Source organism: Dyadobacter sp. HNCC25DJ183, from assembly GCF_056895175.1.
In genome coordinates this window covers 1-57,671 of sequence record NZ_JBXHAP010000009.1, presented here as the reverse complement: position 1 = coordinate 57,671, position 57,671 = coordinate 1, and the positions used below count along the sequence as shown (strand labels likewise).

The following is a 57,671-nucleotide window of genomic DNA, read 5'->3' as shown; positions in this document are numbered from 1 at the left end:
CAATGTCGGAAGAACGTAAGCTGTTCCCGTATTTACACTGGCAGTATAGATATCGTCAATGGTTTCCTCGTCGGCACGTTCCGTGAAGTAAAACCGCTCGCCTCCATTGATGTGACTATCGAAAAGGCCGGCGGCCAAATTTGGTATGCGCGTTACACCAGGATCTGGCTGGGCGTATTCCATGCTTGCTATTTTGCCTTCTACAATCTGGATGAGCTGGTCTTTTACAACTTCTGAACCTGTGAATACCTGGCTGGCGAACAATTGAACGGACATAATGCGGGATTGTAATTTGATTTTGTCAAGAAACGAAAAATGAGAATCGCTTCAAAATACTACTTGATAATGATGTCAAAACGGGTAAGCAAGCCAGCTAGATCCGAGGACAAAAACTTTGCCTTTTTAACATTATTGGAAGTAGGGTCAATCGTAAAATTCTTGCTGGTAGTGAAGTCAAGACCAGCCAGATTGGTATTATCGAACACGGCGTCCCAGAAATCACAATCGTACAACTTGCATTTGGAAAGATCAGCCTGCGTGAAATCCGCGCCGTGGATCTTGCATTTACTGAAAGTCGTTTTATTCAGCTTCTTACGCTCAAAAATGGCATAGTCAAGAATGCATTCTTCAAACCTGGCAGCAAAGGCGAAGTCTTTGGTTTCTGAAAAGTTAACCCCGAGCAATTTGCAGTTGATAAACTGAATGTCAGAGACTTTGCAGTTTTTAAGAAGCGCATTGCTCAGGTTGCAATTCTTGAAAATACAATCTATAAAATCAATTCCCGACAAATCGGAAAACGTGCAGTTATTGAACGTAATTTGCTCATAAGCAGATTCCGAAGGTTTTCTGTCGGTGAAATCTGCATTGTTAATGGATTCCAAATGCTTTGTCTCAGGTGAAAGGTCAGATATATTTTTTGATGATCGATTTCAGCTGGGCAGCCTGTACCACACCCGATTGTCTCCACATCGGTTTACCATTTTTAAACACGATCAATGTAGGTACACCCTGGATTTTGTAAGCGCTGGCAGCAGCCTTATTCTTATCTACATCTACTTTGATAATCGTTGTTGAATCTCCTAAATCAGCCTTTAACTCGTCGAGAATTGGCTTCATCATTTTACAAGGTCCGCACCATTCAGCTGAAAAATCTACCAATACTGGTTTGTTTCCATTGATGAGTTCTGAGAAAGTCGCCATGATTTCTTTTGTTTTGAAGTGTTTGGTTTGACAGTTCAAGAACGGGCGTGCTGCTTCGTTCTCTGCTTATCTAACTCCATTTGTCCCGTAAAAATTTCCCAAAACGCATTTCAATCCATTCGTAGGTAAAATGCGAATAGGCAATGGTGAGGGAAATAGATGTGACCAGCGAAACGGCGATCATCAGGCTCGTAGGCTCGGATTTGAGGAACCTGAAAAGTACCACATTGACTAAAATCAGCACCAGCGCGTGATTGAGGTAAATGGAGTAGGATATCTTGCCCAAATATTGAAAAGGAGCGCTGGAAAGAAGCCGCGTAACTATTCCGTCGGAGCTGGCAAAGATGATAATGCCGGCTGAAAACAGCACTGGGAATGCCAATTTCCAAAGGTTAAGATCCAGGTGGTGAACTGCATACATAGCAGCCAGCAGGACGATCAGGAAAGGAATTTCAAGGATTGTAAGCTTGAATGTTTTTTTACTTAAAATCAAATGCGTGAAAATGCCGAAGCAAAAGCACAGCAAACCCCGTACAAATCCGTAATCGTAAGCAAGCAGGTATTCTCCTCTTGACACGATGAATAATGCAGAAAGTAGCGAGAGGAGCGCAAAAGCAAAGTATTTGAATTTTGGCAAAAACAGGATCACAAGCCCGAACACCACATAAGAGATCATTTCGGCCGATATTGACCAGGAAGGATAATTATTGCTAATCCACGCACCAAACACCGGCGTGGATCCCATGAAAGTAAGTGCGTCGAATGCAGTGTAAAAGTAGTAGGAGAGCCCCAGGCTGGCCACATTCTTCATCGGGCTTTGTTCTCCAACCAGATTCGCAATAACAAATACGATCTCCGTGAAGAACAAAAGCGGGTAAAGCCGGATGAATCGTTTTTTCAAAAACTGAAAGAAGTCGCTTCCGGTACGAATCCGGTCTACGTAGTTCAATGCAATCACGAAGCCGCTTAGAACGAAGAAGAAATCGACGAACAGACTTGCGTTGATTACAAAAAAGTTGTTGTAAAGGTCAGCGTCCTTGAACGCGTTGTGATGGTGGGCGATGACAAGTACCGAAAATATTCCCCTAAGTCCATCCAGTTGTTCAACTCTGCCTTTCATGAGAATAATTTTGACCTGCCGAAATGCCTGTAAGCTGGTGGTCGGGAAAATGTAAAATTAGGTGGTAGTGACAGTTGTAAGTTTGGTTGCAACCGGCCGCTGGTGGTAGCTGTCAAGATAACGTATGCCCAGGAACCGGATCATCACGGCGTAAGGGAACCAGAATGCGATATCGTAGGGCCTTCCGCCGGTAACAAGCAGTACCATCATAGACAGGAAAAAGAAAGCCAGAAATGTGCTCAGTGCGTTGGTTGCCCTCCGTATTTCGCGAATAGCAAAAAGGAACAGGAAAAAGTTGAAGCTAGCGAAAAACAAGAACCCGAAAATGCCCTGATCCACCCAGGCTTCCAGAATAGGTACGTCAAGATAGTCGCTCTTGTATCCTCGTCCGAGGAAAACGTCCCAGGAGAACAAAGTTTCGAGGAATTCTCCGAAACCGCTAACCCTACCCATAGCGGAATAATCCACATCTGCTTCTTCCGAGAGCCGCACGCCGGTAGATGTAAAAATCACATCCAGAATCCTGTCCTGAAATACATCCCAATAGCCAAGCAGCAGGTTCAGGATATCGCCGTACCGGTTCAGGAAATAGTTGATCCCGACCAGGATGATGGCGATAAAGATGAAGTTGCGGAATTTGAATGCATTTCCAACTGCGGTAACAATGTCGGACGCCTTAAACCGGAACAGGAAATAGGCCGATGCCGCGATACCAAGTCCAAGGTAACTCGACTTGGCGAGTGACAGGATTACAACTCCCAAACCGAACAGAATGGAGAAGAAGAGAAAAATTCGGGTAATCAGATCTTTGGTGTTGCCGAGCATCACAAACGCGCTGAGCAGGCAAATTATGCCATTTCTGGCAGTGATGTGCGGGTTACCTCCGGGCTGTGCGCCTTCGTTGGCGAAGTTTACCGCGGCGCGCATTCCGGGTGTCCAGTTTGGATCGGTGATAAGTGAGTAAACGAGCGTGATATTTGTGAAAAATGACATTAGAAAGACCACCAGAATTAGTGTGTCTTTGATATCATTGGGGATATGCAGCAGCAGAATAATGAAACCAAATGTAAAAACGAAGTTCCCGATATCGGCTACCGCTTTTCCTACATAATTCAGGAAAAAGAAGTAATAGAGCGCCATTAACAGAAACCCAAGGCCCAGGTTAAGCAGGATCACATTCGGCTTGTAGAGTCGCTTGAACAATGTCGGCGGGACCATCAGCACCAGTGCAAGCGAAAAGAAAATAGCTGTAAAAACACTGCTGGCAGGTCCGATACCCAATGTATCCCTAATAAAAAATATCAAAGGAAATCCGTTGAACATCATCGCGATGCCCAGGGAATACCTGAGATAGTTAAAATTATTAGCTACATTAAGTAAGCTCCAATTCATCTGGAAAATCTGTAACGAATGTATTTGAAATCCGACCGGAGAACGAAATAAGCAATTTTACGAACCCGGCACCAAAGATACTTGATTTTGTTGAGCGCAGCCGAACTGTTCCTAGAAATGTACAATTCCTGAACCCGCTTGTGTTCCTCAGCTCCCACGTGTGCGATGGTCGACGATTTGGCATCTTCATGCACGCGCAACGCGCCACCCAGCCCGTCGATCTTCCTTGTAGTGGTTTGAGAATGAGAAGTATACCTGGTTACAAACTCGTAGTCGAATGCAAAACGGTAGCTTTCGTCAAATAACCCGTACTGCTCGACAAGCCTGCGCTTGAAGAACAATGACTGGTTGTGTATTTGCATTCCTTCCAAAATCTGGGAATCAAAGCTGTATGAAGTTGTTTTCAAAATTTCAGTTACCTCATCGTCAGTTGAAATCATGAATAAATCGCCGTACAGAATATCAGCATTATAGCTGGTGGCCGCTTTTCCAAAACGCTCGAAAGTGCCCGGGAAATATACGTCGTCTGAATTTTGGAAGCTGATGTAATCGCCGGTAGCTCTTCTTAATGCTTTATTGATCGCGTCAACCTGGCCTTTATCTTTTTCTGAAACCCACCACGTCAGGTATTTTTCATACTTTTTGATCACCTCCACACTTGCATCCGTGGAGCCGCCGTCGACAATGATGTATTCAAGGTTTGGATAGTTTTGGTTAAGTACGCTCAGTATCGTACGTTCCAAAAATGCAGCCTGGTTATAAGAAGGCGTAATAATGGTCAGCTTAGGGAAATTCGCAGCTGCCGTAGCCAGCATAGCCCGATTTACCTTTAAGCCTGACAGGAATTTACGCAGTTCCAGCGTGTATTGTTCCAGAGAATGCATAGTTCCTGATTAAAACTGATCGATATAAGTGGTGATTGTCTTCAATTTGCCAGCCAGGTTATTCCTGACAATCCTGTATTTTTTGATGTCAGCGACTTTGCCCGGAATGGGAGCATTGCTCGTCGGTACCAGATGCTTGTAGCCTGCAAGACTCTTTTCATAGTAACCCAGCAGGTTCTTGAAAAGATTGTTTTTATTGATCAAACCATAATGATTCGACCAGATCGGGTCAAAAATGGTCAGCCCGGCAAAGTCAATGGAAATAAGCGGCTGGTTATCTACCAGATACTTGCCCGCACTTAGGGACAGGTCTTTGTTCAGAACTGCCTGTAATCCGAAATGCCAGCCTGAATGCCTGATGATTTTAGTCTTCGGGAGCAGCACCGGTATATAGTTGAGCCAGAGCTGGTCCATATTCATCCCGTTGCAAAGATCGTAAGCGGCTCTGTCCAGGGTGCGGTTTGCCCACCAGGTTAGCGTATCACGTACTTTTTCATTGTATCTCAAAGTCCAGCTTCCCGAATGGAACATCCCGATATTCAAAATCCTCTTGTCGTCAAGATAGGAAGACGGCGTTAATGGTTTGAGAATGTTGGGGGTCAGAAAAATGTCATTTTCATTGTCCAGGATCGTTTCAGTCGACTGGAGCAAAACCACAGTGGGAGCAAGGAAAGTAAGTGTCTGGCAGTTTGCATTTTCTTTCAGGATAAACTGTGCAACCCACGGGCGGCAGGCGGCCAAAAGCTCGAAATCAAAATACCTCGAAACCATTTTATCCCAATCCTGGATCGCAACTTCGGTGATATTGATTACCCTGATGTTAGCAGGTAACTCAGGCAAAGCGGCATTGTCAACCCAGCAAAGATAGAAAACAGAACCCGGCTGAAACTTCTGCACTGAATCCGCCAGGGTAAGCGCGTGCGGCAAAGTTGTTCTGTTACAAACTGTATATGTGATATTCATGAATTTTAATCGGCTTCCGGCATTGTTTGAAAATAAGGCAATTCCTGGATATTGGCCCGGGATATGCCTGTCAATGCAAATGGTAATGCATTTCCGTCTTTCTGGCTAAATGCATTTTGTACAAAATGGTTGCGGACAACATCGGTTGGCTTGCGCAAATGAGGCCAGAACCTGTTTGCCTCCAACTCCCAGAATACAGAATCCGCATTCGCCAGGGTTTCGTTGTGACGGTACTGATAAGCTTCTTTTCGCTTGCTTTTCAGCACTTTTGTCATCCGTTCTATGCGACAAAGGTAAAGTCCATTATCCGCATAACCTTTTCCGAATAGTATTTTCTCCTCTGCATTCAATCCTGACAGCCTTTTTACGACATTGTCCGGCACCGACTGCTGGCTGCCAAAGTATGGGCCCGCTTTGATGTAATCGTAGCCTTGCTTGCACCAGTAATAGAGCTCGTCCCTTACGATCCAGCTATTCAGCTCGTGGATCAGGAGGAAATCGCACCAGTTGAACCGGTCGTAAAAATCCTCTAATAAGAACAGCGAAGCCAGCTTATTGCGGGATTCAAAATATGTTTTCGGGAAATAAATAACGTCAATTTCCTCATTATGCTCTTTTACGATCGACAGATCGGCGCCTTCATACGTAATGAAAATAAGCGGGTACTTTTCCAGCTTTTCCAACGTGTTATGCAGGATCTTCTCTTCCGTTGGATTGATCGCAGGATTCAGGATAGGGACGACAACCGATACAAGCTCTTTCATCAGAATGTTTCCAGCTGATCAATAACATAATTGATCGGCATCTTTAAATATTTGCGCACACGCTGATAGCGACGAACCGGAGCAGGCTTTATATACGCACATTCAAACTTGCGGTAATAAGCATTCCCATTGGATATCAGGCTGTCGCGGTATAATGCAAACAATTCTGTAAGATCCGGCCGCGCACTTAGTTCGAAACGGTCCTGATATTTAGAAAGTATATCCGGCTTTGCAGGATCGTAACCGCTGTAATGGAAGAAAATCAAAGGATTATTTTCATTGACAAAAAAGGTATTGTCCCTCTTTGTAAACACTCTTTCATGCAAATTCCAGTAAGCCGCATTATAGCCGGGATTTCTTTCAATGTGGGTCTGTGGAACGAACAAGGGAAGGAAATTCATCCAGTTCTGATCTACAAAAAGCCCGTTGCAAAGATCGATCAGGCATTCATAACGCAGCTTTTCCTCCCACCAGGCGATGAACTCGGAGTTGATCGTGCTCCGCCGGAATGCAACAAACCCCAGGTTATATATCCCTGTATTGAGGTGGTGAAGCTCGTTTGGCGTAAGCCGGTCTTCAATGGGGGAGTTCAGGTGCGGGGTAAGTACCGCGTCGCTTTTTTCCAGGGAGGCAAGCAGTCCTGTAAGTGGCTGAAATACGATAATGTCCGGATCGAAGTAGATTACATTCTTCGCCTCTGGATAATGTTTAAAAAAATAGGTGAAGTAAAATGGCTTTACCGCGGTATTCAGCTCTGTAATATTGTATCTATCAGCCATTTCCTGAAAATCCCTGATCTCGATCTTGTCAATTTCGATCATCGGGAATGCGGGAGCATACGAATCGTCGAAGGATACACCCTGCAACAAATCAACCAGTCCGATGAAGAACCTGACGTCGGGATTGGTAGCACGAAGGGAATCCCCTAAGGTCCTGGCCTGCGCTAAATAGTTGATTGAACAAATGGTAAAGGCAATGGTCATTGATTGTGCTGTTCCGAAACCTGTAAAGGTAGATACTTTTGAATAATGGCTTCGATGCTGCCGACACTTTTCTCGGTATTGTGCCTTTCCAATACCTTCTGGCGGCCTTTTCTGCCCAATGTTTCCCTTAATGCTGGATCAAGTACCAGCTGGATAATCGCATCGGAAGCCGCTGAAATATCCATATAAGGTACCACGAAGCCAGCGTCACTCTCGATCAGCTCGGGTGCGCCACCTGCATCTTCGAAACATACAACAGGTATTTCCTGCAATGCAGCTTCCAGTACCACCAGGGGATATGGATCTTCTCTCGAACTGAGCAGCAGTACATCAAACCTGTTGATATAATCCAGCGCAAATGGAGTAGGGGGGACCAGGATAATCCTGTCGCTCAGCCCCATCAGGCGGATATCGCTTTCTATCAGCTCATAAATTTCGTGCTGGGGTCCGGCTCCGATCCACACAAAGTAAACCGGCAGCGGCGTTGTTTTATGAATTACCCGCTTTGCAATCCAGTTGAAAATATCATTTCCCTTCCGCCATTCCGCATTGCCGCAGCCACCGATCACAATCGCATCGCTGGGTATCTTGTAGGTTTTTTCAAGAATATCATGCTGCAACGTTCGGAGCTTCTGATCAATGTGCTCGTGGTCGATCAGCGTAAATGTACTTACGTGCGCGGCGGGGAAGTTGTATTTTTTGACGTAGTAATTTGCTACTGCATTGGATACCGCTATCAGGTGATCCGTTTTGCGAAGCAGGAAGTTCAGGTGCTTTTCGTGAGAGTACATTTTCACCGACATTGCCAGTTCATGTACAAACAGTACAAGCGGAACGTGGTGCAGGAAAGTCAGGAAGTCGTGGTAAACGCCTGAATTGGCAATGGAATTAACGAAAACAAGGCCGATATTCTGTGCTTCCAGCTCGGTAATCAGGCGTTCGTTGCCTTTTTGCGTGGAGCGTTCCTCGTAATATTTATACAGGTGTACCTTTTTGAGAAGCTTTCCGGTAAACGGATGCGGCGCAACTTTATAGTTCTGATAAAGCCGGGTAATTGTCACGACCTCTTCAAACTCTTTTTCAAGCTCTCCGCCACTGCAAAGCAGCAAATGCATCGGAACCCCGCGTTCCTTTAAAAGCCTCAATAACTGCAAAAGCAGCAGCTGGCTCCCGGCGCGGTTTGCGTCATGACTGACGAATAAAATTTTCTTTTGCTCCATTAACAAGAATCGCTTTCTCAGACTTCAGATATCCCAAACTATACCCGCACAGATATCAATGTATCAGTAAGCTTCGTGACTCAGTTTTCCAGGCACTTTCTTGGCTGGATTTCCCACGTAAATTCCCCATTCTTCGGTTTCCTTCGTTATTGCCGAAGCCATGCCGACCAATGTTCCCTGCGCGATGGTAGTATAATCGCGGATCGTGCTGTTTACACCGAAAAATGAATATGATTCTACCACACAATGTCCCGACAGGACAACGTGGGAGGTGAAAAATACGTGATCTTTAATTTGTCCGTGGTGACCAATATGATTGCCGCTCCACATCACCACATTATTGCCGATTGTGGTGAAAGGCTGGATCGTATTGTCTTCCAGAATGAAGCAATTTTCCCCAATTTCATTGCCGAAAATGGTTGCTTTGGAACTGATGTAGGAGATAAACTGGTAACCTTTCGCCTTCGCTTCGTTATAAATCGCTTCCCGGTTCCGGTTCATATTCCGGCCCGTCATCGGCGCGAAGAATGAATATTCAGCAGGTGAAAAGATAGTTTCCACATCTTCAAATGCGACAACAGGCAAACCCTTAAAAGTATCCTGCTCTATGTATTGCCGGTTGACCGTGAAAGCAACTATCTCATGCTCAGAATCGTGGGTCAAATAGTAATGTGCCAGCTCAGCTGTATCGAGTACTCCAAAAATAATGATCTTAGCCATTCTATATTAATTCGTATGCTTTCAGTTGCGCCCTGATTTCTTCGGGATTATTAAACATCAGGATATCAATTATTGATAACCAAGGTACGAAAGCATTTTTAAATTGGATGTAAGGGCTTGGAAGACTTTTAATGAAGTCGAGCTTTATACCTTCCCCTTCAAATTTACTTTTATCGTACAATTCCATGCCACCAATCGGATTGATATAATGTCTGGCGCCTTCTTGTTTGCAAATGTCCAGAATTCTATCCTGTCCTTTCAGGTGTGTATTGTTATAGATTGTTGAAGAAGGAATGATTTCGGTGTCAACTTCCATGTATGCGCAGGTTCTCTGGAGCGCGTGCAGGGTCAGTTCATAGATTGTTCTGACATCTAAATTTACAATTTCTTCTGTCAGATCAAAAGCCTTTTGATAATAGGGGGCTTTCTGATAGGATTGTTGTATCGTTTTCAGCAGTTTCTTCTGCCAGGCTTCTGTTTTCAGGAGCTCTACTTCATTGATGAGCTTGTTTTGACTGGCATCTTTCAACGGGATGGTAAAAAGGTGCGGTTTTCCCGAGACCAGAATGTTGTTCCTGTTGATCCAGCCTTTGTTGATGAAGTTGACATCGTCATAGATGATGAACTTGTCAACCGCATTGATCAGCTGAAAATACCCTATATATGGAAATATATAAGGCTGCATGATAGCAATAGTCATTGGACACTATTTGAGTTTGCGAAGGTAATAATCCTGACCTTTCACATCCAGGTTCGTCATCGTGGTATCAGAGCCGAGCCTGATATCTGTTGGCAGCGCTTTGATTTTGCTGGTGTCGTTGATTACACTTTTTGCATAAAAAAGGTAGTCGGCTTCTTTGGGGATAGGTTTCAACCCTTGTTCAAAAGGATTGATCGTGATGAGCTTTCTTGTTAGTTTCTCGCCGTATAATGGATACTCAAAGTCGTCATTGATCGTAGCCAGGGCGACTGTTGCATTTTGTGGCACAATTGAATCAAAGGCTTTATATGCTTTCGTGATATCGGGCCGCGCGATTGTCTGGAACTCAATGCGATCCGTAGTAAGTGCCGACTCGTGTCCGTAAGCAGGTAAAGGCAGGCAGCGCACATTGAGGTATACCGCCATAACCGCGGAAATGCAAGCCAGGACAACAATGGTAAGAATGTAGCCTTTCCAGATATTTCTTCTTGGCTTGATGATGGACAAACGGTGGTTTGAGAAAAGCAGCAGCAAAAACAAAACGCCAAATACGCCAGTCTCAATAAAATACCGGCCTTTGAATGGATCGTAAGGTGCAGAATAGGATAGTGTTGCAAAATGCAGACAGAATGCGACTGCCAGAAACCAGTGAACGCGCGATCTGAAAACCCTGACAAGTACCAGCAAAATGAGCGGCAAAATCAATGCAAAACCAAATACGCCCCAGTAGGGATTTGCATTGTAGTTGGCAAAACGCCGCTGCATTAAAAATGGCACAATTGAGAAGTCGGTTTCTTCGTCCAGCCGCATGTGCAGTTTGTCTTCCAGCGTGGCGATGGGTTTTCTTATTGTTGTATTCAAATTATAACCCCATTGCGCATTCCGTATCCCGTCAAGATTGAAGAAATCGTATGCATACCTGACCACGTTGCGACTACCCTGCTCAAACAAGTTAGACAATGGACCGGCACGTTCCACAGACTGGTGTCTCAGGGAAGTCGGCGGACCAATAGGGTGACCGAAAACCATGATGTTTTTGATATAGCCTGTCGGAAAGGTATAAACCAGCAGCGCAATAGCAATGGAACAGGCAAGCCGGATAAAACGGGTAAGGAATGTTTTGAAATCCGGTGCTATGAAAACTGCGTAAAGCATCACTACGAAAACAGGCGGCAGCAGCAATGCAAACGTAACTTTATGACCAAAAACAATACCGAAAACCATCCCTGAAAGATATAGGTACTTGTTTTGCCGCGTTCCGTAATAGGTAAACAGGTAATAAAGCAGGCAGCTCAGGTAAGCTGTCATCACGATATCTGTTTCGGTAGTTACTGCCTGCATCAGGAAATTCAGGAACATGCTGTAAGCCAACGCACAGAAGAAACTGGCTGATAAATTCCGTCCAATGCGCTGTGCAATCCCGAAAATAGCGACCAGCGTAATGTAGTAAGAGGCGTGGTGGATCAGTTTGAAAGCGTTTTCGAATTTCCCACTGATCAGATAACTGTAAATCTGAATAGCGGTAACGCTTTTAGGATAGGTATCCATATTCCAGTTGGTACCCCCAAAATGCGCCATTGTTCCGTGCTGAATGTACCTGACTGCACGGTTAAGGTGACCTGTCATGCTATCCCATTCATTTGGGACTGTAAACAGTACCAGGATCAGGTTGGTAATGCCAACAACTGCCAGCGTTCCAAACATGATGATGAAAACCGTTTTCAGATACGGCGAGAGCTCTCTTGTCCAGAGCTTGAAGGTAGTAAGGCGGCTCGACAGGATTTCACGTACGGAATATCCCGGCTGCGCTGTGCCCAACCTGGCCCACAGCAGGTACTGCAGCAGTAAAATGATGAAGTTACCCGATATCCAGGCGTAAATATTGGCTGTGAGATCAAGTGCCGAAAGCAGGAATCCATTAGGGATTACCGTGCCTACAAACAGTACAAAGCAGGTAATGATCCACTCTGAAAGTGATGGTTGAGCAACCCTTTTTGCAACAAAACCAACACCGTATAAAAAGAGGAAAAAGGTAAGCCAGTAAAAAAGTACCATGCGGTTATGGTGATAAATGACCGTTAATGATCCCGGATATCCGCTCTATATCAGAGTAAGGGAGACCAACATACAACGGCAAACTTAACACTCTTAATGCTATATCTTCAGAAACCGGGCAGGCAAATTGCCTTGGCATGAAAGAAAGCGTGTTTAATGAAGGATAAAAATAGCGGCGCGGAATGATTTCCTGCTCGCGCAATGCATCCATTACCTTGAACATCACTGCTTCCGAAGGAAACACGACGGGGTAGTATGCATAGTTATATTCAATGTCTTTATTAATAACCGGTTTGTAGAGTACGTCCCAGTTCAACAAACTGTCATAAGCATCAAAAACCTCCTTACGCGCCTGGATAATTTCAGGAACATGCGGCAGATTTACCAGGCCCATTGCAGCATGGAATTCTGAATTCTTGCCGTTGATACCAGCATATAAATAAAGGTCATCGCCCTGGTGTCCAAATGCACGAAGCAAGTGCAGCTTACTGTCAAGCTCGGGATGATTGGATATCAATGCACCTCCTTCGATCGAATGGAAAACCTTCGTCGCGTGGAAACTGCATGTACTTATGTCGCCGAATGCAAGGAGTGACTTTCCTTTGTAGGTTACTCCGAATGCATGTGCGGCATCGTAAATAACTTTGAGGTTATGTTTTTTGGCAATTACCTCGATCGCTTCTACGTCGCAGGGATTACCATAAACATGCGTAGCCAGGATCGCCGAAGTAGCCGGGGTGATCGACGCTTCTATGAGCGCCGGATCTATGTTAAAGGTTTGTGCATCGATATCGACAAATACCGGCGTACAATTTTCCCACAAAATAGCATTGGAAGTAGCGCAATAGGAGAAAGGTGTGGTGATAATCTCACCTTTCAGTTCAAGCGCCTTAATCGCAATCTGAAGAACAATGGTCCCGTTCCCGCAAAAATAAAGGTGATCAACGTTGAGATACTTCTTTAATTCTTTTTCAAGCGTTTGAAGTTTCGGGCCGTTATTGGTAATGTAACCGCTTTCCCAGATTTCCCTGACGTGCTTAATATACTCTTCCTGGTCGGGCAGGAAAGTTTTAGTGACGTTAATCATTCACTACATGTTCAGTTTGGCGAATGGAAAAATTAAGTTGAGGGCGAATATATCCAGGCCATTTGCCATACCAGGTAACATTTTCACGATAGTCCTCGATATCAAATATCAGTGCCTCTTCCATGTTATAAAGGACGGTGCTAGTATCTTTTACAATCATCATTGAAACAACATAAGAACCGTCATTCAGGAAGTTGCCAGGCAGCTCGCAAGTTGCACTCACTAAACCTTTGGCGAAACTTTCGGACTGCGTTCCTACATTAAAGATGCATTCACCGGTAAAGGTGTATAAATGCATGCTGAGGTTCAGGTTTGCGCCTTCCTCCATATTCCAGAATTCAAACTGGAAATTAATTGGGGTACGGACGTCAATATGGGTCAGATCATCCTGGTACTCGGGAAAGAGCTTGAAGCTTTTTACACGAACCTGATCATTTCCGGGCGCACTTTCAATATTATCCCAATGCTTTTCAAGGCTCTTGTGCGAGACTTTACTCAGGTAATTGGTTACAATATGCGTGGTTTCCCCCTGATCTATCAGCCTGCCTTTTTCAAAGTAGAATGCTTTGTTGCAAAGTGCCTGTATTGCAGTTAGATTGTGGCTCACGAAAATGAGTGTCCGGCCACTTTCTGAAACATCACGCATTTTGCCGAGACATTTCTTCTGAAATTCCGTATCACCTACTGCCAGTACCTCATCTACGATCAGGATCTCAGGATTAAGGTGGGCCGCAATTGCAAATCCCAGCCTCACGTACATTCCGGAAGAATACCTTTTTACCGGAGTATCAAGGAATTTTTCAACACCTGCGAAATCAACAATCGCATCAAAGGATTCCCTGATTTCACTTTTGTTCATTCCCAGGATAGCGCCGTTCAAAAAGATGTTTTCGCGCCCGGTCAGCTCAGGGTGAAATCCGGTACCTACTTCCAGCAAGCTGGCAATGCGGCCTTCAATCTTGATCTGTCCTGTGCTGGGCTCGGTAATCCGGCTGAGAATTTTGAGCAGGGTAGATTTACCCGCGCCGTTGTGTCCTACAATACCGATCCGGTCGCCCTGATCGATACTGAAGTTGATATCTTTTAATGCCCAGAATTCTTCTTTCTCAGAAAAACCATCCTGTGCTTTCTTTCTTGGAAATATCTTGTCGACCGTGTCCGTAACAACATCACGCAGGCTTGAAGACCCACTTTTGCGTTGGTGGTCGATGATATATTTTTTACTGATGTTTTCAGCTACAATTACAGGCATGCCCAGGTGTAATTTTCAGATGTGATCCACAAACGTGTTCTCTTTTCTTCGAAAATAGATCAAAGATAATACGAGAATCAAAAAGGAAATGATCACCGTTGAGTATAAACTTTGTGGATTGAAATACGATTTTTCTCCCAGTAAACACCAGCGAAAACCACCGATAATGCCCACCAGGGGATTCAGATTATAATACTTTTCAAACCAGGTATCTTTGACAAGCGAGCTTGGGTAAGCTACCGGCAATATGTACATCCCAACTTGAATCAGGAACGGGATCAACTGGCCGATGTCACGGAAGCGCACATTCAGCACCGCGAAAAAGAGCCCGAAGCCCATTGACGTAATAAATGTAAGTAAAACGAAGAAAGGAATATATATGATCTGCCAGCTGATCGTATAATCAAAGAATGGAGTAAGTACGATAAAAATGCCCAATGCGATCAGAAAGTCTACAAATCCGACTGCAATGGAACTGAGCGGCATCAACAGCCGTGGAAAGTACACCTTCGATACGAGGTTTGAATTAAGCAGGATACTGTTGCTGATCTGCTGGAATGTATTTGAGAAGAAAGTCCAGATCGTAAGCCCGCTTAATACCATCAAAGGATAGGGGATACCTGGGTCACTGTCGATTTTGGCAACATAGCTGAATACAAAAACCATAACGGTCATTGTCATAAAAGGACGAAGTACGCTCCATGCCACGCCAAGCAATGTTTGCTTGTAACGGACAGAGATATCTCTCTTAGACAAGATCCACAAGAGCTGTCTGTGCATCCAGAGATCTTTCCAATAGTCCTTTTCAGAACCGCCTGCTTTGATTGTAATTGTGTGTTGCGCCGCCATTTTTTACGCTCTCTCTATGCTAACCTTGGTAGCAGGAGTACTGAATACTGTTCTTAAATAAGTAAATATCAATGCGATCAGCAAGCCCGACAATGCGCCGATCTTAGCATTACGCTTGTCTTCTGCTTTCATATCCAAAGGCACCTTGATACCTTCGATTTCTGTAAATAACGGTGCCTCCCGAACAAGCGACATCTGCATTTTTTCTGCATTCGCCATTGCTTCGTAATAAAGCTGCTGCAGGAATGTCGATTTACGCTCCATGCTGTTTGTGGAGACTTTCGCCTCCGGCAGCATAATCTGCGTACTGTAATCCATTTGCTTAGCCAGCTTGTGCTCGGCAATTCCGAGTACCCTGGCCAGAGAGTCTGCACGGTGCTGAAGCAGGCGCAGTGTTTTTCTTGTTTTTTGCGTCTGGTTCTCGGTATACATTTCTTCTACCGTTTTCAAAAGCGTAGTTACCCAAAGTCCCGCCAGAGCCTCATTCTCCATCTGCGTAGATAATGCGATGAAAGAAGATTTCCTGTCAAGAGAGGCGATCTCAGTCGCATCGGCCGCTTTCTTAACGATTTCGTTCAATACAATTCTTGAATTCCTGTCAAGCTTTTTCAAATCGTTTGTCTGAAAATGAAAGTTCTGCAAGTCAGGTCTTTCTTCCCAGTCCGAAGTTTTAATGCCGCTGGAATCGATAAAGAAATTGGCAAAAATCTCTTTCTTACCATGAATGTCCACTTCCTTCATCAGGTTCCTTTCGAGTACCGGACGGGATTTAACAAAATAGAAGAAGTTCTCACCGGTAAAGATGTTGGCGTCAGGCGCTGTTCCAAGTCCGAGTAGACCGGCCATATCACCTAAACCCGAAGCCTGGCTTCCTCCACCCAGGTTAAAAACAACATTTGCTTCGTACTTGGGCGCTTTTTTAATATAAGTGTCCATGGCATACCCGATCCCGAAGCCGATAATGGGCAGAAGCAGGATCATTTGCCAGTTACGAAGGATCGCATCCTTCACAACGATCACCTTTGCGACAACTTCCTTTGGAGATAGTTCATCGTCAGGAATTTGTTGCCTGTGCGGAGGTGTGAGTGTTTCAGCCATTATCTAATTGAGCGAAAAGCCAATACTGTTACTATTAATCCCATTACTGAACTTAACAAGCCTGTGGCGGTTGATATTGCCTGTTGCGTATTCAGCTGAGGCGCTGCGCGAACTGGCACAAAAATCTCTGATCCCGGTTCAACTTTCGGATAAACGTTGAAGAAAAGGAATCTTCTTGTACGGTCAATATTTCCATTCGGGTATTTAATGTACGAGCTTTTCCGCAACGATTGAACTGTGAAGCCTCCCGATTGTGAGATATAGTCCGTAAATGACATTCCCTTGCCGTATTTCACGGTAGTAGGATAAAGTACGGATCCAGCCACCTGAACAGTTTCAAGGCGTTTTGGTATCCTGATAATGTCGCCTTCCTGTACGATCAGATCTTCAAACGATCCAGGATTTTTCAGAATGTTCTTTAAAACAATACCGATTTTTTCTTCTTTCACATTAGGCTGATCTCCGAGTATCGTGCCTTTCTTGATGCTCTGCTCGGTAATTGCAGCCTGGTCAAAGTCAGTAGGCTCTTCAAGGTCACGGACGATCGTGCGGCGAAGCAATGTGGCACCTTCGGGATAAGCCAGTTCTGTTAATCCGCCTGCTCTCTTGATGATGTCACTGATCTTGTCATTTTTATTGATGATCGTGTACGGACCTGTTACCAGCACTTCTCCCTCTACAAACACAGTTTGCTGCTCTACATAATTAGGAGATTTACGAACGATAACCTGGTCAAATGGCAGCAATCTGAAATTTGTTGCTTTGCTGTTGAGTGACAAATCACGGTTCAGGTCAAACTTGAAGACTTCTGAGATCTGGGCATTTGCAGTACCAGCTACTCCGTTACGCTTACGTCTTACCACTTCTACTTCAGTCGTATATGCAGATTCTTTAAGGCCGCCTGCCTGTACCAACGCATCTTCCAATGTCATTTCTGATGTGTAAGGGAATTTACCCTCATTGACACCGACTTTGGTATTGTTAACTTCACCTTCCACACTCACATAAGCAGATTCTGCCATATCGAATTTCGAAGGCACAATCACCTGGTCAAGACGGGTGAGGATCAGGTCCGGAACTACGTTGTTGATCAGATCAGTGTAGTTCATGGAGATATTTTGCAAGGTAAGATCATCCCTGGTCCGCAGAATGCTGATCCGGCCGATGAATGCATCTTCACGCAATCCCTGCGCATTTTCTATCAATACCTTCAAAGACGGGCTGTTATCCAGCGAATACTCGCCCGGCCGCATGACAGCACCTTCAATGGTCACAATGTTTTCAAACCTGTCGAGTACAGTTCCAACATCAATGGAATCTCCGGTAACAACGTCAAAGTTCTCGTAGTTGCCTTCTGCTACGTCCAGTAACTTTCTTTCCTTGGATGTAATACGCTGGATTTTAAGTCTAGCTCGGTATGCTTTGTCCTGAAATCCGCCTGCATATTTAAGAACATCCCCCAGCTTCTCTTCGGGTTTCAGCTCATATATACCCGGACGTTTAACCATACCGGTGATTTCTGCTCTTTTCAGGTAATAACCAACTACAATATTATCGTTGTCCTGAACACGGATATCTCCTTCAATTTTTCCATTTACCAGATAATCGTAGATATCCATGTGAGATACCACTTTCCCATGACGCACAACCCGCACATCGCGGAAAGATCCAATTTCATTAGGTCCGCCGGCCTGGTACAGCGCATTGAATGCAGAAGAAAGCGAGGATACTTCGTAAGTGCCCGGATTGATTACTTCGCCGGTTACAAACACCTTTACTGAACGAATATTGCCAAGCGTTACCATCAGTTTGGTACGTGCCGTTTCTCCGCCTGATCCCAGCAGCCCGGGAACGAACTTGGCGAATTTGTCAATCAGTATCTTTCTGATCTCCTCAATGGTACGTCCTGCCACCTGAACAGGTCCTACACGCGGGATCAGGATATTTCCGTCCTTATTGACCACGCCCTCGTAAGTGCTTTCTGCGTAATTGTAGATGTAAATGTTAAGCTCATCACCAGGACCAACTATGTAGTTTGTAGGTGTAGCCACCTGTAAATCAGGGATTGGATCCAGGTTTTTATTCGCAAAAATCGAGTAGCCGTAGATTTTCTGACGAAATGCTTCTTTTTCCTGCTCGGCAGGTGTCAGCTCGGTCGTAGTAGATGTGTTTACCTTGCTCTGATCGCTGCCTTGCTCGCCATTTTGTCCATTCTGTTTCTGTCCATTCTTTCCGTTATCATTGGACTGATTAGCAGCGTTTTGCTGATTTCCGGTTTGCTGGCTGCCATTTTGCGGATTACCCGACTGCGGATTGTTCGCATTACCCGTTGTACTACCCGGTGCGTTTCCCGTAGTGCCTCTTGGTCCGCTTTGCTGTGCGCCTCCGGGTGTTCCCTGGGAAGTAGGAGCGGTAGTTGTTGGAGCTGTGGGGGTTACCTGTGAGATCGCAGGCAGAGATAACAGAAAACTCAGAAAATAAAGAAATAACGTTTTATAACTTTTAGTTAATCTGAATCTGTTCATATGAAGAATTATTGTACTATTGAAATGCTGAAAATCCATGAAACCTATCTTTTTGACTACTATTTTTGAGTTTGGAATCCGGGCCAGCTTCGTTTTTCGATGTGTATGTGCTAGCAAAGTAAATTAGATTTTTCCTATTTTTAAAGAAATTCTATTAATCGGCCTCACCTAATCTGCGCAAAGTTATAACAGCGTAACGACAAAAAACTGAAATTATTAAAATACAATATTCAAAATCAGAAATAAGACTAAAAGAATAATTATAAAAATGGAAAGTGCAAACGTTCAATACGACGAGGATAGTATCAGGTCCCTGGACTGGAAGGAACACATACGACTTCGGCCGGGAATGTATATTGGAAAACTGGGTGACGGGTCGTCGGTGGATGATGGTATATATGTGCTTGTGAAAGAAATCGTGGATAACTCGATCGACGAGCACATGATGGGAAACGGGAAGACCATTGAGATCAAAATTTCGGAACACAGAGTTGAGGTGAGAGATTACGGAAGAGGTATTCCGCTGGGCAAGGTGGTGGATTGTGTGTCGAAAATTAACACGGGTGGAAAATATGATTCCGGTGCTTTTCAGAAATCCGTGGGATTAAATGGAGTGGGTACAAAGGCGGTGAATGCACTTTCACAATATTTTAAAGTGCAGTCGTTTCGCGACGGCAGAACCAAAATGGCTGAATTTGAGCAAGGTGCATTGCTGAAAGAGTCTGCCGAGGAATCTTCCAGCCAACGGAACGGAACGCACACGTTGTTTGAGCCGGACGGGACTATTTTCAAAAATTTCAAATACATCCCGCAATACCTGGATAGCATGATCTGGAATTATTGCTATCTCAATGCAGGACTTACCATCAATTTTAACGGTCAGAAATACATCTCTCAAAATGGTCTGATGGACTTGCTGCAAAGCAAAACAGACGCGGAATCAATACGCTATCCCATTATTCATTTAAAAGGAGAAGATATTGAGTTTGCGATGACGCACGGTAACCAGTACGGCGAGGAGTATTATTCATTCGTGAACGGCCAGTACACAACGCAGGGTGGTACGCACCTCGTCGCATTTCGCGAAGCTGTTGTAAAGGCTGTGCGCGAGCACTTCGGTAAAGACTATGCTCCGGAAGATATCCGCTCATCGATCAGTGCGGCGGTAGCTATACGTGTGCAAGAGCCTGTGTTTGAATCTCAGACTAAAACCAAGCTTGGCTCCAGTACCATTACGCCGGATCCGAACAGTACTACCGTGCGGACTTTCGTGAATGATTTTGTGAAAGAAAGGCTGGACAATTACCTGCATATGAACCCGGAATCGCGGGACGCATTGAAAAAGCGCATTGAGCAGTCGGAGCGGGAGCGGAAGGAGCTGGCGGGTATCAAAAAGCTGGCGAACGATCGCGCCAAAAAGGCGAATTTGCACAACAAGAAACTCAGGGATTGCAGACTGCATTTGACGGACCTCAAAAACGAGCTGCGCTACGAAACCACGTTGTTTATCACGGAGGGCGACTCAGCAAGCGGCTCTATCACGAAATCAAGAAATATCCAGACCCAGGCAGTGTTCAGTTTAAGGGGGAAACCGTTGAACTGCTTCGGCCTCACAAAGAAGATCGTGTACGAAAATGAGGAGTTCAACTTGCTTCAACACGCGCTAGATATTGAGAATGGAGTTGAAAACCTTCGTTTTAACCGCATTATCATCGCTACCGACGCCGACGTTGACGGAATGCATATCCGCTTGCTGTTGATGACATTTTTCCTGCAGTTCTTCCCGGACCTGGTACGTAACGGACACGTTTTTGTATTGGAAACGCCTCTATTCCGGGTCCGCAACAAGAAGGAGACTATCTATTGTTACAGTGACGAGGAGAAGCAATACGCGATCCATAAGCTGGGCAGCAAGCCGGAAATTACCCGGTTTAAAGGTCTTGGCGAGATATCGCCGGAAGAATTCGGGAAGTTTATCGGGGAAGATATGCGCATTGAGCCGGTTATCCTGCAAAAGGAAACCTCTATTCAAAAGCTGCTAGGCTATTTCATGGGCAAAAACACCCCCGAAAGGCAGCGCTTCATTATCGATAATCTGAAAATCGAAAAGAATATAGAGGAACTCGCGCTGGCCGGTTAACGGATATTATTACCAATCATTTTACAATATCATCTGTGGAATTACAGGATTTAAGAAACAGGATTGACTCACTTGACGATCAGCTGCTAACCATTTTGAACGAGAGAATGGAGCTTGTTCAGAAAGTGGGAGAGCTGAAACGTTCGTCACAATCCATTATTTATCGCCCCGAAAGAGAAAAGCAGATCCTGGACAGGCTTGAAAAACGAAATACAGGACTGCTGACGCGCCAGGCGATCGATGCCATTTTCTTTGAAATTTTTGCAGTATCCCGGAATCTGGAACTGCCTGAAAGAGTGTCTTACCTGGGTCCGGAAGGCAGCTTCACGCACCAGGCGGCCGAGAGCCGTTTTGGCGGAATGAGCGAATACATGGTTTTGCCGACGATCCATTCTGTTTTTGAAAGCGTGGAAACCGGGCGGGCCAAGTTCGGTGTAGTGCCCATTGAAAATAACCAGGAAGGGATTGTGATCGAGACCGTGGATTTCCTGCGTGAAAAAAACCTGTCCATTGTAGCCGAAGTGCTGTTGGAGGTGCATTTTACTTTTGCCTCTCAGTCCGACAGCCTCAAAGATATCAGACGTATTTATTCCAAAGACATTGCATTCCGCCAATGCGGCAAATTCATAAACGAGTACCTTGATGGGATGAATGTGGAGCTGATCCCGGTGGAATCAACTTCGAAAGCCGCGAAAATGGCGGCGGAAGAGCCAGACGCGGCAGCTATTTGCTCCTCGATCTCGGCCCGGCTGTTCGGGGTACCTACGCTTTTTGACAACATTGAAGACAGTGACCAGAACAGGACCCGCTTTCTCATTCTTGCCAAAGATTTTGTAAACATCAAAAGCGACGACGACAAAACCACGATCATCGCCAATTTGCCCAATACAAACAGGCCGGGTGTACTTTATGAGTTCCTGAAAGATTTCAATGACCGCGGAATCAACCTTACCAAGATCGAAAGCCGGCCGCTAAGAGGCGAGGCTACATTCAGGACCTGGTTTCTGGTAGAATTCCTCGGGCATATGCAGGACCCGCCAGTGCAGGAGATCATGCACAAATACGGTACGCATTTGAAATGGCTTGGCAGCTATATCAAAATATCCTGATTATTTCAAAGTCCCCCGGTAAAGCGAGGGCCAATTACCATAAAGCTCGATGGACGTTTCAGTTCCATCGGGCAAGCGTACCTGCACTACCTTGTTCGCATTCGGTGACTGAAAGCAGTCCACTGCGAGTACCGCAATCTGCTTACCATTTACAACGGAGGTGATGAAAGGCTCCTTATGTTCAATAGCGAGCAGTGCCTGTTCTTTCTTGGGTTGTTTCCAGCCGCCATTTGACTTGAATGCAAGATCTTTGACAACACCACCCGTAATCACGTCTTCCACCTGCTTGGCCATCCAGTTGCCCAGCATATAGTATTCCGTAGGGAAATCCCAGTACATAGGTGCGCCGCTGGTCATGTTTTTGCCAACCTCACTTTCGGGCGTCTTTCCGTCTGCCGCATGCCACTCATATCCCCAGCCCCAGCTGTCTTTCGATAGCTTGTATGCATTCGGATCTTTGCCCACGGGCGCACTGTCCTGCCATAGGTAGTAGCCGTCAAACAGCACCAGCGAGAAGAGAGACAAGCTCAGCGCCTGACTGGCCGGCATTAATTCTAGCTGGTTCATGATCAGCTCGCCTTTCGGGCTGGTAAGCTGGTAGTTCCAGGGGTTAATGGGGTCTTTGTATAAAGGCTGGTACTTGTTCCAGCCGTAAAAAATAAACTTGTTGTTTTTCTGATACGGTATCTGCTGGTTAATGCGCTGCGAATGCGTGGCAGAGAGCAGTACGAAGTTGTTAGGCGAGTTACCCTTTTCGTCCATCGGGAACATTGACTTCGAGTAAACATCAATCGGCACCGTGTTGAAAACAGTTCGCAGGCTTTCCCCGCTCGGCATCACGTCGAAATTGGTGTTATTTGATTTTGGCTCCTGATAATCTTTGTAAAAATCCGCCGGCTTCGCGCCACCTACTGTGTTGATGTGCGGATTGGTATAAGCGCCGCCGCCCCAGTAATCCATCAGGTACATTTGAGGATGATTTTTCTTGATCACACTTGCAAACCAGAACAGGCGCTGCTTCACATCAGGAGAATACTTCTGGTTCCAGAACTCAAAATCCAATGCATAAACACCAAAACCTGGAACACCTGCACGGGATTCAACTTCCTGTTTACTGAGCTGTGAAAACCACTTATCATCCTGATCGGCAAAGTAGTTGGGTGTAGCGGTATAATGCAGCTTGCTGGGCGGGTACTCTTTTTCAGTATTAAAAAGATAGCCGATCCCACGCTTGTAATAGTTTTCCGCAGGAACGTAATCGTTGAGTCTGAACTGCGCGACAATCTTGTTTTTGACAGGTTCAAATTCCGGGAATTTTGTGTCAAATGTTACATTCAGCCCGCGGGGAGGAGCAAACCAATCTGGAATGTTAATCCTGGTCAATGCCGATTTCGTCTGTTCGGAGACCCTACCGGAAATCCAGATGTTTTGCTGGCGTAATGAGCGGTTTTTCATTTCATTCCACCAATCATTATAAGGTGCATCTATCCAGCGGGCAGTAATGGAGTAAAGGTATCCCGGCCTCACCTCAATGCCGTTTTCCAGTCCGTTCACACCAATGCCGTCGATCATTACCACTTTGGTCCGTCCGTCCTGGTAATTGGCAAAATCTTTGAGGAAGAGCTTTCCGTCTTTCAACACCGGCCGCACATCGAGCCAGTTATCCTTGCTTCCGTGCCGGATCCATTGGGAAATATCCGGGATTTCATTTTTGATAGCTTCGTCGAAGTTGAAAGAAGCAGTGGTCTCACATCCGGGTTGCCCCAGGCTGATCACTTTAATACTTGCTTCACCTGCATTCAGATCCACTTGGGGCAGGGTAAGCCAGGTACCGTACCTGTGCGGCACGTCTGCAAACTTCTGAACCTTGCCCGATTGGGTCAGTTCTATATGATAAGGAGCAAGCCCGCCGATATTTGCCGCGAGCTCAAATTGCATTTCGGAGCCGATCTGCCGGTACCTGCGTACGACCAGATCGCAGGCATTTGAAGAGGAATCAATGGTAGTTGCAACCGGAAAATCCTTGGTACTCTCCGGATAATGCCGGTCGGTGGAAGGGCCGAAGCGGTTCCAGGCCCATAGCCCGGAACCAACCAGAAAAATGAGTATTCCCGAGGCCCAAAGAAAAAATGATTTTGACAAAACTTTGTTTTTACGTACCACAATCTGATGATTACCACCAACGATAGAAAATGCCTATCGAACCATTAAGTGATGACACTCCTTTTTCAATATAGTCATGTTTGTAAGCTGTGCCATCATATTTAACCCGCACATCCACACCCACCGATCCATCTTGCTTGAATAGGAATTTCGAGCCGAGCCCAACACCATATTTAGGCGCTACTTTCTGGTGCTGCGAAGACAAGCTGCCATAATAAAGCACATTGTCAAGAATGCTGACACCGCCGCTCACCTGAATGTAAGGCTGGATACTCGATGTTTTTCCCAGGAAATGGTAGTTACCGAACAGCTCTACCGGGTATTGCGACAAAGTGCGCGTTTGTACTGCTGAAATCGTCTCGTTTCCATTCTGATACAAAGCCCGCGGCAGTCGCTTCTGAAAATAGGTAGATCCGATTTCTCCTCCAATGGAGATGGGCGAATTTCTTAAAACCCATTCAATGGAAATGGAAGCATTCTGAAATGACGCTTTATCAATGTACGAGTCAGCGAACGAGCCCAGGGGCATTGCTCCTGCAAACCGGAGTGTTGCCAGATAGTGCGTGTACCGTTCGAAAGGTGAAGGCAATGTATAAAGTTTAGGCGCATCCTGCGCAAAAGCAGGTATAAATCCGGCCAGAAGAAAGGCTGCTATTATTAATTTTTTCATTTTCAGTTAATCTTTAAATATCCTGACTGGCCAAAAATTGAGTCCACCATCGTGTCAACATACTGCCTTTCTCCGATACCGGCACCTCTGATCTGAGCGTCCCAGATTACATTGAAGGTCTTATTGGCAGTGTTTGGATTTTTGAAATCCAGCATCGAAACCAGCCAGTAGCTTTCGGCTGTTTCATAGTAGCTGTAATAGCTGGGGTATCCGTAACCATATCCGTAGCCTCCGCCCCAGTAGCCACCGTAATACGACGAAAGCGGCTGGGAAACTACATTCAGGTAAGTGTTGGTAACCCAGGTTACATTGATACCCACATCAGGGTTGCTCTTGGGACTGACATACTTATAACCAAGGCCCTGCATCTTCGTGATGATCCGGTTCAAAACATCCCGGTCCAAATCAGTTAATGCTGTTTGCTGACGGTTATTTTCCACTACAAGCACGGAGTCAACAATGCTGAAAGTTTTGTACTGCGTAAAATTGGCGGCCTGATCGTGATTGGTAACATATACCAGAGACTCCTCAGTCGACAGGTCACTGATAGGGTCTTTTGAGCATGAAATCAATCCGAGGCCAGCTATCAGAAGGAATAACGAGGCTTTTTTTAACATTTTGGGTCTAACATTTAAATTTGATAATTAAACGAAATTTAAAATTGAACATTTTACTCAGGTGCATTCCATGTTCAACTTTTTGGCTTGTTCAGCCCTCTTTGAAGCAATGACCTGAATATTCAGAAATTGGTTGTAAAGAACTTTCTTTGCAGAAATAACGCATTAGCAACCGTCGGGCACAGAAATGTTGTTGTAAAAAGACGAATAATAAAATCATGCAATGACAGGTCGTGTTGGTCTAACAAAAATGGATCTTCGTAAATAAGGAGAAGGCATTATTTGCCATCTTTGGTTTCAAAAGAAGCAGCAGCACCTTGCATTAAATAATAGATATGGAAACAAAAGAAGAGATTTTGAGGATCATAGATGTTCTTAATGATACCTATGAAAGTGAAGAAGCCTGGTATGGGCCGTCGGTAGTGGAGGCTTTGCGGGATGTTACCCCGAAGATGGCCGAGGCAAGGTTGAGCACCAACACGCATTCGATCGCGGAGATCGTGTACCACATGACGACATGGCGGATTTTTACAGTCCGCAAGTTGCAGGGTGATGCCGAGTTTGATATCAAAACACAGGATAAAGACTGGAAGAAATTCCCGGTTGTGGATGAATTTGAATGGGAGGCGATCCAGATGGAGCTGAGCCTGTCACAGGAAGAACTGATCTCGGAACTGGAAAAGATCGAAAGCGACAGCTTCCTGGAAGATTTTGTGCCCGGGCGCGATTATTCTTACTATACATTGATTCACGGGATCATACAGCACGACGTTTACCACGCCGGACAGATCGGACTGATTAAAAAGGCAGTGAAGGGAATGCGCCTGGAAGAGGACGATGATTTTGGCGCATACAATGATCGTTCAGACTTTGATCAGGGTGCAGACTACTATTAATACTTGCATAAAATTTTGTTAAAAGTTAAAGTTGCATCGCATTTATTGTTTAAATTTTCTATTTTGCATTATAATGGATCGTTCCAGCGGAAGTGCTGCGAACATCCAATGGTGTGGATATAGACAAAAAGGCTGTCCGATATTTCGGTCAGCCTTTTTTTAAGTAGAAATGTGTGCGACATTGGGGTTATAAATATTTACTGTTCCTATGAAAATTCTAGTCGTTGAAGATGAGCCGAAGCTGGCCGGTTTCCTGAAAAGGGGGCTTGAAGAGCAATCCTGGGAAGTTGAGCTGGCTTATGATGGCCAGGTAGGCAAGAAAATGGCTTCCAATTACAGGTTCGATGTAATTATTCTCGACGTGAACCTCCCGCTCCTGAATGGGTACGATCTCGCCAGGCAGTTACGTAATGACGGGCTTTCAACCCCCATTCTTTTCCTGACCGCGCTGGGCACCATTGACGACAAACTGGACGGTTTTGAAGCCGGCGGCGACGATTACCTCGTGAAACCGTTTGAATTCAGGGAGCTGATCGCAAGGGTAAAGGTGCTCGCGCACCGCAGTACTACGCGGGAACAATCCAGCCAGGTACTGACCATCGCCGACCTGGAACTGAACCTGGACGAAAAGGTAGCGCGCAGGTCGGGCAACCGCATTGATCTTACCGCAAAAGAGTTCGCATTGCTGGAATACCTGATGCGCAACCGCGGCCGGGTAGTATCGCGGGTCGATATTGCTGAACAGGTTTGGGATATCCGGTTTGATACAGGTACCAATGTAATTGACGTGTACATTAACTTTTTGAGGAAAAAGGTAGATAAGGATTATCCCAACAAGCTGATCCACACGGTAGTTGGAATGGGATACATTTTCAAAGAAGAATGAACATCAAGGCCCGCCTTACGCTCATGTTCACCATGCTGGTGGGCTCTATCATGGCGCTTTTCTGTGTGGCGATCTACTTTTTTTATGATCAGTACAGAGAGAAGCAGTTTTACTCATTTCTGAACGAGCGGGCGCAAACGATCGCGCAGCTGGTGGAGGCGAGTAACGGGATCAGCAAGGCGGACATTGAGAAAATTGAAAAGGAGAATAAAACCATTCTCCTGAACGAAGAAATCACCATTTACGACGGTGCCGACTCAGTGATCTACATGAGCGGGGCCGACGATCTTAAAATATCCAAAGCTACCCTGGCCGATGCACGTGGCGGAAAGGAAATCAAAACCAAATACCAGAATAAGGAAGTAATTGTAATCCGGCACATTCTGCAGGATCACCGCAAACCCTGGATCGTGGTGATTATTGCCGACGATACGCTTGGTATGAACCAGCTGAACCGGCTGCGCGAAATACTTGTAATCGGCTGGCTGCTGTCGCTCATCCTGGTGGCAGTGGCAGGCTGGCAGTTTTCCAATGATGCGATCAAGCCGGTGGCTGACATTATCGCCCAGGTTAACAACATTTCAGCAGGTAACCTGCACGAGAAGGTGAAAGTGGGCAGGGAAAAAGATGAGCTGGCATTGCTGGCCGAAACCTTTAACCAAATGCTCACAAGGTTGGAAATTGCATTTGTAGCTCAAAAAAACTTTGTCTCCCACGCCTCGCATGAACTCCGAACACCGCTCGCGCTGATCATGAGCGAAGCAGAGCTCGGTTTAATGAAAGAGCGTTCTCCGGGGGAATACCAGGATGCATTAAAGGGGATTTGGGCCGAAGCCAGGGAGATGAATGGGTTAGTCAGCCGGCTCCTTGAACTCGCGCAGACTGACGAGAATGCATTTAAAGTTTCATTCAGGAAAATCAGGATAGACGAAGTACTCTGGCAGGCAAAAACGTCGGTAGAGCAAAAGAACCAGGGATATGTGGTGAAAGTAGCTTACGACAAGATCCCGGAAGACGAAGAGCAGCTGAAAAGGTTTGGAGACGAAAGCCTGCTCCGCACTGCGTTCGTTAACCTGATGGACAATGCATGTAAATATTCGGATGATAAAACAGTGAATGTGTCACTGGAAATCGTGAACAACTACATCCGGATTTACTTCAAAGATCAGGGAGTAGGGATAGCCGCTTCCGAGTTACCCTACATTTTTGATACATTCTACCGCAGCGACGCTACCAGTAATAGAGCGGGCTATGGGATTGGTCTGGCGCTCACCAAGCGCATCATCAATATGCAGGGTGCCACCATTGATGTGGAATCTGCACCAGGCTCAGGGACAACGTTTATCGTGCGTTTCCCACCTTTTTAATTCACTTTTAATTCCGTGTTAACATCACTTTAACCCCCGTTTAACTCCTTTGCATTGTAAGCAATGTGCCTGCTTCCGCGGGCTTAAAAACTGCCTTTACAATCAGAGAGAACTCCATTAAGTTAAATTGAGTTAGGTGAGTAGTAAACATCGACTGGCCTCCGGAAATTTCGGAGGCCAATTTTTTTATAAGCCGGTATCTGTCATGCGAACTGGCTTCTGTTGTTCCTCAATGCGGGTGGAAGGCAATGCTTCAGGATATTCCTGCACGATAAATTCGACCATTTTCTCACGGACCAGGCAGCGCAGGTCAAACGTTTCACCCGAGTTGCGGGCCGACATTAATGCGCGGACGACCATGAGTTGTCCCTGCGTGTCGGTTACCTGCAAAGCCCATGATTTCCCATTCCAGAGCGGAGTAGTGTCCAGTATTTCTTTCAACTTTTCCCTGAGCCTGGGGATCGGTGCGTGGTAGTTGAGCTGGAAAAACGCAGTACCGATCAGCGCACTTTCGTTTCTCGTCCAGTTTTGAAAAGGGTTTTCGATGAAATAGGTAATCGGCAGGACGATTCTCCGCAAATCCCATATATTGACAACCACATAGGTCAGGTTAATCTCTTCAATCCGGCCCCATTCACCTTCTACGATCACCACATCATCAATTTTGATAGGTTGGGTAAATGCGATCTGAATGCCCGCCATCAGGTTAGCAAGTGACTTTTGCGCGGCAAAACCGATAATCACACTGACAATACCCGCAGAAGTAAGGATCCCTACACCATATTGCCGCACGCTGTCAAAGCTGAGAAGGAGAATAGAAACGCCGATCGTCACCACGAGGATGATGACCATTCTTTTTACAAACTTGATCTTGGTAAACAGCCTGCGTGCCTGGTTGTTGTCAGGTGTATTAAAATCGAGCTGATCGACGAGGATCTTTTCTACAATGATCACAATGCGGACCACAAGCCAGGTACTGACCGCAATGAGGACTATTTTACAGATTGCAAATAACCAGGCATAGTCGGGGTAGGGTACCGCGTAGGCACGTGCGGCGATGGTCACTGCAACCATTGGCACAAAGAAAAACAGCACGTTCGTGAGGTTTTCGCGCACTGCACGCACCGCCCGCCATTGTTCCCGGGAGGCGGCGATCCTGATCAGGTTAATTAACAGCAAACTCATCACAAGGCCGACGAGCGCTGCAATCGTGAGGATCAGCCAGGGTGCATTCCTGTAATTAAGTACTTCAAGAAACTCCATTCATTGTATCAGATATCGTTGAGCCGCGCGACGATCATTCCCGTGTGCTTGGGAACCGAAGCTACATATTCAGCCAGCGGCACGTTTGACATCACCACCTTTTTGCCGCCAAGTGATGCGTGTATGAGGTAGGCACGGCTGCCGACTTTGGTGATAATGCCCATGTGGTTTACATCCAAACCTTCAATGGAAGAAGTAAATGCCACAATGTCGCCGTTGTGCAGCATTGGTTCTGCTTTTTGTATGCCGGCTTTGGGAATGTAGCTGTGTTCCCGCGTATTAATGATATTTTCCTGTTCCCGTATCTTTTCCCATACCTCGCTCTCGGCCATCGCCGGGTACAGGTTGGCGTGATTGGTCATGAAGTTGATCTCTTTTTTGAATGGTACCCCGCCTACTTTTTCGGTGATATTTACAAGCCGGCCGCGTTTTTCATTTTCGTACATCCAGTCGAGTATGTAATGCAGGCGGGATGGGTAACCGTCAATGTTACCGTCGCGGTAGCGGAGTTTGGTAAGCTCGTTTTTGTATGCTTCAAAGCTTGCGTTTTCCGACTTTGCTATGGCCAGTGCAATGACGCTCTCTACCAACGTGGTGCAATCCAGTCCATCGAATTTACAAACGAGCTTTTCTGTCGGATTACCTTCCAGGGTACCAGCCACATAGGGTGTTCCGAGGAAGGATTCGGTAATGCGGAGTACCTGTGTGCCAATGTCCCTGCTTTCAGGTAAATCCATTTTTTGTCCAAAAACTTTTTGCAGGTTCGTTTGCGATTGCGCCGCGCATGAAACTGAAATGAGAATGGATAAAGCAACAATTCTAAGCATGATGGATTTTCTGTTACGGGTAGGTGATTGAGCCGGCAATTACGTAAAAATAGTGATCAAAGGCCTATTTGCAATGCTAAGTCTGTCTGTGCGGGACTGCTTCCTGAATTTCTTCCCGCTCTTCCATTTTGCTTTTAACAGGAAAAAAGAACGCGAGCCCGTGATGAAAAAACTGCCACGCCAGGTTCGCAATGAGGTTCTTTACCTCCGCTGTTTTCGCATTCCGGGATTTTAATGCAAAAGCAATGGACAAGCCAAAACTGACAATCACGTTCATCACACCTATGCCTGCGATACCAATAATGGAATTGAAGATCAGTTCTGTTGAAACATGGTTTCCCAGTCCCGAAACGGCCAGTCCAAAGTTACCGGCGGCAAAGGTAATGTGCCGGATATCAAGCGGCAGACCGAATGTAAACCCGATCGCGGCCGTGGAGCCAAGGCACACACCCAGAAAGAAGTTACCTGCCAGACCACCAAAGTTTCGCTCGAAATAGTGCGCTACGCGATTAAGCCGCTCCTGGCCGAGCAGCTTGTTCAGTCTGCGGTGTTTCTGGATCCGCAGCGTGTATTTGTTATATATCCATTTGTTTTCATAATACCCCGAAACAAGTCCTGAAAGCATCAGGTACACACCGGCAAGCGCGGCATGCGGCAGGGCAAGGCTTTCCCAGATATTCAGTTCGGCGATCAGCCTGATCGACTTCGCGGGATCGGCGATGTGGTACTCCATTGCACGGTAATACAGCTGGTCAATTCCGTATGCTACCGGAAATGCGATCACTGCATTTCCAACCAATGAAATAAACTGGCTCCGGATCAGCCTGATCAGCAGCTGCGTGGTGGAATGCAGCCAGTTTACATTCTCTCCATTATTGCTAAGGTTGGCCGCAATGGTAGAGGCAGTCATCGCAGGCTGCTTGGTAGCGATCGTAAAACCCAGAATGTGGATCAGCATAAAGCCGAAAGAGTAGTTGAGGCTGTAAAAGAATGCCTCCCAGAAAATGGGCAAATGCTGGAAGTAGAGCCGCGTTTTGTTCGCACAAAGGAATGCAACGATTATGCCGCCGCCCAGCGCTTTTCCAAACAACTTCCAGTAGGCAGATTGATCCGAAGCGATATAGTGCTCGCCCGTTTTGGAAGTGTTTTCAATGACCTTAAATGTAAGCAGCTGCAAGTTGGTCGAGAAATGCTTCCGCAGACTGTAACGCGTATTTTCTGCATAAACAAACTCTTTCAGCAAGCCCGCGATCACCAGCCAGCGTTGTTCGTTGTCGGCAGTTTGAATGATTTCCAGCAGTTGCGTAAGCCTTTTCAGATACTGTTCAATCTGGCGTACCAGGTAAGTCAGCTGCAGACTGATGCCAAAAAGGTCTTTATGCTTGTATATATAGCTGATCTGCTCTTTGCACTGGCTGATCATAACCAGAATGTGCTTGTAATCGTTTTCGCGGACTGCGCCCCGGTAACTGGCAGAATTAAGCGTGTTTTCTACAAAAAGGATAACCTCCCGGTTGAGTCCAAGGAAAGGGGAGTCCAGATCGTCTACCCTCGGAATCTTGGAGACGACTTCCGGGTCGACACCCAGTGTAGCGGCACGCTGCGCAAGTATCAGTACGGAGTTGAGTACCTCTTTTTCCATGTGGCCGCCGGAAGTAAAATCCTGATCGGTGAACACGAGCTGCAGGAAGCCGCTCCATTCCCGGTCAGAAATGGCGCGTACCCACTGATAGTCTTTTGTATAGCAGAAAAACTGATCGAAATGCGTTCTCAGCTCATTCGGCTCCTCTACCGGCGGCAGAAATTTGAAACTTAACCTTGCCGACGCATCTGAAAAGAAGCCCTTGTTGGCCCCGATCTCCGATTCGGTCAGCAGTGACACGAACTTGGTCGATAAAAGCACGGACATGATCTCACCTGCAATCAGCGCTCTTTCATCTTCATCCGAAAACAGACTGGAAAGGCTGTCAATGAATGCATATTTGCCCCGGCGGTTTGCCTTCCACCGGTTTCGCGCCTTTTCGAGGAATCTGCTGAAGTATCCCGCTTCGTTTTGTATTAAATCTGTCCTCATATTCAGAAATTTAGCGGCTTGTAACAAAATCCTCACGCACAGGCTGCACCGCCTTATTTCAGATAACCTGCTTCTTCACGATCTCATATACAAAAACCGATGCCGAAGGAAGCTCCACATGGACTCCCGTGGAAGTAATATCGCCGGTTTGTAAATGTACCTGTGAGATAAATGCGGGAAAAACGGGTTTCAGCTTGTACAAACCGGTATTTTCAAGTTTGAGCACCTGGCTCCACGCATCCTGTGGAATGCGTACGTTCGTTTCAATGGCTTTTTCGCGGTTGAAGTTGCAGATAAACAACAGCTGCTGGTTTTCTGTATGTCGCAGATAGCTGTAAACGAACTTCTTATCGTAATTAAAACTTTGTCCGTCGATATTTACGTATTGCAAATCATAGAATTCGCCCGCAAAAACAGCCTCGTTTTCGAGTACAAAATGATTAAGACTTTCGTAAAACTGACGGAGCCGCTTCTGGTCGTTGCTCAGCAGGTCGGTATTGAATTTCCCGCTATTTACCCAAAGCTGGAATTCGGTTACACCCCAATAATCAAAAATGGTAGTACGTCCGTCCTCTCCCTGAAAGCCTTCCGCAACAGTAGGATTCACCCCCAGCTCCTGACCAAAGTAGATCATCATTGGTCCGGAATGCAATGTAGCGCTGAGCACCATTGCCGGTACTGCCAGCCACGGATTGCCTGCAAAGTAGCGGGAGGCAATGCGCTGCTCATCGTGATTTTCAAGAAAGCGCAGCATATTGGGCGCAATGTCGCCCGACTCCTGCTGCCAGAGCCTGGTAATATCCTCCGCAGTTCCGTGTCCCTCGATCAGCCGGCGTAATGAATTATAAAGTCCGACTTTATCGTACAGATAGTCAAACCTGCCGATGTTGATATAGTTGTGGTACTCCGCCGGATTATATATTTCTGCAATAAAAATAACGTCCGGCTTCACCTTCCTGATTTCGGGGATCACCCACGACCAGAATGCAACCGGTACCATCTCGGCCATATCACATCTGAAACCGTCCGCACCTTTTAATGTCCAGTATTTGAGAATATCATACATTTTGAGCCAGGTGGAAGGGATCGGGTCAAAATACGTCCTGTGTTCGTTGAGGTAGTCGACACCATAATTCAGCTTGATCGTTTCGTACCAGTCGTACTGACTTGGCTGCGCCGCGAAAACATCATTTCCCGTCGCTTTCGCTGGCCTTTCGGAGTACGGCGCTTCGGGTTGTACCGGAGGTTTGTGGCCTTCGGGGACGATAAAATCCTGATTAGGGATGTAGTAAAAGTTGTTTGAGGGACTGAATGCAACTGTATCGTCATCATCTTCCCCAAAATCCAGTGCATTTTCCGGCCGCATATTTGAGCAGTATTGCCGCGCCACGTGATTTGGGACAAAGTCAATAATTGCTTTCAGGTTATTGGCGTGGGTGCGGCTGATCAATGCTTCAAATTCCTGCATGCGGTTATTTACATCCACAGCAAGGTCGGGATCTACATCGTAGTAATCTTTAACTGCATAAGGCGATCCGGCAATGCCTTTCACGATCAGCGGGTGGTCAGGTTTAATCCCGAATGCCGAGTAGTCGGTGAGTGTGGCGTGTTCCAGCACGCCGGTGTACCATACGTGCGTTGCGCCAAACGCTCTCAATGCCTGTAATGCCTCGTCGGAGATATCGTTGAATTTTCCCGAGCCGTTTTCCGCCAGTGTTCCGTAAAATTTGTTTGTGGTGTTTTGGTTTCCGAAAAGGCGCGTGAAAATCTGGTATATGACTAATTTATGCTGGTTTTCTAATGGCATGATTTGGGTGGACTATAATGCTGAACAGGAATGAATGAACTGCTAACTCTCTTGTTTTCAGTTGTAGTACGAGCTCTGTCTTGGAGCTGACACAGGAGAATGGGAATTTTTACTGCTTTGCAAGATATTAATTTTGAATGTACGCCCCCCATTCGGGACAGCCTTTTTGAAATCGCCTGGCAATTTGTAAATGATACGTGTTCAGGTTTACAAATCCGGTTGTTTTACTATTTCGTTAAAAAATAAAATTATAGCTGGTTTTTGCCTGCCCAGGCGGGCTGATTATTGTAATTCTCCGTGATTACTCGTAGGTTAGAGGCTTTTGAGCCATTTCTACTTGACTGTGGTACAGAAAATCTACTTACTCTTTTGCGCTGGTATTTTGCTGATGCTGACTGTATTAGGTCCTGGCAATGCTACTGCACAGGATTTTGGAGAGTGCCAGCGGCTGGTCAAAGATCTCCTGCCTGTTTTTAACCGCTCATTCGAAGAAAACAATCCTGCATTACTACGCGAAGAATCTTATCAGCGCGGTATCCGCAATCTGCAATCCGCCTACGCACTCTACCACAAAGAAGCATTTGACCCCTCTGATTCTGTACAGCGAATGAACAATGAGGCGGTGATCCTGGCGCTGCTTGGCAACTCGCAGAAGGCACTGCACATTATGGAAGAGCTCGATCTCAGTACGCAGGACGCCCATTTGCGATATAACAGGGGATTGTTTGCATTGCTTTCGGGTAAATACATTGCAGCCAGAAACGATTTTGCAGAAGCACCCGGCGGCTCTCAGGCTAACCTGAATACCGTAGTCTCATTTGGTAAACAGAAACAGTATACGCAGGCAATCGACTTTGCAACCGGCAACTCTGCCAAAAGCAGTGGCGGTAAATGGAACTATAACCTGGGCATGGCTTACAAATACACAGGCAGGACAGAAGAGGCGATCGATGAAGTAACTACCGCGATCAGGCAGAAGGACGAAATGGCTTACAGGTTGCAGCGCGGCGATATGCTCATGCGCACCGGCAATGAGAAAAGGGCAGTAAAGGATTTTGAAAAAGTCGCCAGAAAGCATCCGAAAGCACAGATACGTTACGCCAATGCATTGTTATCGCTCGGCCAGTTCGGCGCGGCGAAAGCGGTTTTCGCAACTTATCTGGAAACCGACGACCGTACTTTCCGGGGAGATGCATACCTCGGAATGGCGCATTCCAATTATGGTTTGAAGCTGATCAGTGAGGCGCAGCGTTACTACAAGCTCGCCTCCACATTAAAGAGAGAAACGCCTGCATTGCAATCCGGTATCGCCAACACGCACCTTTCAAAACGTGAATATCAGACTGCATTTACGCTGTTTGACAGGGTTATTAAAAAGGATTCTACCTACATGCCCGCTTACCTGGGCCGCGCAGTCGCTTATTATGGTCAGAAAAAATATGACCTGGCACTGAAAGATTTCAAGAAGGCAGAAAAGGCAATGGACGAAACCAACCGCTTTTTCGCAGACCTTTTCGTTACAAAAGCTTTCTCGGAGTATTATCTCAAAAAGACAAGTGAGGCGCAGGAGGATTTTCAGAAAGCGATCAAACTGGACCCGACCCGTTATGAGGCTCTTGCAGGAATCAGCGGTATCATGATCGACCAGAAACGTTACTCCGAAGCAGGTACCTACCTGGCGAAGGCGCTGCAATATGAACAGGGGTACGATTTGATGTGGAGCAATTACGGCAACCTGCTGCTGCATTTTGATATGTTCAAAAAAGGATATCAGGTTTTCAAAAAGGCAGTTTCGTTGAACCCGGCCAATGTGAATGCACAGAATGGATGGGGTGTGGTGCTGCTTGAAAATGATCAGCTCGACAAATCCATGGCGCTATTCGACAGTCTGGTAAAGGAAAAGCCCGAACTGCCTTTTTTACACAACAACCACGGGATTGTGCAGGCGTATATAGGAAACAGGCACGATCAGAAACACCAGGTGAATGAAGCAAACCTCCGGTATGACGGGGCTTATGAAGATTTCAAGAAAGCAATGGAGGCGGCTCCTTCCCGAAAGTTTTACAATGTAAATCAGGGCAACGTATACCGCTATATGGAAAAGTACGATCAGGCCAGGCTAAGCTACCAGACTTATCAGGACAAAAGCGCATTGAACAATACTGCTGTCATGTATGCAGGACAGGAGCGGATCAAGGATGCCAAATATTACCTGGGAGTAGCGTTGCAGATCGACTCACTGCACCGCGTTTTTCAGTACAATATGACTGTGCTTGCAAAGGGAAAGCAGAAAGAAATGATGCGGCTGGTTGCCTCTGCGGATGAAAACAGCCCGTTTTCAGATATTGGCATTAAATACAGTCGCGACGGGTTTGTGACAATCTATTTGTACGACTACGAATATGATGTGCTTACTTTCCCGGGCCGGCATTATATGCCTTTGCCGGTAGCGGAGTATAAAGAGGATTATTTTATTCCCGATTACGATTTCAAACTTGTGCCTTACGGAAAGAAGAAGAATACCCAGCCGAAGAAAAAGCACGTAAAGTACCGCAGCCAGAAAGTGAAGTTGCCGGGTTCAAGAAACAGGTCAGGGACCCGTTGTCCGGTGTTGTTTTAAGGGAGTGTGCACACAAAAAAGTTCTTTGAGAAACATTTTCTACGTATTTCTCCTCCCTATCCCCAAACATTGTAAAATTTTCTACTGTTTTCGGGTGTGTGTCTAGTGTTCTTGATTAGTATCGGTGTTTTGCGAGAATGTTCCTTACTTCTACAAAACTGATCGGTTTATCCAGGAAGTAATCGGCGCCATTTCGGAAAGCTTCGTCACGCAGGTTGGTCATTGCGCTCATTGTCACTATATAAATCTTTTTGTCGGTATACATGCTTTTGATCCGTTGTATCTCGCCAATTCCTTTTCCATCGGGTAAGTTGTTGTCAATGAAGATCCAATCCGGTTTCATGTCACTAATGCAAGCCATTCCTTCCTCAATGGAAGCAGCTACTTTAATCGCTTCCTGAGGTTCCTTAATATTAAACTGTCTTACTAGAAAATTGCGCATCAACACTCCCAAGTCTGTTTCATCTTCAATAATTACAATCTTCATAGCGATGTGTTGAAAAATAAATTAGTCATCAATAGCGGAGGTGTTGGGCAGCGTCGACATTTGTTGTCGCGATTTGAAGTTAGTATGGCAATAATCCTGCCATCTTGAAGAGGAAAATGAAGTTTCAGATCAAAAAACACAGTATACCTGCGCATTCTCCATAGCCTGTTGTGTGTCCTTCTTTTACGCTGAATAGGTATTTTTATTTACATATTATGGCAAAGTGTCATAAGTGAAATAATCGTAAGTTGTTGTAAATAAAGAGAATGTGATTGAGGGTAACTGTGTATTCCTGCTGGTACAGGATTTTTCGAAATGAATTTGAAATTGATTGATAACATTAACGACTTGAAATTATGTCAGCTAATAGAGTTATTTTAGGAGTTGTGTCAGCGGCACTTGTAGGGGCTGTAATCGGATTGCTGCTAGCGCCGGAAGAAGGATCTACCACAAGAAAAAAGATCAAGAAAAAAACAAATAGCCTGGCCAGCGACCTCATCGACGCGCTGGAAAGAAGCAAGCATGATGCGAAGAAAGCCGCTGAGGATTTGAAAGAGGAAGGGCTTGCGTATAAAGACGAGGCAGTAAATAAGGCAGCCGAATATACAGATGCTGCAAAAAATGAAATCAACGATTTTAGATAAAATCACATAGGCCGGAATCATGCATTCCGGCCATTTTTGCTTACAGCTATATGGAAAATTCATCGACTACATCAACAAACAAGACAAGCAGCAAGCCAGCGTCCGATTCATTCAGCTTTGTAAATAGCCTGGTATCCTCAGGTAAGCAAGCGCTGGGCGGAGGAAAAGGGTTGCAAATGGGCGTGCATACCTTAATTGCACGTACTGCATTGAAGCGCTTGCCGCCACCACTGAACTTCGTAGTGCCACTGGTAGTGGAGAAGGTTATCCTGAAACACGGAGTAAATGAAGGCAGGGAAGTGTTGCTAAAAGGATTGCGTTGGGTAAAGAAGGTAACCGACGAGCCCACAACCAAGCCTGTTTAACTATCATTACTTAGATATTGACGAAAACCCTTCTCACGGAGGGTTTTTGTTGTTTTGCAGCTTAGTGCCCGCAGGCCCGCGCTGGCGGCTGTTGCGCGGGTCGGCAAGGCTTTTGTTTTATTAAATGTGTCTCGTTATTTATTTTCCGCAAGCAGGGAACAATCGGGATATTTCAGCCATGGAAAAAACGGCATGCTGATTGCCGGAATTCCTTTACAAAAACAACTTTGTCTGTCAGGATTTTGTCTTGATACTTTTGATAATCAGACATATAAAAACGAGTGCAATCCGAACCCTGACCGAAGGGCGGCAAAGGACGTTTAACAGTTCGTGCCCACTTAGCTGCGTTTTCAAAGCAGCTTCAGGCTGACACCGACGTGAGCAAAGACGTAGAGAGTTGCGACATTCTGAATTATAATACTCAGTCTGTGGAAATAACTACGCAATCTTTACAATCACGATTGACCTTACAGGAAGATTGAATAAAGAGTAGTAAATTTAAAGCATTAAGAGAATTACCATTTTACCCTTACTTGCTCTATGCAAAGACAAACGCAGACGCAAAGGCAGACCTTAAAATATTCTCCATTGCAGATTCAAATGCTGAATTTATTGCATTTGACCACAATGGAGCTTGAACAACGAATCAAAGAGGAATTAGAGGAAAACCCTATCCTGGAAGAAGGTAAAGAAGAGAATGCCGCAGAAGAAACGGCGGACGATTTTGACGAACCTTCGGATTCCGGCTCCGGGGATGATACATCCGTACAGGATTATTACGATTGGGACGAGTTCAGGGACGATGATATTCCCGATTACAAAACATACGCAAACAACCAGTCGGCTGACAATGAGCTTTACACCCGGCCGATGGTCGAATCAATCTCTTTCCGGGACGATTTAAAGCAGCAGGTACATTTCCTGAGACTCGACGAAAGGCAGCAGCTGATAGCAGATTTTATCCTTGATTCGCTTGACGAAGACGGGTTCCTCAGACGTGAAAGCGAAGTTATAGCAGACGATATTTCATTTGCAAACAGCATGTTCATCGATACCGAAGAGGTGAACCTGATGCTGAAAGTGATCCAGCAGCTTGAACCTGCCGGGATAGCAGCGAGTGACCTGCGCGAATGCCTGCTGATCCAGCTTAACCGCATGGAAACGCAGAATGAAACATGGAAATGGGCATACCGGATTGTGAGTGATGCATTTGATGAGCTTGGGTCGCGCAATTACGACAAGATTATGCGCATTACCGGGCTCGATGAAGAGTCGCTTAAAAAGGCAGTTCAGCTGATCACTACGCTGAATCCCAAGCCAGCTTCGGGACTTCGCAACGATTCCATTGTGAATGAAAGTATCAAGCCGGACTTTATGCTCTGGTATACCGAAGATGGAGAGATTGAAGTACAGCTTACCTGGGGAAACAGCCCTGCATTGAAACTGAACAAGGTTTTCACGCAGATGGCCGAGCAGAAAAATGACAAGGCGACGAACCAGTTCCTGAAAAATAAAATGAACTCTGCGAAATGGTTTATAGACGCCATCAAGCAGCGTGAGAATACAATGCTCAGCACATTGAAAGCCATTGTAAGGCTTCAATATGATTACTTTCAGTCAGGCGACGTAAAAAAACTCCGTCCGATGATCCTGAAAGACGTAGCTGAGATCATTGATATGGATATTTCAACGGTATCACGCGTTACTACCAACAAATATGTACAGACACCATTCGGGATCGTTTTGCTGAAAGATCTGTTTACAGAGGGGGTAACCAATGAAGATGGTACCGAAGTCTCGAACCGTGAAATCCAGGAAGCGATCCGTGAGATTGTGCTGGACGAAGACAAGAGACACCCTTACAACGATCAGCAGATCACCGATATGCTTTCTGAAAAAGGCTATTCAGTCGCGAGAAGAACGGTTGCGAAATACCGCGAACAATTGAACATTCCGACTGCAAGATTACGAGTTACCATATAAATCTGATTAAGTTAAGCCCTAGAAACCTGGCATGAAAAAAATAGTTGTTGTTGATGATGAGGCAGATATTTGTTTTCTGTTGAAGAGATTTTTGTCCAAGAATGATTTCATAGTTGAAACAGCGCAAAACGGCAAAGACGGACTGGCATTGATCGAATCGATCTCGCCTGACCTGGTCATGACGGATTTCCGGCTGGGCGATATTACCGGAACGGAACTGCTGACAGCTATCAAATCTAAAAGGCCGCACGTGCCGGTTTTGATTATAACAGGCTATTCAGATATTAAAGTGGCGGTCAGCGTAATGAAAGCTGGTGCTTATGATTACATCACCAAACCGCTTTTCCCGGATGAAATCCTGGTAACGGTTAAAAAAGCACTGGCCGACGCAGAATCTTCGCAGAATGACGAGCAGGAATATTCGTATTCAGGAACGCCGGGCTCGGCTTCTGAAACAACTACTGCGAAGCCTACCAGAAAAATGCACTCCCGGACCAAGGCGGGTTACGTGATGGGTAACAGCGATGTTTCGGATAATCTTTTCAAACAGGTCGACCTGGTTGCACCGACTAATTTCAGCGTGATTATCTACGGTGAAAGCGGCTCGGGAAAAGAGGCGATTGCCCAGGAAATACACAATCGTTCACGCAGGAAGGATATGCCTTTCGTGGCAATGGACTGCGGTGCTATCTCCAAAGAGCTGGCAGGGAGCGAATTGTTCGGTCACGAAAAAGGATCGTTTACGGGTGCATTGCAAACGAAAATCGGTCACTTTGAGCTGGCTAACGGTGGTACCCTGTTCCTCGATGAAGTTTCCAACTTATCATACGAAATCCAGGTTGCATTGCTGCGTGTAGTGCAGGAGCGTAAGATGAGGAGAATCGGCGGGTCCAAAGAAATAGAGCTGGACGTACGGATTATCGTAGCAAGTAACGAGCGCCTTCTTGAATCTGCTAAAAATGGTAAGTTCCGCGAGGATTTGTATTACCGTTTCAATGAGTTTACGATCGAAGTACCTGCATTGAGAAACAGGAAAGACGATCTGATGCTTTTTGCAAATTCATTCCTTGATACCACCAATGCGGAGCTGAACAAGAATGTGAGCGGGTTTTCGGAGGAAGTAAAAAGCGATTTTCTACATTATTCATGGCCGGGTAACCTTCGTGAATTGAAGAACGTGATCAAAAGAGCTACACTGCTTTCCGACGGTGAACTGATCGAAGAAAAGGCGCTTCCATTTGAGATTGTTAACTATCGCAGGCTGAAAGACCTGGACGAAGAGCCGGTTGCAGCGACGCCAGCCACTCCGGGCATTGTGGATACACTCGAAGGCGAAGATTCAAAACCAAGCTTGAAAACTGTTGCGAACGAGGCGGAGTACGATATGATCATGCAGGTTTTAAGGGATGTTAATTTTAATAAAAGTAAAGCTGCCCGCTTGCTGAACATTGACAGGAAGACGCTTTACAACAAAATGAAGCAATTTGATATTTAGTCAGATCCGGCGGGTTAATGCATAATGAATAACAAAACAATTAAGGTCCTTCTTGTCGACGACGACGAAGACGACTATTTTCTTACCCGGGAGTATTTCAATGACCTGGTTAACTGGAAGTTTGACATTACCTGGTGTGCAACATTCAGGGATGCGCAAAATGAAATCAAGACTAAAAAATACGATCTGTACCTGTTTGACTACCTGCTTGGTGAAAGTACAGGTATAGATCTGATCGATCTTGCATGCCAGTTCGAATGCGAGGAGCCGATTATCCTTTTGACGGGAAAAGGAGATACTAAAATAGCGGTGGAAGCGCTGCGCCTCGGTGCGGCAGATTACCTGATTAAAAGCGAGCTGGACGCTGAGAAGCTGGAAAGGAGCATTCGCTATGCGCTGGAAAGAACATCAGTGATGAAAGCTTTGAAACACAGCGAAAGAAGATACCGCCGCATTTTCGAAGAATCCAACGACTTTCTGTTTATCAGTGATCTGGCAGGTAATATTATCGACCTGAATACCTCCGCCGGCACGCTGACGGGCTATTCGGAGGAAGATCTTAAATTCAAAAATATCCTTGACCTGATCGAGGAACCCCAGTTTCCTGTACTCTGGAAGAATATCAAAGAGCACACCATTCACGATCAGGAAGTGAGGCTGCTTACCAAAGATGGCGACAAGAAGTACTGCCTTTTCTCGGCTTCCATTGAAATCGACGACGACCATCCGTACATACAGGGCCGTTTGCATGATATGACTGCCAGAAAGCAGTCGGAGAGAGAGCGGTTGTTTTCGGAAAAAATGGCTGTAACCGGCCGGCTTGTCCGCATGCTGGCGCACGAAGTACGAAACCCATTGACAAATGTGAACCTCTCTGCAGAGCAGCTTGAAATGGAGCTCACAGATGAGGACCAGAAATTTTACACACAAATCATCAAGCGTAACTGTACAAGGATCAATGATCTGATCTCCCAGCTGTTACAACCATCCAGCTCTGCAGATATCGAGCTTGTTGATAACTCGGTACACCTTGTTTTGAACCAGGCGATCGGTGCCGCGCTCGACCGCGTGCAGCTGAAACGCATTCAGATCGTCAATCATTTTGCCGAAGAAGACCTGTCCATTCCGCTGGATCCTGTTTCCCTTCAAATGGCTTTCCTTAACCTGATCACGAATGCGATTGAGGCGATGGAAGAGGATAAAGGTATCCTGCGCATTTACACCAAAAACCAGGGCGACAGCATTCAGGTGATCTTTATGGATAACGGATCCGGGATCAGTGAAGAGCATATGGAAAAGATTTTTGAACCTTACTTCACTGGTAAAAACAATGGAATGGGGATCGGCTTGTCAACTACGATGAGCATTATACACGCGCACCACGGGCGGATTGACGTTCAGTCGGAAGTGGGAGTAGGTACTACTTTTACAATCAGCTTCAGGCTGAACAGTTCCCCCGCCGATACAACTGCCTGACTACAATAACGTAGTACAGGCAGTCACTCTTCCGGGTCGGATCATACACGTATAAGCCTCACCGCAACTTTACGAATTGACGTATGCTCTCTTTTGTTTACGATTGAAGAATCCGTAGATGATCGGGAAGATCAGCAATGTGAGTACGGTGGCAGTAATTAATCCCCCGATTACAACGATCGCCAGCGGCTTCTGTGTTTCCGAACCAATGCCGGTTGACGTAGCAGCTGGCAGCAGACCAATCGCGGCCATTAATGCAGTCATAATTACCGGCCGGATCCTTGATTTTACACCTTCTCTTATCGCATCGTCCAGCGGCATTCTGGCAGCCAGGTTTTTGTTAAAAACAGAGATCAGAATGACCCCGTTCTGGACGCAGAGGCCAAACAATGCTATAAAGCCTACACCCGCGGATATACCGAAGTTCATGTGCGTAATATGCAATGCTAGGATGCCGCCGATGAGGGCAAAAGGTACGTTGATCAACACCAGACCGGCATCTTTCGCATTGCTGAACATAATAAAAAGGAGGATAAATATGCCGACAAGACTGATCGGTACTACTTGTCCGAGGCGGGCTGTGGCACGAACCTGGTTTTCAAATTCACCCGACCAGTTCACAGAATAACCTTTCGGCAGATTTTTAAGCATTGGTTTAACCCGGTTCTGCGCGTCGGCAATGGTACTTCCCAGGTCACGTTCGCGGACTGAGAATTTCACCCCGATGAAACGTTTGTTATTGTCGCGGTACACGAATGCAGGCCCGGTGACAGTGCGAATGGAGGAAATCTCTTTCAATGGGATTTTGCCACCTGTAAGTGTCGGTACCATCAGCTGCTGGATATCGTCTACTGTACGCCGGTATTGTTCTTCGTAACGCAGGCGGATATCAAATTTGCGCTCGCCTTCATACAGTATTGAAGCAGTTTTCCCACCGATCGCCATTTCGATCACAGCTTGTGCATCGGCAATGCTGACACCGTACTGCGCCATTTTATGATCATGCAAAATCACGCTGACTTCGGGCTGGCCGATATTCCTTAAAATCCCCACATCCTTGATGCCGGGCACATCCTTGATCGCTTCCAGCACTTCATTGGCTTTGGTATTTAGCGTTTCCAGGTCGTCGCCGTAGATTTTCACTGCATTACTCGCATTCATCCCCGCTACTGCTTCGGCCACATTGTCGATGATCGGCTGTGAGTAATTATAGTTGATCCCCTGGAACTGTTTGAGTTTTTTGTCCATTTCCTCGATCAGCTGATCTTGCGTGATCTTCCGTTTCCATTCTTCTTTTGGTTTCAGGTTTACCTGCATTTGCACATAATAGAATCCCGATGGGTCGGTACCGTCATTGGAGCGGCCGGTTTGTGACAGCACGCCATTCACTTCCGGGAATTCATTCAGTTTAGCCCGCAGTGTACTTACCATCTTGATCGTTTCATTCAGCGAGCTGCTCATCGGCATTTTTGCTTCCACCCAAAGCGCGCCTTCATTCAATGTCGGCAGAAATTCGGTACCAAGGAATTTGGCAGAAAACAGCGAAGTCGCCAGGAAAGCGATCGCCAGTATCACACTGATCTTTTTTCTTGCATAACACCATTCGAAACCGCGGGTAACCGTATTATCGAAGAACCGTACGATCGGGTTACTTTTCTCCCGGACGTTCTTGCGGAGCAGGATAGAGCAAAGCACGGGGACGAGCGTAAGCGTATAGAGCAATGCGCCCAGCAGGGCAAAACCCAGTGTGTAGGCGAGGGGAGTGAACATTTTACCTTCCACTTTCTGAAAACTGAAAATAGGGATCAATGCGGTAATAATGATCAGCTTGGAGAAGAAAATCGCTTTTCCCAGCTCGCCGCCTGTGGTTTTCACAAGCCCGAGTTTGGACAACTTGTTGTACCGCTCCATTCCATTTTTATGCGCAAGGCGGTCGAGCGCCACGAATATCCCCTCCACCATTACCACGGCTCCATCTATAATGATCCCGAAATCAATGGCGCCCATGGAAAGCAGGTTGGCCGACATGCCCATCAGTTTAAGGCACATAAATGCAAAGAGCAATGCAAGCGGAATGATGATCGACACAATGACCGTGGTGCGCCAGTCGGCCATAAAAATGAAGACGATCACAGTTACCAGCACAATTCCTTCCAGGAGGTTATGCTTTACGGTATGTGCACAAAATTCAATCAGATTATCGCGATCATAAAAGGTCACCATTTTCACATCCGGGGGAAGGATTTTGGTGTTCAATTCATTCACCTTATCCTTTATACGCGCCAGTACCTCGCTCGGGTTTTCACCTTTTCGCTGCACGACGATGCCTTCCACCACATCATCATTTTGATCCAGACCTACCTGACCCACCCGCGGCATATCCGACTCGCGTACATCGGCTACGTCTCTCACGAGCACCGGGTTATCCTTTACAAATTCAACGATAATGTTCTGGATATCAGGAATGGAGTTGAGCAATCCAATGCCTCTCACCACATAAGCCTGCCCGTTTTTCTCAATTACATCGCCGCCTACATTGATATTGCTTTTGGTAACTGCCTGGTACACTTCCAGGGGCGTAATGTTGTACTTAACCAGCTTGGTAGGGTTAACCTGCACTTCATAAATCTTCTCCCTTCCGCCAAATGCAACCACATCTGCCACGCCGGGAATACTGCGCAGTTGTCTGTCAATTATCCAGTTATGTAAGGTCAACAGCTCGCGGCTGTCGCGGTCTTTGCTTTTCAATGTAAACCTGAAAATTTCACCGGTCGGCCCATAAGGCGGCTGTACGTCAGGCTCTACACCTTCTGGAAGTGAAATGTTTCTGAGCTGGTTGTTAACCTGTTGCCGGGCAAAGAAGTCTTCAACGTTATCATCAAAAATGATCTTGATAATGCTCAGCCCGAACATCGTGGTACTCCTCACATTGGATTTCTGCTGTACCGAGTTCATGGCCACTTCAATGGGCACGGTCACAAACCGCTCGATTTCCTCGGCGCTGCGTCCGTTCCATTGGGTTACTATAATAATCTGCGTATTGGTAACGTCCGGAAAAGCTTCAAGCGGCGTATCGCGGTAGCTGACAACGCCTGCGACAATCAACAAGCCTGTCAGGAAAAATATGAAGAACCGGTTTTTCAAAGAAAACCCTACGATTCCTCGGATGAATTTGTTCATTGTTCAATGAGTGAATGAGTGGATGAGTGGATGAGTGGATGAGTGGATGAGTGAATTTTGAATGACTGAATGATTGAATGACCGAATGGGTAAGTGAAAAAATTTTAGAGGGAAGAGGGCTTCTTAGTAGTCAAATTGATGATTTTGAATAAATCAGATGTCAGGATAACAGCGAGCAAACACGCTCGTTCACCAACTAAAAACATTCAGTCATTCAGAACTCACTCATTCACTCATTAATCATTCAGCGCGTCATAAACCAGTAACTGGTTCTTGGAAATGATTGTTTCGCCGGGTTGAAGGCCGGATTTAATGTAGGTTCTGTTGGCCAGAGAACGGTATACTTCTACGGGACGGGTTTCGATTTTGCTGCGGCTGTGGTATACCATTACCCAGTTTTTACTTCGGTCAAAAATGATGGCCTGAGATGGTATCGCCTGCATTTCGCTTCCTTCCTCGAAATTGAGGCTCACGGTTGCATGCATTTCGGGTTTGAGCTTGAAACCTACATTTTGAAGCTGAATGCGGATCTTCATCGCCTTGGTATCCGGGTCGAGCACATTGTAGATCTTGTCTACCTTTCCTTTGAACACTTCATCCGAAAAGCTGATCGTACGTACATCTGCCGCCATTCCGAGCTTTATTCTTGGAATATCACTTTCGTTTACATTCGCCATTACCCACACATCGGCAATTTGTCCGACAGTGAAAAGACTCTCTGAATTGTCGGATCGCAGCTGCATGCCGCGGTTTACGTTTTTGTCGATGATAAATCCATTGATTGGCGACTTGACGGTGTAGTTGGTGGATTTACCCAGACCATAAATAGAGAAGATTTCCTTCACCCGGCTCAGTTCCGCCTGCGCTTTGTCAACCATTTGGCGGGCAGAGATCACGTCGCGCTCAGGAACCAGCTTGCTTTCGAACAGGTCTTCGGTGGAAGAAAGGTTCTTCTGCGCCACCAGCAGGTCTGACTGCGCCTGGATCATCTGCCGCTCAAAATCCGCCACTTCACCCGAGCGTATCACAGCAAGTTTCTGACCTTTGCGCACATTGTCGCCCAGCTCTACATCCACTTCTTCCACATTGCCGCCTACCAGCGGGTATACCTTAATCACTTGATTTTCATCGGGTACTACCTTGCCGACGAGTGTCAGCTCATTGCGGACGGGCTCCGTTTGTACTGTATCCAGCTTAATGCGGCTCATCATTGTATCCGACAGCATAAATGCTTTTGACTCTTCGGCATCTGCCTGCTTTTTTTCACAAGCCCCGAAGCTGAGGCCGATTGCGGCAAGCGCGGCGGAGTAGATTATATTTTTGATCATTATTAAAGTGGCCAGGCCATTAAATTGTTCGATTTGTATGATTATCAGTTGAATAGCTCTTCGCCAACTACGTAATTCAATTCCTCGTAGACCTTAATGCGATCAGCTTGCAGGCGGTTGTATTCCTTGATGCTTTCGTTGTAGGTTTCGATAAAATCGATGAATTCGAGGAGGGTAATGTTCCTTTTTTGGAAGTTGTCGTAAATGCCGCTGCTGAGTAGCTGAAACTGATCTGTAAATTGATTTTCAACACTCTGATAAGCTTTTTCGGCAATCCCAACCTTCTGGATAGCCGCGTCAACTTCATTACCTACACTGTTCTGGCGAGCATTTTCGGCGGTTTTGTAGTAGCTGATGTTGCTTTTGGCGGCCCTGATATTTCCCTGGTTCCGGTTGAAAAAGGGCAGGGAAATCGCCGCATTTACACCGAAATAATTATTGACATAATTACTCGCCTGATCATAAATCGCTCCGACCTCAATGTCCGGCACGGCCAGTGCTTTTTGCAGGGTGTAATTAAGTTCTGCTTCTTTCGTCAGCGATTGTGCGACTTTCAGGTCGGCGCGGCTTTGTAATGCTCTGTCTTTCAATGCAGCCGGCGTATACCTGTCAAGCTGATACCTTCGGATATCGGAGCTGTCCACCACGGACTTAACGGGCCGCTCGGTGTTCAGCAGCGTGCGAAGGTCCCGCTGGTTTTCCTGAAGTTCAAAGAGGATATCTGCCCGGTCATTCGTAAGCTGGAACAGCAGCGCTTTCAGGCGTACCACCTCTTTCAGTGAAATGTTCTTTCGTGCATATTCCTTTTCAAAGGCGCTGACAGTGGTATTCAGCGTATTGATCTGGGTGTCGTACAGTGCGACGGTTTGTTCCAGATAATAGGTCTCGAAGAAGTTCTGGCGCAGCTCGAATTTGAGCGTACGAACGAGATCATAAAACTGGTACTCGCTCTTACGGGTACTCTCTACATCAAGTGCCACTTGTTTGTTGCGCTTCCCGGCCCGAGTGATCAGCTGGGAGATCGTGAAAACTTTCTGGCCATTTTTGCCTACATCAAATGCGCCGCGGGAGGGACTGTAAGCATTGATCTCGACGCCAAACGTGGGGTTGTTCCAGAGCTTGTCCTGGATTTCAATCGATTTTGCGATATCGATCTGGTATTTCTCCGCAAGCAGTTCGAGGTTGTTCTGGAGGAAAAGACTATCAGCCTGCCTGATAGTGAGTTTGAGGGTATCCTGTGCGTGTAAACCGGTAACGGTTAAGATAAGCAGCCCGATGAAATAGGTTCGCATAATTTCTGTTTTAGAATGATGCGATATTCGGACGGCAGTATTACAGCAGGCTTAAAATAACGTTAGAAAAAAATTAGAATTCCCCAGAGCCCCCCCGGGAGGCCTATACATGACTGAGTTGAACCCGGAACTCGCTACCTGCACCAAGTTCACTGGTCACTGAAATGTTGCCGTGATGGAGTTCAACAATCCGCTGGCAAATAGACAAACCAATGCCGAAACCGGGTACGCCCGATGCATTCGATGATCTGAAAAATGGACTGAAGATGTGCGGAATATCCTCCTGGCTGATCCCGATCCCATTGTCTTTCACTTTCACAATGCAGGATTTTGTATTAGATGAAATGATGATCTGCGCCTGATGGTTGGAGGAATATTTGCAGGCATTATCCAGCAGATTGGAAAAAACCCTTTTTAGTAACTCCTCATTACCTTTGATTACGGTTTCGTTCTCGTTTTCAGGGATCGTTTCGTACCCGATGATCACCTCGTAGTCCGGGTGGGCAGCCAGTAATTCTTCTTTTGCCAGGAATGCAAGATCTTCAATGTGCACAGGTGCCATTTTCAGGTTGCCAACGTTTTCCAGTGATCTTGCAAGAAACAACAGGTTATTGGTTATGCTGATCAGCCGCTCGGTGTCCGATGACAAGTTGTTGAATACTTCTTCCAGATCGGGATTACTGGTAGTAAATCGCTGCCCGAGCTGTATCTCCGATTTCAATGCAGCCAGGGGCGTGCGCAACTCGTGCGAAGCGTGGGATACAAAGCTTTTTTGTTGTTCAAAAGCTTTGTTAAGGCGGTCGAGAACGGTGTTGAAGTTAATGGCGAGCTGGGCGATTTCATCTTTCCTGTTTCCCTCGTCGAGTTGCTGGGACAGGTTCTGTGCGGTAATAAGTGATATCTGTCCATTGATCCGGTTGATCGGCCGGAGCGCATTGCCGGCAAAGTAAATGCCCAGTCCCACCGTCACCGCAATGCCCGCGAGTAAACCCCAGCCCAGTGTATTTTTCAGGTTAGCAAGCTTGCTGTGGCCAAAAGTATCGTAAGCAGAAGCCAGTACCACAAGCGGCTCACTGTCATCCTGGTAAAACAACCCGATCACTTCATTTTCACCCTGATGAAATTCTATGTACTTCTTCTCGCGCACTTCATCCAGCAGTGATTTCCGGTAGGTCAGGAGCTTGTCGTCGACACTGGAATAAATCATATCATTCTCTTTGTCAAAGATCAAAACCTTTTCATCCAGCATTTCCGATAGTGTATTCTGGTCAATCGCTTTAAGCAGATCCTTGTCAATGCCTTTTACCTTTACCAGTAGCCGGCAGGTAGTTTGTGCCCTGCTTTTTAGCCGGTCATAAAATTCCTCCTGCCTGTAATGCTCGGAAACGCTGTAAATCGCAAATGAAAACAAAAGAAGTATCGCCGCTACAAGTAGCGTGAACTGCAATGCGATCCGGTCTTTTATTTTCATAGGAACTTTACTCTTCTTTCATGATATAGCCCATTCCGGGGCGGGTATGGATCAGTTTTACGGCAAAATCCTTATCTACTTTTTTACGTAAATAATTGATATATACCTCCACTACATTGGTTCCCGGATCGAAGTTAAGGTGCCAGACGTGTTCTGCCAGGTCCATTTTGGATACTACCCTTCCGCGGTGCTGCAGGAAGTATTCAAGCAATGCAAACTCCTTTGCTGTCAGATCGATCACATTACCTGCGCGTTTCACCTGCTTGGTACCCAGATTCATTTCTAGATCCGCAATCCGTAATATGGTATCTGTCGTTTCGGGATTGTTGAGCACCGACACGCGCAATGCGGCATTAATGCGGGCCAAAAGCTCTCTGAAATCAAATGGCTTGACAATGTAATCGTCAGCGCCACGGTTCAGTCCCTCGATCTTGTCCTCAATTTCTCCGTACGCGGTAAGCATGATAATGGGCAGCGCCGGCTTGTAAATCCGTATTTGCTGACAGACTTCGTACCCTTTCATTCCTGGCAAATTCACGTCCAGAAGTACCAGGTCAAACTTTTTGTCCAGCGCCAGCTGCTTTCCGGTAATGCCATCATAGGCTATTTCTGCCTCAAAATGTTCTGCCACCAGTCCGCGAAAGATATTCTGGGCGATTCTGCGGTCGTCTTCGACGATCAGTATCTTCTTCATATTTGTCAGTTTAAAGTACAGCGAGCGCCTGGTCCAGATCGCTGATCAGGTAATCCGCGTCTTCCAAACCGATGTACAAGCGCGCCATTCTGTGCTTTTCAATATCTGCGTCAAATGCATCGGGCCCTATCCCCGCAGCCTGCGGCAGGATCAGCGATTCGTGCCCGCCCCAGGAAACAGCTACCAGAAAGTGTTTCAATGAATAGGTAAACCTTTCAATGGACGCATGCGAGTCTGCTTTCAAAACAATGGTCAGCAAACCGCATGCTCCCGACATTTGCTGTTTTGCCAGTTCAACTTGTGGGAAATCAACATCAAAAGGGAAGATAACCCTTTCAATTTTCGGGTGTGTTTTCAGGAATGCGATCACTTTTTCCGTGCTCGCCGTGATATGTTTAAGCCGCATCGGCAAGGTACGTAATCCCCGCAGGATCAGCCACGCATTGAATGGCGATATGCCCGAGCCCGCATTCAGCAGTTGCTCATTGAATATCTTGTGAAGCATAGCCCGTCCGCCCGTCAGAACGCCAGCTACCGTATCACTATGCCCGCCGAGGTACTTGGTCGCTGACTGCAGGGAAAGGTCAATGCCTAATTCGATCGGTCGCTGGTGAATAGGGGAGGAGTAGCTGTTATCAACGATCGTGATAATCCCGCGCTCTTTTGCAAGCCTGGCCACAGCCCGCAGGTCCTGGATCTCGAAGGTATTTGAGTTGGGCGATTCGAGGTAGATAATGCGTGTTTCTGGTCGTATCGCCTGCTCGAAGTTCTCTATCCGGGTACCGTCAATGTAAGTGGTAGTGACCTGGAAGCGCGGCAGCATGTTGTCGAACATCCGCCAGGCCCAGCTGTAAGGTTTATCAACCGAGATAATGTGGTCGCCACTTTTTACATTCGCGAGTACAGCAGCAAAAATAGCCGAAGAGCCGCTGTTGAATACCAGCGCATCCTCCGCTCCGTCGAGCGCGGCCAGTTTCTTTCGCAGGATTTCAATGGTTGGGTTTTTTCCCCGTGAATACAAAAAGGCAGAATCCTCATCGTCAAATGCCTTTTTCAGATCTTCAAAAGTATCAAAAGCAAAGTTGCTGGACTGAATAATCGGTGGCGCAACAGCATTGAAATAGAGGCTCCTGTCTTCGCCCAGTTCATTCAGTATGTGTGATATTTCCATTTATAAAAGTTAATCTTAACCTGTTAAGATGTTTTTGGGGACTGATTTTCGATGATTTCTTTGGGAATGATTTCGGTAAGCGGCTCGGCTGGCGTCTGGAAAACAATGCCCTGATCGAGCGAATGAATGATCGCCTTATTGCTATGTGCGAAGTAGCAGGCGTCAATGCCCTGGTCCTGGATACTTTTGATCAAAACCGTTGTGTCGGGCCTGCTCCGTTTTCTGGTTTGCCTGATGTAAACAGCACGGATATTGGTAGGGAAAGTCCGGCAGATCTCTTCGTAAATCTCAGGGTCTTTCTGCGAATCGTCGCCCAGTAAAATAAACTGCAGCTCGGGGTAGAAGTTGATGATGTTATGGATTTTCCTCAGCTTATGTACATGCGAGCCCGCACCCGTCATTACAAAATCATCAAGCCCGGATTTTATCTTTTTCAGTTTTAAAATCGCCTTCGGCAGTCCGTTCAGCTCGGCAAACCTGACGATCATATCGTACAGATTCCATTCGCTGCTGGAAACATAGAAGAAGATGTTACTCTCTTTCTGGGGATGGGTGCGACTGGCAAACGAGAGGAGCTGGTAATGTTTTACCACATCATCAAAAGGCTTCCTCGCCTGTACATTCCGAGCCAGCAATACGAAAAGCTTGCGGAAAGAGCGACGGCTGTGCGAGATCAGGAATGTGTCGTCTATGTCCGAAATCAGTCCGTAAGATGTTTTGTAAGGCAGGAAAAACTCCTCTGTGCTCGTCGCCTGGTACTTTTTCCCATTTACCTCCTCGTCAACACTCACTTCGAACGTGTGCCAGCCGCTCGGCATGCTCTCTGTAAAAGGTACCTGAAACCGGAAATATCCGTCTGCCTCGGCGGTTGTTTCAGCAGTCAGGTTACCTACTTTGAGTACTACTTTCAGGTACGGAATGGTTTTAATGGAGAACAGTTCAATGATCGTTCTTGCGTAACGGAAACCGCTGCGCGTGTATTTACGATCTCCGGAAGGATACTTTCTAACAACATGTCCAAAAACAACCAGTTCCGTTTTATTCGCATAGCCGCGATACAGTTTTAAGTCACAACGTTTCATAACTATCTTTAACCCACTTAGACTTTACGACCCTAATTTAGCCATTATGTTTTCAGAACGAAAAGTTTTGCTGGTTGTTAATCCGATCTCCGGCGACGTCAACAAGGATGTCATTTTTGAAAAGGCCATTGAAAAAACAGAGGCAGAGGGGTATGAGTTGCGCATGTATTCGACTACCGGAGAGCATGATCTCGAACAAATCCGGGATATGGTTCATGAGATCAAACCGGAGCGTGTACTGGTTGCCGGTGGCGACGGAACTATCTCGCTGGTAGCGCAGGCAGTTTATGGTGTTAATATCATTATGGGCATTATCCCTGCTGGTTCAGCAAATGGGCTTTCGGTTGATTTTGGGTTATCTGGTGCTATCGACCAGGCCATGGAGGTTGCTTTCGGAAGCAATATCATGCACATGGATGCCGTGTCGATCAATGGAGATATCAGCCTGCATTTAAGTGATTTGGGTTTAAATGCATTATTGGTCAAAAATTATGAGAACAGCGAAACGCGCGGCAAGCTGGGCTATGCGCGTGAAATGCTGAAAACGCTCAGCGAGCATGAAAACTTCCTGGCCAAAATTACCACGCCCGACGAAGTAATTGAAACAGACGCATTGATTGTCATCATCGCGAATGCACAGAAGTACGGCACAGGCGTTACGATCAATCCCATGGGCGATATGTCCGACGGACTTTTCGAGCTCGTCATCGCCAAGAAGCTGGACTTCATCGAGACCGCGAAGATACTGGCAGGCAATACCGATTTCAACCCTGAAATCATGAAGGTAATATCCGTAAAACACGCCATTATAGAATGCCTCGACAAAGAAGCCCATTTCCAGATCGACGGAGAATATAAAGGCACAGTAAACCGCGCAGAGGCAAAAATTATCGAGAAGTATATAAAGGTGGCAATATTGTGAGGGGGCTGTCGGCTGTAGCAATCGGCTTTCGGCTTTTTGTTTTATCGGCAAAGAAGTTAGTCTTGATTGAAGGGGCTAGTTGGTAGCTTGCTACCAGGAAGCACTCGGCAAAAGCTGACCGCCGACAGCCGGAAGCTGATAGCTAACGAAGCAGTAGTTCTTCCCGGGCGATGCTTTTTCACAAAACACCTTAACGCTTATTATTTTTTACAAATGAAGGCAATTGTTCTTGTTTTGTCTGGTCTGTTCTTGTTTCAGTTACATTGTTTCGGGCAAGCTGTTGAGCTTTGTCAGGGCGCTTATTTTACTGAGGAGCAGGGGAGAGAGTTTCTTGAAAAACACAAAGTAACTTCCAAGCTGGCGTGGGAAACCCGGGCTGCCCAGATCAGAAAGCAGATTCGCGAGGGTATGGATTTGCAAACTCTGCCTCCCAAACCAACTTCAAAACCGATCGTTCACAGCCGCAAGGAAATGGACGGATATTCCATTGAAAGTGTCGCATTCGAAAGTATGCCCGGCATTTATGTAACTGGAAATCTTTACAGGCCATTAAAAAAGCAAAAATCTTATGCGGGTATCCTGGCGCCGCACGGGCACGGTGAAAACCCGCACGGACGTTTCAGGGAGCAAACCCAGAAACGTTGTGCGACACTCGCACGAATGGGGGCGATTGTTTTCGTATGGGATATGATCGGGCAGGGCGACGCCAGGCAATGCGAGCATAAAATACCCAAAGCATTAAAGCTACAGACGATCAACAGCATCCGGTCGCTCGATTATCTCCTGTCAATCCCTGGCGTCGATCCCGATAGAATAGCAGTTACTGGTGAGTCAGGCGGTGGCACGCAGACTTTCCTGCTGGCTGCATTGGACGATCGTGTAAAGGTGTCCGTTCCGGTGGTGATGGTTTCAGCGTACTTCTTCGGAGGCTGTGTTTGCGAAAGTGGTTTGCCCATTCATAAAAAAGGTGACTACCAGACCAACAATGTGGAAATAGCCGCGCTGGCTGCGCCCCGGCCGATGATCCTGATCTCCGACGGCGGCGACTGGACCAAGAATACGCCAGAGGTAGAATATCCTTTTATTAAAAACATTTACAGTTTGTACGGGAAAACAAATCAGCTGGAAGCAGTTCACCTGGCTGACGAAAAGCATGATTTCGGGCCTTCCAAAAGGAAGGCGATGTATGCTTTCATGGCAAAGCATCTCCGGCTGGATTTGAAATCAGTTACTGATGCCCAGGGCAATATCGACGAGACGCCAGCCAAAGTGCTGAGCCAAAAGGAGCTGGAAGTATTTAACGAGGCCAATCCCCGGCCTGCAAATGCGGTAATGGGCGATGATGCGGTTATGAAACTTCTGTAACACAGCATTCATGATCATTTTCATTGTATTTGCCGCCATTGTCTTTATTGTTCTCAGTTCAACCGTGTTCAAGCTGCACCCGCTTGTTGGGTTGCTGCTGGCGGCGATAGGAGTAGGGGTTTTTGTAGGGCTTCCTATTGATAAACTGGCTGAAACCATCGGAAAGGGATTTGGAGAATTAATGTCCAAGATCGGTTTGATGGTTATTCTCGGTTGCGTAATCGGCGCCATCCTGGATAAATCAGGCGCAGCAATCAAGGTAGCTGACGTGATATTAAAGTTGTTTGGTGAAAAACATCCTGCATTTGCAATGTCAGTTATCGGCGGGATTGTCGGTATTCCTGTTTTCTGTGATTCAGGGTTTATCATTTTGCATAAGCTCAATCAGATCGTTGCGAAAAGAACAGGCAGGCCGCTGGGTACAATCGCATTGTCACTGTCTGGTGGTTTGTTTGCAACGCATACACTCGTTCCGCCTACGCCCGGGCCACTTTCCGCCGCGGGTAACCTGGGTATAGCCGATTCGGTCGGTCTGGTGATCTTAATCGGCTTGATAGTGTCCGTGCCCAGTTTGTTTCTTTCCACCTGGTTTGCCCAGAAATTCGCGCGCAACATAGAGATTACGACCGAAGCGGCTGTCGAGGAGCCGGTGCTAGTCCCGGAAAGACAGCTTCCGCCAGCCTGGAAAGCTTTTATGCCCATTGTGCTTCCTATTCTGCTGATCACACTTGCTTCTTTCGCCAGTATCTTCCACTTTCCCAAGCAGTGGACGGAGTGGCTGGGATTCTTTGGAAGTCCGCTTGTTTCGTTCCTGCTGGCTATCTTTTTCAGTTATTCTTTATTCCCCGAAAATGCCGCTGAACGGATGATGTCCTGTTTTAAAAGTGGCATTGAGCATTGCGGTACCACGCTTGTGCTGGTCGGCGCAGGCGGCGCTTTCGGCGCCATTCTGAAAGAGACGCATTTAAAGGAAATGGTAAGTGAGTGGTTATTGTCGAACGAAATGTCTGGCGGCTACTTGTTGCTGATTGCATTTCTGATCGCTGCATTCTTCAAAACGGCGCAGGGTTCAACCACCTCTTCCATGGTGTTGACAACTAGCATACTCGCGCCATTACTTGCTTCACTGGGCTTCATTACTTCCGTTCAAATCACGCTTGTAGTAATGGCAGTAGGCAGTGGTGCAATGGTGGTGTCACATACCAACGATGCATGGTTCTGGGTCGTGTCACAGTTTACCGGCATTTCAGCAAGAGATACCTATCGCACGCATACGATTCTGACTGGCTTGCAGGGGGTGGTGAGCTTTGTGGTGGTAATGTTGTTGTGGGCTTTGCTCGCATAAAAAAGCTTGTCACCCTGAGCGGAGTCGAAGGGGCGCTACTACTAGGCAGAATTTCAGGTATTTACAATTATTTATATATGTTATAGAGACTGGAAGATTACCTAACGTATATAAACGGAT

Annotated in this window: 47 protein-coding genes (1 of these 47 running past the window's edge); 14 read left to right on the top strand and 33 right to left on the bottom strand. The window is 46.3% G+C overall.

Annotated features, from left to right (window positions below; all coding sequences use genetic code 11):
- The 18 genes from nagA to AC1XTG_RS21780 all read right to left on the bottom strand — a co-directional run.
- Positions 1 to 276: the start of an N-acetylglucosamine-6-phosphate deacetylase gene (gene nagA, locus AC1XTG_RS21865; RefSeq protein WP_056285740.1), read on the bottom strand. The gene continues 834 nt to the left of window position 1, outside the view; the window shows 276 of its 1,110 coding nt (coding positions 1-276); it begins with the start codon at positions 274 to 276; the stop codon falls past the left edge of the window.
- A 59-nt stretch (positions 277 to 335) separates the two neighbouring features.
- Positions 336 to 881 carry a pentapeptide repeat-containing protein gene (locus AC1XTG_RS21860; protein ID WP_484843441.1) on the bottom strand — a complete coding sequence of 182 codons (546 nt, stop codon included), beginning with the start codon at positions 879 to 881 and terminating at the stop codon, positions 336 to 338.
- A gap of 22 nt (positions 882 to 903) precedes the next feature.
- A complete protein-coding gene (trxA, locus tag AC1XTG_RS21855) occupies positions 904 to 1,200 on the bottom strand; it encodes a thioredoxin (RefSeq protein ID WP_056285735.1) in 297 nt (98 codons plus the stop codon).
- Between the two features lie 70 nt (positions 1,201 to 1,270).
- Entirely contained in the window at positions 1,271 to 2,320 is a 1,050-nt protein-coding gene (locus tag AC1XTG_RS21850) for an acyltransferase family protein (protein ID WP_056285732.1), read from the bottom strand.
- A gap of 57 nt (positions 2,321 to 2,377) precedes the next feature.
- Positions 2,378 to 3,712 carry a hypothetical protein gene (locus AC1XTG_RS21845; RefSeq protein ID WP_056285730.1) on the bottom strand — a complete coding sequence of 445 codons (1,335 nt, stop codon included), beginning with the start codon at positions 3,710 to 3,712 and terminating at the stop codon, positions 2,378 to 2,380.
- On the bottom strand, positions 3,709 to 4,596 hold the full coding sequence (locus AC1XTG_RS21840; protein ID WP_484843440.1) for a glycosyltransferase family 2 protein: 888 nt from the start codon (positions 4,594 to 4,596) through the stop codon (positions 3,709 to 3,711). Before AC1XTG_RS21840 ends, AC1XTG_RS21845 begins: the two co-directional genes overlap by 4 nt.
- Positions 4,597 to 4,605: 9 nt before the next feature.
- Positions 4,606 to 5,559, bottom strand: a complete 954-nt coding sequence (locus tag AC1XTG_RS21835) for a hypothetical protein (protein ID WP_484843439.1) — start codon at positions 5,557 to 5,559, stop codon at positions 4,606 to 4,608.
- A 5-nt stretch (positions 5,560 to 5,564) separates the two neighbouring features.
- A complete protein-coding gene (locus tag AC1XTG_RS21830) occupies positions 5,565 to 6,323 on the bottom strand; it encodes a DUF5672 family protein (RefSeq protein ID WP_484843438.1) in 759 nt (252 codons plus the stop codon).
- Positions 6,323 to 7,306: a glycosyltransferase family protein gene (locus AC1XTG_RS21825; RefSeq protein ID WP_484843437.1), complete on the bottom strand. Its 984-nt coding sequence runs from the start codon at positions 7,304 to 7,306 to the stop codon at positions 6,323 to 6,325. Before AC1XTG_RS21825 ends, AC1XTG_RS21830 begins: the two co-directional genes overlap by 1 nt.
- On the bottom strand, positions 7,303 to 8,526 hold the full coding sequence (locus tag AC1XTG_RS21820) for a glycosyltransferase family 4 protein (protein ID WP_056285716.1): 1,224 nt from the start codon (positions 8,524 to 8,526) through the stop codon (positions 7,303 to 7,305). The genes AC1XTG_RS21825 and AC1XTG_RS21820 overlap by 4 nt, the downstream gene beginning before the upstream one ends.
- 63 nt (positions 8,527 to 8,589) lie before the next feature.
- Positions 8,590 to 9,246 carry an acetyltransferase gene (locus AC1XTG_RS21815; RefSeq protein WP_056285713.1) on the bottom strand — a complete coding sequence of 219 codons (657 nt, stop codon included), beginning with the start codon at positions 9,244 to 9,246 and terminating at the stop codon, positions 8,590 to 8,592.
- 1 nt (position 9,247) lies between these two features.
- Positions 9,248 to 9,946, bottom strand: coding sequence for a WbqC family protein (locus tag AC1XTG_RS21810; RefSeq protein ID WP_056285710.1), 699 nt, complete (start codon positions 9,944 to 9,946; stop codon positions 9,248 to 9,250).
- A 6-nt stretch (positions 9,947 to 9,952) separates the two neighbouring features.
- Positions 9,953 to 12,001 carry a glycosyltransferase family 39 protein gene (locus tag AC1XTG_RS21805; RefSeq protein ID WP_484843436.1) on the bottom strand — a complete coding sequence of 683 codons (2,049 nt, stop codon included), beginning with the start codon at positions 11,999 to 12,001 and terminating at the stop codon, positions 9,953 to 9,955.
- Positions 12,002 to 12,005: 4 nt separating this feature from the next.
- Positions 12,006 to 13,088, bottom strand: a complete 1,083-nt coding sequence (locus tag AC1XTG_RS21800; RefSeq protein ID WP_484843435.1) for a DegT/DnrJ/EryC1/StrS family aminotransferase — start codon at positions 13,086 to 13,088, stop codon at positions 12,006 to 12,008.
- On the bottom strand, positions 13,081 to 14,340 hold the full coding sequence (locus AC1XTG_RS21795) for an ABC transporter ATP-binding protein (protein ID WP_484843434.1): 1,260 nt from the start codon (positions 14,338 to 14,340) through the stop codon (positions 13,081 to 13,083). Before AC1XTG_RS21795 ends, AC1XTG_RS21800 begins: the two co-directional genes overlap by 8 nt.
- A gap of 15 nt (positions 14,341 to 14,355) precedes the next feature.
- Entirely contained in the window at positions 14,356 to 15,189 is an 834-nt protein-coding gene (locus AC1XTG_RS21790; protein ID WP_056285700.1) for an ABC transporter permease, read from the bottom strand.
- 3 nt (positions 15,190 to 15,192) lie between these two features.
- Entirely contained in the window at positions 15,193 to 16,287 is a 1,095-nt protein-coding gene (locus AC1XTG_RS21785; protein WP_484843433.1) for a hypothetical protein, read from the bottom strand.
- The gene (locus AC1XTG_RS21780) at positions 16,287 to 18,812 is read right to left on the bottom strand and encodes an SLBB domain-containing protein (RefSeq protein ID WP_484843432.1); all 2,526 of its coding nucleotides are present in this window, start codon (positions 18,810 to 18,812) and stop codon (positions 16,287 to 16,289) included. The genes AC1XTG_RS21785 and AC1XTG_RS21780 overlap by 1 nt, the downstream gene beginning before the upstream one ends.
- A 268-nt stretch (positions 18,813 to 19,080) precedes the next feature.
- Here AC1XTG_RS21780 and AC1XTG_RS21775 point away from each other — a divergent pair, with 268 nt between their 5' ends.
- Complete coding sequence (locus AC1XTG_RS21775; protein WP_484843431.1) at positions 19,081 to 20,952, top strand: DNA topoisomerase IV subunit B; 1,872 nt, start codon at positions 19,081 to 19,083, stop codon at positions 20,950 to 20,952.
- Between the two features lie 35 nt (positions 20,953 to 20,987).
- Positions 20,988 to 22,061 carry a prephenate dehydratase gene (pheA, locus tag AC1XTG_RS21770; protein ID WP_484843430.1) on the top strand — a complete coding sequence of 358 codons (1,074 nt, stop codon included), beginning with the start codon at positions 20,988 to 20,990 and terminating at the stop codon, positions 22,059 to 22,061.
- On the opposite strand, the gene AC1XTG_RS21765 is transcribed toward pheA, so the two are convergent.
- From AC1XTG_RS21765 to AC1XTG_RS21755, 3 genes are read right to left on the bottom strand one after another with little or no spacing between them, the layout of a single operon-like run.
- Positions 22,062 to 24,203, bottom strand: coding sequence for a hypothetical protein (locus AC1XTG_RS21765; protein WP_484843429.1), 2,142 nt, complete (start codon positions 24,201 to 24,203; stop codon positions 22,062 to 22,064).
- Positions 24,204 to 24,234: 31 nt separating this feature from the next.
- Positions 24,235 to 24,894, bottom strand: a complete 660-nt coding sequence (locus tag AC1XTG_RS21760; RefSeq protein WP_484843428.1) for a hypothetical protein — start codon at positions 24,892 to 24,894, stop codon at positions 24,235 to 24,237.
- 2 nt (positions 24,895 to 24,896) lie between these two features.
- A complete protein-coding gene (locus AC1XTG_RS21755; RefSeq protein ID WP_056285685.1) occupies positions 24,897 to 25,511 on the bottom strand; it encodes a DUF4136 domain-containing protein in 615 nt (204 codons plus the stop codon).
- A gap of 335 nt (positions 25,512 to 25,846) precedes the next feature.
- Here AC1XTG_RS21755 and AC1XTG_RS21750 point away from each other — a divergent pair, with 335 nt between their 5' ends.
- The 3 genes from AC1XTG_RS21750 to AC1XTG_RS21740 all read left to right on the top strand — a co-directional run bounded on the left by AC1XTG_RS21750 (position 25,847) and on the right by AC1XTG_RS21740 (position 28,660).
- On the top strand, positions 25,847 to 26,407 hold the full coding sequence (locus AC1XTG_RS21750) for a DinB family protein (protein ID WP_056285682.1): 561 nt from the start codon (positions 25,847 to 25,849) through the stop codon (positions 26,405 to 26,407).
- A gap of 208 nt (positions 26,408 to 26,615) precedes the next feature.
- Positions 26,616 to 27,293, top strand: a complete 678-nt coding sequence (locus AC1XTG_RS21745; RefSeq protein ID WP_056285679.1) for a response regulator — start codon at positions 26,616 to 26,618, stop codon at positions 27,291 to 27,293.
- Positions 27,290 to 28,660: a HAMP domain-containing sensor histidine kinase gene (locus AC1XTG_RS21740; RefSeq protein ID WP_056285678.1), complete on the top strand. Its 1,371-nt coding sequence runs from the start codon at positions 27,290 to 27,292 to the stop codon at positions 28,658 to 28,660. The genes AC1XTG_RS21745 and AC1XTG_RS21740 overlap by 4 nt, the downstream gene beginning before the upstream one ends.
- A gap of 186 nt (positions 28,661 to 28,846) precedes the next feature.
- Here the strand turns inward: AC1XTG_RS21740 and AC1XTG_RS21735 are convergent, their stop codons facing one another.
- The 4 genes from AC1XTG_RS21735 to AC1XTG_RS21720 form a co-directional block, all read right to left on the bottom strand.
- Entirely contained in the window at positions 28,847 to 29,923 is a 1,077-nt protein-coding gene (locus tag AC1XTG_RS21735; RefSeq protein ID WP_484843427.1) for a mechanosensitive ion channel family protein, read from the bottom strand.
- A gap of 8 nt (positions 29,924 to 29,931) precedes the next feature.
- Positions 29,932 to 30,750, bottom strand: coding sequence for an N-acetylmuramoyl-L-alanine amidase-like domain-containing protein (locus AC1XTG_RS21730; RefSeq protein WP_484843426.1), 819 nt, complete (start codon positions 30,748 to 30,750; stop codon positions 29,932 to 29,934).
- A gap of 76 nt (positions 30,751 to 30,826) precedes the next feature.
- A complete protein-coding gene (locus tag AC1XTG_RS21725; protein ID WP_484843425.1) occupies positions 30,827 to 32,824 on the bottom strand; it encodes a site-specific recombinase in 1,998 nt (665 codons plus the stop codon).
- Between the two features lie 58 nt (positions 32,825 to 32,882).
- Positions 32,883 to 34,631 (bottom strand): alpha-amylase family protein, encoded by a 1,749-nt coding sequence (locus AC1XTG_RS21720; protein WP_484843424.1) that lies wholly within the window; start codon positions 34,629 to 34,631, stop codon positions 32,883 to 32,885.
- Between the two features lie 388 nt (positions 34,632 to 35,019).
- Between AC1XTG_RS21720 and AC1XTG_RS21715 the strand changes: the two genes are divergently transcribed.
- Positions 35,020 to 37,251, top strand: a complete 2,232-nt coding sequence (locus AC1XTG_RS21715) for a tetratricopeptide repeat protein (protein WP_484843423.1) — start codon at positions 35,020 to 35,022, stop codon at positions 37,249 to 37,251.
- A 115-nt stretch (positions 37,252 to 37,366) separates the two neighbouring features.
- Here AC1XTG_RS21715 and AC1XTG_RS21710 read toward each other — a convergent pair whose 3' ends face one another.
- The gene (locus AC1XTG_RS21710) at positions 37,367 to 37,738 is read right to left on the bottom strand and encodes a response regulator (protein ID WP_056285664.1); all 372 of its coding nucleotides are present in this window, start codon (positions 37,736 to 37,738) and stop codon (positions 37,367 to 37,369) included.
- 356 nt (positions 37,739 to 38,094) lie between these two features.
- On the opposite strand from AC1XTG_RS21710, the gene AC1XTG_RS21705 reads away from it, so the two are divergent.
- From AC1XTG_RS21705 to AC1XTG_RS21685, 5 genes are all read left to right on the top strand, one after another.
- On the top strand, positions 38,095 to 38,382 hold the full coding sequence (locus AC1XTG_RS21705; protein ID WP_056285661.1) for a YtxH domain-containing protein: 288 nt from the start codon (positions 38,095 to 38,097) through the stop codon (positions 38,380 to 38,382).
- A gap of 50 nt (positions 38,383 to 38,432) precedes the next feature.
- The gene (locus AC1XTG_RS21700; protein ID WP_484843422.1) at positions 38,433 to 38,747 is read left to right on the top strand and encodes a hypothetical protein; all 315 of its coding nucleotides are present in this window, start codon (positions 38,433 to 38,435) and stop codon (positions 38,745 to 38,747) included.
- A gap of 540 nt (positions 38,748 to 39,287) precedes the next feature.
- Complete coding sequence (gene rpoN / locus AC1XTG_RS21695) at positions 39,288 to 40,730, top strand: RNA polymerase factor sigma-54 (protein WP_056285653.1); 1,443 nt, start codon at positions 39,288 to 39,290, stop codon at positions 40,728 to 40,730.
- A 31-nt stretch (positions 40,731 to 40,761) separates the two neighbouring features.
- Complete coding sequence (locus AC1XTG_RS21690) at positions 40,762 to 42,225, top strand: sigma-54-dependent transcriptional regulator (protein ID WP_056285648.1); 1,464 nt, start codon at positions 40,762 to 40,764, stop codon at positions 42,223 to 42,225.
- Between the two features lie 24 nt (positions 42,226 to 42,249).
- Complete coding sequence (locus AC1XTG_RS21685; RefSeq protein ID WP_484843421.1) at positions 42,250 to 43,701, top strand: two-component system sensor histidine kinase NtrB; 1,452 nt, start codon at positions 42,250 to 42,252, stop codon at positions 43,699 to 43,701.
- A 69-nt stretch (positions 43,702 to 43,770) separates the two neighbouring features.
- On the opposite strand, the gene AC1XTG_RS21680 is transcribed toward AC1XTG_RS21685, so the two are convergent.
- The 7 genes from AC1XTG_RS21680 to AC1XTG_RS21650 all read right to left on the bottom strand — a co-directional run bounded on the left by AC1XTG_RS21680 (position 43,771) and on the right by AC1XTG_RS21650 (position 53,919).
- A complete protein-coding gene (locus tag AC1XTG_RS21680; RefSeq protein WP_484843420.1) occupies positions 43,771 to 46,881 on the bottom strand; it encodes an efflux RND transporter permease subunit in 3,111 nt (1,036 codons plus the stop codon).
- A gap of 236 nt (positions 46,882 to 47,117) precedes the next feature.
- Positions 47,118 to 48,209, bottom strand: coding sequence for an efflux RND transporter periplasmic adaptor subunit (locus AC1XTG_RS21675; protein WP_484843419.1), 1,092 nt, complete (start codon positions 48,207 to 48,209; stop codon positions 47,118 to 47,120).
- A 44-nt stretch (positions 48,210 to 48,253) separates the two neighbouring features.
- Positions 48,254 to 49,501, bottom strand: a complete 1,248-nt coding sequence (locus tag AC1XTG_RS21670; RefSeq protein ID WP_484843418.1) for a TolC family protein — start codon at positions 49,499 to 49,501, stop codon at positions 48,254 to 48,256.
- Between the two features lie 103 nt (positions 49,502 to 49,604).
- The gene (locus tag AC1XTG_RS21665; RefSeq protein WP_484843417.1) at positions 49,605 to 50,972 is read right to left on the bottom strand and encodes a HAMP domain-containing sensor histidine kinase; all 1,368 of its coding nucleotides are present in this window, start codon (positions 50,970 to 50,972) and stop codon (positions 49,605 to 49,607) included.
- A 7-nt stretch (positions 50,973 to 50,979) separates the two neighbouring features.
- The gene (locus AC1XTG_RS21660) at positions 50,980 to 51,666 is read right to left on the bottom strand and encodes a response regulator transcription factor (RefSeq protein WP_056285629.1); all 687 of its coding nucleotides are present in this window, start codon (positions 51,664 to 51,666) and stop codon (positions 50,980 to 50,982) included.
- Positions 51,667 to 51,676: 10 nt separating this feature from the next.
- The gene (locus AC1XTG_RS21655; RefSeq protein WP_056285627.1) at positions 51,677 to 52,837 is read right to left on the bottom strand and encodes a trans-sulfuration enzyme family protein; all 1,161 of its coding nucleotides are present in this window, start codon (positions 52,835 to 52,837) and stop codon (positions 51,677 to 51,679) included.
- A 23-nt stretch (positions 52,838 to 52,860) separates the two neighbouring features.
- The gene (locus AC1XTG_RS21650) at positions 52,861 to 53,919 is read right to left on the bottom strand and encodes an App1 family protein phosphatidate phosphatase (RefSeq protein ID WP_484843416.1); all 1,059 of its coding nucleotides are present in this window, start codon (positions 53,917 to 53,919) and stop codon (positions 52,861 to 52,863) included.
- Positions 53,920 to 53,965: 46 nt separating this feature from the next.
- Here AC1XTG_RS21650 and AC1XTG_RS21645 point away from each other — a divergent pair, with 46 nt between their 5' ends.
- The 3 genes from AC1XTG_RS21645 (at position 53,966) to AC1XTG_RS21635 (ending at position 57,551) form a co-directional block, all read left to right on the top strand.
- Positions 53,966 to 54,841 carry a diacylglycerol/lipid kinase family protein gene (locus AC1XTG_RS21645; protein ID WP_484843415.1) on the top strand — a complete coding sequence of 292 codons (876 nt, stop codon included), beginning with the start codon at positions 53,966 to 53,968 and terminating at the stop codon, positions 54,839 to 54,841.
- A gap of 213 nt (positions 54,842 to 55,054) precedes the next feature.
- Positions 55,055 to 56,206 carry an alpha/beta hydrolase family protein gene (locus tag AC1XTG_RS21640; protein ID WP_484843414.1) on the top strand — a complete coding sequence of 384 codons (1,152 nt, stop codon included), beginning with the start codon at positions 55,055 to 55,057 and terminating at the stop codon, positions 56,204 to 56,206.
- 10 nt (positions 56,207 to 56,216) lie between these two features.
- Entirely contained in the window at positions 56,217 to 57,551 is a 1,335-nt protein-coding gene (locus AC1XTG_RS21635; protein ID WP_056285615.1) for a GntP family permease, read from the top strand.
- Positions 57,552 to 57,671: the final 120 nt, after the last annotated feature.

Coding starts and splice junctions, on each gene's coding strand:
- AC1XTG_RS21660 (WP_056285629.1), bottom strand. CDS start 51,666: ATGAAGAAGATACTGATCGTCGAAGACGACCGCAGAATCGCCCAGAAT.
- AC1XTG_RS21635 (WP_056285615.1), top strand. CDS start 56,217: ATGATCATTTTCATTGTATTTGCCGCCATTGTCTTTATTGTTCTCAGT.
- AC1XTG_RS21745 (WP_056285679.1), top strand. CDS start 26,616: ATGAAAATTCTAGTCGTTGAAGATGAGCCGAAGCTGGCCGGTTTCCTG.
- AC1XTG_RS21705 (WP_056285661.1), top strand. CDS start 38,095: ATGTCAGCTAATAGAGTTATTTTAGGAGTTGTGTCAGCGGCACTTGTA.
- AC1XTG_RS21800 (WP_484843435.1), bottom strand. CDS start 13,088: ATGATTAACGTCACTAAAACTTTCCTGCCCGACCAGGAAGAGTATATT.
- AC1XTG_RS21700 (WP_484843422.1), top strand. CDS start 38,433: ATGGAAAATTCATCGACTACATCAACAAACAAGACAAGCAGCAAGCCA.
- AC1XTG_RS21725 (WP_484843425.1), bottom strand. CDS start 32,824: ATGAGGACAGATTTAATACAAAACGAAGCGGGATACTTCAGCAGATTC.
- AC1XTG_RS21650 (WP_484843416.1), bottom strand. CDS start 53,919: ATGAAACGTTGTGACTTAAAACTGTATCGCGGCTATGCGAATAAAACG.
- AC1XTG_RS21815 (WP_056285713.1), bottom strand. CDS start 9,246: ATGGCTAAGATCATTATTTTTGGAGTACTCGATACAGCTGAGCTGGCA.
- AC1XTG_RS21750 (WP_056285682.1), top strand. CDS start 25,847: ATGGAAACAAAAGAAGAGATTTTGAGGATCATAGATGTTCTTAATGAT.
- AC1XTG_RS21845 (WP_056285730.1), bottom strand. CDS start 3,712: ATGAATTGGAGCTTACTTAATGTAGCTAATAATTTTAACTATCTCAGG.
- AC1XTG_RS21780 (WP_484843432.1), bottom strand. CDS start 18,812: ATGAACAGATTCAGATTAACTAAAAGTTATAAAACGTTATTTCTTTAT.
- AC1XTG_RS21755 (WP_056285685.1), bottom strand. CDS start 25,511: ATGTTAAAAAAAGCCTCGTTATTCCTTCTGATAGCTGGCCTCGGATTG.
- AC1XTG_RS21685 (WP_484843421.1), top strand. CDS start 42,250: ATGAATAACAAAACAATTAAGGTCCTTCTTGTCGACGACGACGAAGAC.
- AC1XTG_RS21850 (WP_056285732.1), bottom strand. CDS start 2,320: ATGAAAGGCAGAGTTGAACAACTGGATGGACTTAGGGGAATATTTTCG.
- AC1XTG_RS21680 (WP_484843420.1), bottom strand. CDS start 46,881: ATGAACAAATTCATCCGAGGAATCGTAGGGTTTTCTTTGAAAAACCGG.
- AC1XTG_RS21675 (WP_484843419.1), bottom strand. CDS start 48,209: ATGATCAAAAATATAATCTACTCCGCCGCGCTTGCCGCAATCGGCCTC.
- AC1XTG_RS21805 (WP_484843436.1), bottom strand. CDS start 12,001: ATGGTACTTTTTTACTGGCTTACCTTTTTCCTCTTTTTATACGGTGTT.
- AC1XTG_RS21690 (WP_056285648.1), top strand. CDS start 40,762: ATGAAAAAAATAGTTGTTGTTGATGATGAGGCAGATATTTGTTTTCTG.
- AC1XTG_RS21830 (WP_484843438.1), bottom strand. CDS start 6,323: ATGAAAGAGCTTGTATCGGTTGTCGTCCCTATCCTGAATCCTGCGATC.
- AC1XTG_RS21760 (WP_484843428.1), bottom strand. CDS start 24,894: ATGAAAAAATTAATAATAGCAGCCTTTCTTCTGGCCGGATTTATACCT.
- AC1XTG_RS21640 (WP_484843414.1), top strand. CDS start 55,055: ATGAAGGCAATTGTTCTTGTTTTGTCTGGTCTGTTCTTGTTTCAGTTA.
- AC1XTG_RS21710 (WP_056285664.1), bottom strand. CDS start 37,738: ATGAAGATTGTAATTATTGAAGATGAAACAGACTTGGGAGTGTTGATG.
- AC1XTG_RS21665 (WP_484843417.1), bottom strand. CDS start 50,972: ATGAAAATAAAAGACCGGATCGCATTGCAGTTCACGCTACTTGTAGCG.
- AC1XTG_RS21735 (WP_484843427.1), bottom strand. CDS start 29,923: ATGGAGTTTCTTGAAGTACTTAATTACAGGAATGCACCCTGGCTGATC.
- AC1XTG_RS21810 (WP_056285710.1), bottom strand. CDS start 9,946: ATGACTATTGCTATCATGCAGCCTTATATATTTCCATATATAGGGTAT.
- AC1XTG_RS21790 (WP_056285700.1), bottom strand. CDS start 15,189: ATGGCGGCGCAACACACAATTACAATCAAAGCAGGCGGTTCTGAAAAG.
- AC1XTG_RS21835 (WP_484843439.1), bottom strand. CDS start 5,559: ATGAATATCACATATACAGTTTGTAACAGAACAACTTTGCCGCACGCG.
- AC1XTG_RS21740 (WP_056285678.1), top strand. CDS start 27,290: ATGAACATCAAGGCCCGCCTTACGCTCATGTTCACCATGCTGGTGGGC.
- AC1XTG_RS21645 (WP_484843415.1), top strand. CDS start 53,966: ATGTTTTCAGAACGAAAAGTTTTGCTGGTTGTTAATCCGATCTCCGGC.
- AC1XTG_RS21715 (WP_484843423.1), top strand. CDS start 35,020: ATGCTGACTGTATTAGGTCCTGGCAATGCTACTGCACAGGATTTTGGA.
- AC1XTG_RS21795 (WP_484843434.1), bottom strand. CDS start 14,340: ATGCCTGTAATTGTAGCTGAAAACATCAGTAAAAAATATATCATCGAC.
- AC1XTG_RS21720 (WP_484843424.1), bottom strand. CDS start 34,631: ATGCCATTAGAAAACCAGCATAAATTAGTCATATACCAGATTTTCACG.
- AC1XTG_RS21825 (WP_484843437.1), bottom strand. CDS start 7,306: ATGACCATTGCCTTTACCATTTGTTCAATCAACTATTTAGCGCAGGCC.
- AC1XTG_RS21775 (WP_484843431.1), top strand. CDS start 19,081: ATGGAAAGTGCAAACGTTCAATACGACGAGGATAGTATCAGGTCCCTG.
- trxA (WP_056285735.1), bottom strand. CDS start 1,200: ATGGCGACTTTCTCAGAACTCATCAATGGAAACAAACCAGTATTGGTA.
- AC1XTG_RS21840 (WP_484843440.1), bottom strand. CDS start 4,596: ATGCATTCTCTGGAACAATACACGCTGGAACTGCGTAAATTCCTGTCA.
- AC1XTG_RS21785 (WP_484843433.1), bottom strand. CDS start 16,287: ATGGCTGAAACACTCACACCTCCGCACAGGCAACAAATTCCTGACGAT.
- AC1XTG_RS21730 (WP_484843426.1), bottom strand. CDS start 30,750: ATGCTTAGAATTGTTGCTTTATCCATTCTCATTTCAGTTTCATGCGCG.
- rpoN (WP_056285653.1), top strand. CDS start 39,288: ATGCAAAGACAAACGCAGACGCAAAGGCAGACCTTAAAATATTCTCCA.
- AC1XTG_RS21655 (WP_056285627.1), bottom strand. CDS start 52,837: ATGGAAATATCACACATACTGAATGAACTGGGCGAAGACAGGAGCCTC.
- AC1XTG_RS21820 (WP_056285716.1), bottom strand. CDS start 8,526: ATGGAGCAAAAGAAAATTTTATTCGTCAGTCATGACGCAAACCGCGCC.
- AC1XTG_RS21670 (WP_484843418.1), bottom strand. CDS start 49,501: ATGCGAACCTATTTCATCGGGCTGCTTATCTTAACCGTTACCGGTTTA.